The organism is Streptomyces sp. NBC_01298, from assembly GCF_035978755.1.
Classification (GTDB): Bacteria; Actinomycetota; Actinomycetes; order Streptomycetales; family Streptomycetaceae; genus Streptomyces.
In genome coordinates, this window is the sequence record NZ_CP108414.1 from 8,136,792 (window position 1) to 8,192,230 (window position 55,439).

Annotated in this window: 54 protein-coding genes (2 of these 54 cut by a window edge); 25 read left to right on the plus strand and 29 right to left on the minus strand. The window is 72.8% G+C overall.

Features of this window, described 5'->3' with window-relative positions; genetic code table 11:
• The 4 genes from OG730_RS37175 to OG730_RS37190 form a co-directional block, all read right to left on the minus strand.
• A protein-coding gene (locus OG730_RS37175) for an RNA ligase family protein (protein ID WP_327308394.1) crosses the window boundary here: on the minus strand, positions 1–1,739 show its 5' portion. 199 nt of this gene lie to the left of the window's left edge; the window shows 1,739 of its 1,938 coding nt (coding positions 1–1,739); the start codon lies at positions 1,737–1,739; its stop codon lies beyond the left edge, outside the window.
• Positions 1,740–1,933: 194 nt separating this feature from the next.
• A complete protein-coding gene (locus OG730_RS37180; protein WP_327308395.1) occupies positions 1,934–2,599 on the minus strand; it encodes an NAD(P)-dependent oxidoreductase in 666 nt (221 codons plus the stop codon).
• A 157-nt stretch (positions 2,600–2,756) separates the two neighbouring features.
• The gene (locus OG730_RS37185; RefSeq protein ID WP_327308396.1) at positions 2,757–3,278 is read right to left on the minus strand and encodes a hypothetical protein; all 522 of its coding nucleotides are present in this window, start codon (positions 3,276–3,278) and stop codon (positions 2,757–2,759) included.
• An 81-nt stretch (positions 3,279–3,359) separates the two neighbouring features.
• Positions 3,360–5,105, minus strand: a complete 1,746-nt coding sequence (locus tag OG730_RS37190; protein ID WP_327308397.1) for a VanW family protein — start codon at positions 5,103–5,105, stop codon at positions 3,360–3,362.
• A 201-nt stretch (positions 5,106–5,306) separates the two neighbouring features.
• On the opposite strand from OG730_RS37190, the gene OG730_RS37195 reads away from it, so the two are divergent.
• Together OG730_RS37195 and OG730_RS37200 are read left to right on the plus strand one after the other, a co-directional pair.
• The gene (locus OG730_RS37195) at positions 5,307–6,344 is read left to right on the plus strand and encodes an NUDIX domain-containing protein (protein ID WP_327308398.1); all 1,038 of its coding nucleotides are present in this window, start codon (positions 5,307–5,309) and stop codon (positions 6,342–6,344) included.
• 54 nt (positions 6,345–6,398) lie between these two features.
• Entirely contained in the window at positions 6,399–6,935 is a 537-nt protein-coding gene (locus OG730_RS37200; protein WP_327308399.1) for an SRPBCC family protein, read from the plus strand.
• Between the two features lie 121 nt (positions 6,936–7,056).
• Here the strand turns inward: OG730_RS37200 and OG730_RS37205 are convergent, their stop codons facing one another.
• On the minus strand, positions 7,057–8,046 hold the full coding sequence (locus OG730_RS37205; protein ID WP_327308400.1) for a hypothetical protein: 990 nt from the start codon (positions 8,044–8,046) through the stop codon (positions 7,057–7,059).
• A 206-nt stretch (positions 8,047–8,252) separates the two neighbouring features.
• On the opposite strand from OG730_RS37205, the gene OG730_RS37210 reads away from it, so the two are divergent.
• On the plus strand, positions 8,253–8,804 hold the full coding sequence (locus tag OG730_RS37210; RefSeq protein WP_327308401.1) for a hypothetical protein: 552 nt from the start codon (positions 8,253–8,255) through the stop codon (positions 8,802–8,804).
• A 198-nt stretch (positions 8,805–9,002) separates the two neighbouring features.
• Here OG730_RS37210 and OG730_RS37215 read toward each other — a convergent pair whose 3' ends face one another.
• Positions 9,003–10,505 (minus strand): DEAD/DEAH box helicase, encoded by a 1,503-nt coding sequence (locus tag OG730_RS37215; RefSeq protein ID WP_442815141.1) that lies wholly within the window; start codon positions 10,503–10,505, stop codon positions 9,003–9,005.
• Positions 10,506–10,614: 109 nt separating this feature from the next.
• Positions 10,615–11,109 carry a MarR family transcriptional regulator gene (locus OG730_RS37220; RefSeq protein ID WP_327308402.1) on the minus strand — a complete coding sequence of 165 codons (495 nt, stop codon included), beginning with the start codon at positions 11,107–11,109 and terminating at the stop codon, positions 10,615–10,617.
• A 105-nt stretch (positions 11,110–11,214) separates the two neighbouring features.
• Between OG730_RS37220 and OG730_RS37225 the strand changes: the two genes are divergently transcribed.
• A complete protein-coding gene (locus tag OG730_RS37225) occupies positions 11,215–11,583 on the plus strand; it encodes an HGxxPAAW family protein (RefSeq protein ID WP_327308403.1) in 369 nt (122 codons plus the stop codon).
• Here the strand turns inward: OG730_RS37225 and OG730_RS37230 are convergent.
• Positions 11,501–12,535, minus strand: coding sequence for a 2-oxoglutarate and iron-dependent oxygenase domain-containing protein (locus OG730_RS37230; protein WP_327308404.1), 1,035 nt, complete (start codon positions 12,533–12,535; stop codon positions 11,501–11,503). The two genes, OG730_RS37225 and OG730_RS37230, sit on opposite strands and share 83 nt — an antisense overlap.
• A 223-nt stretch (positions 12,536–12,758) precedes the next feature.
• On the opposite strand from OG730_RS37230, the gene OG730_RS37235 reads away from it, so the two are divergent.
• Both OG730_RS37235 and OG730_RS37240 read left to right on the plus strand, forming a co-directional pair.
• A complete protein-coding gene (locus OG730_RS37235; protein WP_112449244.1) occupies positions 12,759–12,965 on the plus strand; it encodes a cold-shock protein in 207 nt (68 codons plus the stop codon).
• Positions 12,966–13,061: 96 nt separating this feature from the next.
• A complete protein-coding gene (locus OG730_RS37240; RefSeq protein WP_327309573.1) occupies positions 13,062–13,586 on the plus strand; it encodes an AAA family ATPase in 525 nt (174 codons plus the stop codon).
• 13 nt (positions 13,587–13,599) lie between these two features.
• Here OG730_RS37240 and OG730_RS37245 read toward each other — a convergent pair whose 3' ends face one another.
• Together OG730_RS37245 and OG730_RS37250 are read right to left on the minus strand one after the other, a co-directional pair.
• Complete coding sequence (locus OG730_RS37245; protein WP_327308405.1) at positions 13,600–14,175, minus strand: TetR/AcrR family transcriptional regulator; 576 nt, start codon at positions 14,173–14,175, stop codon at positions 13,600–13,602.
• Positions 14,172–14,525, minus strand: coding sequence for a DUF1304 domain-containing protein (locus OG730_RS37250; RefSeq protein ID WP_327308407.1), 354 nt, complete (start codon positions 14,523–14,525; stop codon positions 14,172–14,174). The genes OG730_RS37245 and OG730_RS37250 overlap by 4 nt, the downstream gene beginning before the upstream one ends.
• Before the next feature lie 137 nt (positions 14,526–14,662).
• Here OG730_RS37250 and OG730_RS37255 point away from each other — a divergent pair, with 137 nt between their 5' ends.
• Together OG730_RS37255 and OG730_RS37260 are read left to right on the plus strand one after the other, a co-directional pair.
• Positions 14,663–15,697, plus strand: a complete 1,035-nt coding sequence (locus OG730_RS37255) for a BtrH N-terminal domain-containing protein (protein WP_327308408.1) — start codon at positions 14,663–14,665, stop codon at positions 15,695–15,697.
• Between the two features lie 137 nt (positions 15,698–15,834).
• Positions 15,835–17,580: a cation:proton antiporter gene (locus tag OG730_RS37260; RefSeq protein ID WP_327308409.1), complete on the plus strand. Its 1,746-nt coding sequence runs from the start codon at positions 15,835–15,837 to the stop codon at positions 17,578–17,580.
• 82 nt (positions 17,581–17,662) lie between these two features.
• On the opposite strand, the gene OG730_RS37265 is transcribed toward OG730_RS37260, so the two are convergent.
• The 3 genes from OG730_RS37265 to OG730_RS37275 form a co-directional block, all read right to left on the minus strand.
• On the minus strand, positions 17,663–17,869 hold the full coding sequence (locus OG730_RS37265; protein WP_442815142.1) for a ferredoxin: 207 nt from the start codon (positions 17,867–17,869) through the stop codon (positions 17,663–17,665).
• Complete coding sequence (locus OG730_RS37270) at positions 17,866–19,056, minus strand: cytochrome P450 (RefSeq protein WP_327308410.1); 1,191 nt, start codon at positions 19,054–19,056, stop codon at positions 17,866–17,868. The genes OG730_RS37265 and OG730_RS37270 overlap by 4 nt, the downstream gene beginning before the upstream one ends.
• 110 nt (positions 19,057–19,166) lie before the next feature.
• Complete coding sequence (locus tag OG730_RS37275; protein ID WP_327308411.1) at positions 19,167–19,505, minus strand: thioredoxin family protein; 339 nt, start codon at positions 19,503–19,505, stop codon at positions 19,167–19,169.
• Positions 19,506–19,599: 94 nt separating this feature from the next.
• Here OG730_RS37275 and OG730_RS37280 point away from each other — a divergent pair, with 94 nt between their 5' ends.
• Positions 19,600–19,869, plus strand: coding sequence for a hypothetical protein (locus OG730_RS37280; RefSeq protein ID WP_327308412.1), 270 nt, complete (start codon positions 19,600–19,602; stop codon positions 19,867–19,869).
• 66 nt (positions 19,870–19,935) lie between these two features.
• On the opposite strand, the gene OG730_RS37285 is transcribed toward OG730_RS37280, so the two are convergent.
• The gene (locus OG730_RS37285) at positions 19,936–20,310 is read right to left on the minus strand and encodes a DoxX family protein (protein WP_327308413.1); all 375 of its coding nucleotides are present in this window, start codon (positions 20,308–20,310) and stop codon (positions 19,936–19,938) included.
• 205 nt (positions 20,311–20,515) lie between these two features.
• Between OG730_RS37285 and OG730_RS37290 the strand changes: the two genes are divergently transcribed.
• Both OG730_RS37290 and OG730_RS37295 read left to right on the plus strand, forming a co-directional pair.
• Entirely contained in the window at positions 20,516–20,875 is a 360-nt protein-coding gene (locus OG730_RS37290) for a YciI family protein (RefSeq protein WP_327308414.1), read from the plus strand.
• A 102-nt stretch (positions 20,876–20,977) separates the two neighbouring features.
• On the plus strand, positions 20,978–22,207 hold the full coding sequence (locus OG730_RS37295) for an RNA polymerase sigma factor (RefSeq protein WP_327308415.1): 1,230 nt from the start codon (positions 20,978–20,980) through the stop codon (positions 22,205–22,207).
• Positions 22,208–22,266: 59 nt separating this feature from the next.
• On the opposite strand, the gene OG730_RS37300 is transcribed toward OG730_RS37295, so the two are convergent.
• From OG730_RS37300 to OG730_RS37320, 5 genes are all read right to left on the minus strand, one after another.
• Positions 22,267–23,760, minus strand: a complete 1,494-nt coding sequence (locus OG730_RS37300; protein WP_327308416.1) for a condensation domain-containing protein — start codon at positions 23,758–23,760, stop codon at positions 22,267–22,269.
• Between the two features lie 80 nt (positions 23,761–23,840).
• Positions 23,841–24,239, minus strand: a complete 399-nt coding sequence (locus tag OG730_RS37305; protein WP_327308417.1) for a hypothetical protein — start codon at positions 24,237–24,239, stop codon at positions 23,841–23,843.
• 266 nt (positions 24,240–24,505) lie between these two features.
• Positions 24,506–25,507 (minus strand): ABC transporter ATP-binding protein, encoded by a 1,002-nt coding sequence (locus OG730_RS37310; protein WP_327308418.1) that lies wholly within the window; start codon positions 25,505–25,507, stop codon positions 24,506–24,508.
• Positions 25,504–28,305 (minus strand): ABC transporter permease family protein, encoded by a 2,802-nt coding sequence (locus OG730_RS37315; protein WP_327308419.1) that lies wholly within the window; start codon positions 28,303–28,305, stop codon positions 25,504–25,506. The genes OG730_RS37310 and OG730_RS37315 overlap by 4 nt, the downstream gene beginning before the upstream one ends.
• On the minus strand, positions 28,302–31,643 hold the full coding sequence (locus tag OG730_RS37320) for an FtsX-like permease family protein (RefSeq protein ID WP_327308420.1): 3,342 nt from the start codon (positions 31,641–31,643) through the stop codon (positions 28,302–28,304). The genes OG730_RS37315 and OG730_RS37320 overlap by 4 nt, the downstream gene beginning before the upstream one ends.
• 183 nt (positions 31,644–31,826) lie before the next feature.
• Here OG730_RS37320 and OG730_RS37325 point away from each other — a divergent pair, with 183 nt between their 5' ends.
• Positions 31,827–32,609, plus strand: coding sequence for an ABC transporter ATP-binding protein (locus tag OG730_RS37325; protein WP_442815143.1), 783 nt, complete (start codon positions 31,827–31,829; stop codon positions 32,607–32,609).
• Positions 32,610–32,648: 39 nt separating this feature from the next.
• Here OG730_RS37325 and OG730_RS37330 read toward each other — a convergent pair whose 3' ends face one another.
• Together OG730_RS37330 and OG730_RS37335 are read right to left on the minus strand one after the other, a co-directional pair.
• Positions 32,649–34,958 (minus strand): ABC transporter permease, encoded by a 2,310-nt coding sequence (locus tag OG730_RS37330; RefSeq protein ID WP_327308421.1) that lies wholly within the window; start codon positions 34,956–34,958, stop codon positions 32,649–32,651.
• Complete coding sequence (locus OG730_RS37335) at positions 34,955–35,806, minus strand: ABC transporter ATP-binding protein (RefSeq protein ID WP_327308422.1); 852 nt, start codon at positions 35,804–35,806, stop codon at positions 34,955–34,957. Before OG730_RS37335 ends, OG730_RS37330 begins: the two co-directional genes overlap by 4 nt.
• Before the next feature lie 198 nt (positions 35,807–36,004).
• On the opposite strand from OG730_RS37335, the gene OG730_RS37340 reads away from it, so the two are divergent.
• Both OG730_RS37340 and OG730_RS37345 read left to right on the plus strand, forming a co-directional pair.
• Positions 36,005–36,907, plus strand: coding sequence for a sensor histidine kinase (locus OG730_RS37340; protein ID WP_327308423.1), 903 nt, complete (start codon positions 36,005–36,007; stop codon positions 36,905–36,907).
• Positions 36,904–37,620 carry a response regulator gene (locus tag OG730_RS37345; RefSeq protein WP_327308424.1) on the plus strand — a complete coding sequence of 239 codons (717 nt, stop codon included), beginning with the start codon at positions 36,904–36,906 and terminating at the stop codon, positions 37,618–37,620. The genes OG730_RS37340 and OG730_RS37345 overlap by 4 nt, the downstream gene beginning before the upstream one ends.
• A 68-nt stretch (positions 37,621–37,688) precedes the next feature.
• Here the strand turns inward: OG730_RS37345 and OG730_RS37350 are convergent, their stop codons facing one another.
• Together OG730_RS37350 and OG730_RS37355 are read right to left on the minus strand one after the other, a co-directional pair.
• Entirely contained in the window at positions 37,689–39,611 is a 1,923-nt protein-coding gene (locus OG730_RS37350) for a helix-turn-helix domain-containing protein (protein WP_327308425.1), read from the minus strand.
• Positions 39,612–39,702: 91 nt separating this feature from the next.
• Positions 39,703–41,100 carry an MFS transporter gene (locus OG730_RS37355; protein ID WP_327308426.1) on the minus strand — a complete coding sequence of 466 codons (1,398 nt, stop codon included), beginning with the start codon at positions 41,098–41,100 and terminating at the stop codon, positions 39,703–39,705.
• A 916-nt stretch (positions 41,101–42,016) separates the two neighbouring features.
• Between OG730_RS37355 and OG730_RS37360 the strand changes: the two genes are divergently transcribed.
• Both OG730_RS37360 and lpdA read left to right on the plus strand, forming a co-directional pair.
• Positions 42,017–42,391 (plus strand): hypothetical protein, encoded by a 375-nt coding sequence (locus OG730_RS37360; RefSeq protein ID WP_327308427.1) that lies wholly within the window; start codon positions 42,017–42,019, stop codon positions 42,389–42,391.
• Positions 42,392–42,762: 371 nt separating this feature from the next.
• A complete protein-coding gene (gene lpdA / locus OG730_RS37365) occupies positions 42,763–44,175 on the plus strand; it encodes a dihydrolipoyl dehydrogenase (protein ID WP_327308428.1) in 1,413 nt (470 codons plus the stop codon).
• Positions 44,176–44,343: 168 nt separating this feature from the next.
• Here the strand turns inward: lpdA and OG730_RS37370 are convergent, their stop codons facing one another.
• Genes OG730_RS37370 through OG730_RS37380 form a run of 3 tightly spaced genes read right to left on the minus strand, consistent with a single transcriptional unit; the run spans position 44,344 to position 46,777 of the window.
• Positions 44,344–44,703 carry an STAS domain-containing protein gene (locus OG730_RS37370; protein ID WP_327308429.1) on the minus strand — a complete coding sequence of 120 codons (360 nt, stop codon included), beginning with the start codon at positions 44,701–44,703 and terminating at the stop codon, positions 44,344–44,346.
• On the minus strand, positions 44,700–45,968 hold the full coding sequence (locus tag OG730_RS37375) for a SpoIIE family protein phosphatase (RefSeq protein WP_327308430.1): 1,269 nt from the start codon (positions 45,966–45,968) through the stop codon (positions 44,700–44,702). The genes OG730_RS37370 and OG730_RS37375 overlap by 4 nt, the downstream gene beginning before the upstream one ends.
• Complete coding sequence (locus tag OG730_RS37380) at positions 45,968–46,777, minus strand: alpha/beta fold hydrolase (protein ID WP_327308431.1); 810 nt, start codon at positions 46,775–46,777, stop codon at positions 45,968–45,970. The genes OG730_RS37375 and OG730_RS37380 overlap by 1 nt, the downstream gene beginning before the upstream one ends.
• A 247-nt stretch (positions 46,778–47,024) precedes the next feature.
• Here OG730_RS37380 and OG730_RS37385 point away from each other — a divergent pair, with 247 nt between their 5' ends.
• On the plus strand, positions 47,025–47,399 hold the full coding sequence (locus OG730_RS37385; RefSeq protein WP_327308432.1) for an ATP-binding protein: 375 nt from the start codon (positions 47,025–47,027) through the stop codon (positions 47,397–47,399).
• 38 nt (positions 47,400–47,437) lie between these two features.
• On the opposite strand, the gene OG730_RS37390 is transcribed toward OG730_RS37385, so the two are convergent.
• Entirely contained in the window at positions 47,438–47,767 is a 330-nt protein-coding gene (locus OG730_RS37390) for an STAS domain-containing protein (protein WP_327308433.1), read from the minus strand.
• Positions 47,768–48,051: 284 nt separating this feature from the next.
• Here OG730_RS37390 and OG730_RS37395 point away from each other — a divergent pair, with 284 nt between their 5' ends.
• On the plus strand, positions 48,052–48,213 hold the full coding sequence (locus tag OG730_RS37395; RefSeq protein WP_327308434.1) for a hydrophobic protein: 162 nt from the start codon (positions 48,052–48,054) through the stop codon (positions 48,211–48,213).
• 256 nt (positions 48,214–48,469) lie between these two features.
• A complete protein-coding gene (locus OG730_RS37400) occupies positions 48,470–48,790 on the plus strand; it encodes a hypothetical protein (protein ID WP_327308435.1) in 321 nt (106 codons plus the stop codon).
• A gap of 651 nt (positions 48,791–49,441) precedes the next feature.
• Here the strand turns inward: OG730_RS37400 and OG730_RS37405 are convergent.
• On the minus strand, positions 49,442–50,566 hold the full coding sequence (locus OG730_RS37405; protein ID WP_327308436.1) for a glutamate--cysteine ligase: 1,125 nt from the start codon (positions 50,564–50,566) through the stop codon (positions 49,442–49,444).
• 170 nt (positions 50,567–50,736) lie between these two features.
• On the opposite strand from OG730_RS37405, the gene OG730_RS37410 reads away from it, so the two are divergent.
• Positions 50,737–50,910: a CsbD family protein gene (locus OG730_RS37410; protein WP_327308437.1), complete on the plus strand. Its 174-nt coding sequence runs from the start codon at positions 50,737–50,739 to the stop codon at positions 50,908–50,910.
• An 89-nt stretch (positions 50,911–50,999) separates the two neighbouring features.
• A complete protein-coding gene (locus OG730_RS37415; RefSeq protein ID WP_327308438.1) occupies positions 51,000–51,758 on the plus strand; it encodes a restriction endonuclease in 759 nt (252 codons plus the stop codon).
• 936 nt (positions 51,759–52,694) lie between these two features.
• Here the strand turns inward: OG730_RS37415 and OG730_RS37420 are convergent.
• Positions 52,695–53,054 (minus strand): STAS domain-containing protein, encoded by a 360-nt coding sequence (locus OG730_RS37420; RefSeq protein ID WP_327308439.1) that lies wholly within the window; start codon positions 53,052–53,054, stop codon positions 52,695–52,697.
• Positions 53,055–53,319: 265 nt separating this feature from the next.
• On the opposite strand from OG730_RS37420, the gene OG730_RS37425 reads away from it, so the two are divergent.
• The 4 genes from OG730_RS37425 to OG730_RS37440 all read left to right on the plus strand — a co-directional run.
• Positions 53,320–53,550, plus strand: a complete 231-nt coding sequence (locus OG730_RS37425; protein ID WP_327308440.1) for a DUF6479 family protein — start codon at positions 53,320–53,322, stop codon at positions 53,548–53,550.
• Between the two features lie 125 nt (positions 53,551–53,675).
• Positions 53,676–54,104, plus strand: a complete 429-nt coding sequence (locus OG730_RS37430; protein ID WP_327308441.1) for a hypothetical protein — start codon at positions 53,676–53,678, stop codon at positions 54,102–54,104.
• 225 nt (positions 54,105–54,329) lie between these two features.
• Positions 54,330–54,731, plus strand: a complete 402-nt coding sequence (locus OG730_RS37435) for an SsgA family sporulation/cell division regulator (protein ID WP_327308442.1) — start codon at positions 54,330–54,332, stop codon at positions 54,729–54,731.
• A gap of 573 nt (positions 54,732–55,304) precedes the next feature.
• Positions 55,305–55,439, plus strand: partial view of an ATP-binding protein gene (locus tag OG730_RS37440; RefSeq protein WP_327308443.1) — the start only. 258 nt of this gene lie beyond the right edge of the window; 135 of the gene's 393 nt are visible here — the first part of the coding sequence; its start codon is at positions 55,305–55,307; the stop codon falls past the right edge of the window.

Here is a 55,439-nt window from a genome sequence, read left to right on the forward strand (position 1 = left end):
AGCAGCTCCGCCTCTTTGACCAGCAGCACGGCGTGGGTGACCAGCGCGTCACGCCGCCGCGCGACCGTGCCGGCCAGAGCGCGCTGCTGGGCGGTGAGGGAGGTCGCGTCCCACACGACCGTGCCCCCGCGCCGCGCGGCCGAGGCGAGTGCGGAGTCCAGCCGGTCGAGGCCCTCGCGGAGCACGTCCGCGTTGTCCCGCTGGTCGGCGCGCGAACCCCGGGCGCCGCGCAGGTCGTCGAGGCTGATGTAGGCCTCCACCCCGGGCAGGTGGCGGGCGTACGTGCTCTTCCCGCTGCCCGAGGGCCCGCAGAGCTGCACCAGCCGGGGGAAGGAAGCGCCGTCCCGCCACCGCCAGGTCGCCGCGACCGCCTCCTCGGGGCCGGTCAGGTTGCCCTGCCCGTAGGCCCGGCGCGCCTCGGCCCAGCAGCGGTCGGCGGCGTCACCGCCGATACGGCCGCCGCCGTGTCCGCCCGCTGCCGCTGCCGCGTCCGCGTCTCCGGCGCCCGGGCCGGCTCCGGCTCCGGCTCCGGCCAGGGCTTCCCGGAGCCCGGCCCGCAGGGGCTCCAGGGGCGCGGGCCCGAGCAGCCCCGCCTCCTCGGCGTGCAGCGCGGACCACTCGACGCACTCGGCGGACCCGTCGCCCCGCTCGGAGAGCGCTCCCGCCAGCGCGTGCAGCACCCCCAGGTCGGCCGCCTCCGCCATCCGTACGAGCCCCGCGCGCCGTTCCGTGTCCGGGTAGGGGAAGGGTCTGCGCAGCGCCGGGTGGAGCCCGACCAGGTCCGCGACCCGCCGTGCGGTGGCCATGCCGAGCGGCCCGGCCGCCAGCCTGGACACGAGGGCGGCTCGCGGCACGGCGTGCAGGGCCGCCGCCAGGAGCCCGGCCAGCCGCTCCTCGCCGGACCTGCGCACGCCCAACCCGTCGATGCGGTCCGCCACTTCGGCGACCAGCGCCTGGACTCCGGCCGCCTGGACTCCGAACGCCTCGAGCCCGGCCGCCTCGAGCCCGGCCGCCTCGACCCCTGCCGCCCCGGCCACCGGGTCCGCTCCCACCGCCCGGAGCAGCCCGGCCGTGTCCGGATCCGCGCCCGACCGGGCGTCCCACAGGGCGGCGGCCGGACCGAGTCCGTTGGGCACCACCTGGGCGTACATCCAGTGCGTGTCGGTCTGCACGTGCCCGCCCCGCACCCATTTGGCCACGCACCGGCCGAAGTCGGCCCGATCGAAGCCGGTCGCCGTGCGGACGACGTACCCCTCCTGCCGCGCCGTGTCGAGCCGCAGCCAGCGCAGCGCCCGCTCGTCGAAGACCCCGCGCCACAGGACGCGCGGCCCCGGGACCCCGAGGCCGCGCAGGAAGAGCACCGTCCGGTCCCAGTCCAGGCAGTGGTCGCCGTCCCACACCGAGAACCCGTAGAACCACGCGTCGAGTTCCTCGTACGCGAGCGAGTGCCGGGCGTAGACGTTCTCCCCGCACACCCGCCAACCGGCCGGGATCCCGGGGCCGATACGGCTTTGCAGGCCCTTCACCCAGGCCCGCGAGGGATGGTGGCCCGAGTCGAGCGACCGCGCGTGCAGGCCGTCGGCGTAGAGGGTGGTGTTCTCGCCGTCGAGCTTCTCGGTGACCACGACCTCGCGCCCGGCGAATCCCGCCAGCATGCCGGGCCCGGTGGTCCGCACGTCGTCGGACGTCGCGCCCGGAGACCAGGGCAGGTGTGGGGTCCGCGGGTAATGCGCGCGCATGATCCGCTCCCTGCGGGCCGAGGCTGATGCCCGGCCACTCTAGGGAGACGGAACCCACCCGGACCAGCGAATATCGGCGGCGGGACGGGGTGGGCCGGGACGGGCCGGGACGGAGCGGGTGTGGGACGTACGAGTCTGGGACGTGACGAGTGTGGGACGGAGAGGGTGGGGACGTGACGGGTACGGGACGGAACTCAGTAACCGACGGTGAACCGCTTGCCCGCGTGCGCGTCGCGCTCGATCTCGTCCAGCAGCGCGACCGCGAAGTCCTCCGTGGAGATCAGGCTCTTGCCGTCGTCGTCCACGACGAGCTCGTCGAGCCCCAGCCGGTACGTGCCCGTGCGGGTGCCCGGCTCGATCGTGGCGGCCGGGCTGAGGTTGGTCCAGTGGACCTCGTCCACCGGAACCGTCCGCAGGAAGTCGAGGGCGTCCCCGTGGGCGTGCATGACGGCGAGGACCGGCGCCGGGATCCCGGCCTGGTCCCAGACCTTCGGTCCGCCGGGGGTGCGCAGGGACCCCGCCCCGCCGACGGTGACCACGCGCGGCCGGGGCCCGTCCTCGCCGTGGGCCTGCACGCCGCCGATCAGCGCCTTGGCCGCGGCGACGAGCGTGCCTGGATCCCCGGAGCCCGGACCGTACGCGCTGACCACCACGTCCTGGCCGGTGGTGGCCCGGGTCACGGACGCGGGGTCGAGGACGTCGCCGCGGACGACGGTGACGTCGGCGGAGCTGGCTTCGGACTCGGCGAAGTGCGCGGGATCGCGCACGACGGCCGTGACCTGGTGTCCGCGCCCGAGTGCTTCGTGGAGCACCCGGGATCCGATGGTGCCGGTCGCGCCGAAGAGAGCGATCTTCGCCATGGCCACTCCTGGAGGTGGAGGCTGGAGGGGCCCCGGTCGGGGTCCGCCGCGCCCATCCAAGCGAATCTCGCCTTCCGCACCCGGCAGCGCCACGCGGTCAGCGGCAGGCCGGTCGATGGCAGGCCGGTCAATGGCAGACCAATCAATGACAGACCGGTCAATGGCACAGCGCGACGATGGCCGGGTCCACCGTCCCCCGGGCCGCCGCGCACAGCGGCGCCATGTCGTACGAACGGTTCGGCGCGGGCCGGCCGCGCCGTGCCTTCGCGGCGGGCGCCGCGGGCTTCTTCTTCGGCGCGGCCCGCCGGGGCCGCTCCGGCCGGTGCCGGGGCGTGGCGGGCTTCACCCGGCTCCGGGCCCGGGCGGCGGGCGCCCCGGGAGGCTCCGGCTGCCGGGCGGCCACGGCCCGGGGCGGGGGCACCGAGGCGTCATCCGGTACCGGCAGCGGAGCCGCATCCTGGGGGACCTCCGGCAGCGCCCCCAGCGGCCCGGCCGCCCCGTCCGCCGGTCCGGGCAGGCCCGTCCGCACCTCGGTCGGCACCGGCCCTGCCCCGGGCCCCGGCCGGGGAGCGCTCCCCGGCCCGGCCGGACCCACGGTCACACATCCGGTCAGACACCCGGCCGCCACGGCCAGCGCGACGATGATCTGGGGCACCCACGGGCCCCGGCGCGACTCCATCCGCCCACCCTGCCCGACGAACGCCCGCACCCCCGCACGCGCTCACCCGCACGGGTGGTCCGGTTTCCCCGACGGGATGAATCAGCCGCAGGTCACGCTGTCCCTCGGCGTGTAACGGGTCTTCATCGTCTCCCGCTTGACCTCCTGCCCGCCCTGCACGAACACCCGGTCGACGGTGACGTCGAAGCCCTCCAACGGGGACTGCGGTTCACACTTCGGGCCGGTGTCCGTGCGGGTGGCGGGCGGTTTGACGTTCGTCCGGGGGCCCTTGGCCGCGCGGATCTCGTCGTACTTCTTCGTTCCCAGGAAGGTGATGGTGATCGAGGTGTCGGTCGCCTCGGCCTGGATGTAGAGGGCCTTGCCCGAGTCGTTGGCGAAGCGCAGGTCCAGGCTGCCCCACGCCACGGTGGCCTCGCGGCCCTCCGGGTAGCGCTCGATGTAGAAGGAGTGCGCGCCGTACTCGACGGGCTTGACCCCGGAGAAGAACATCGCGTTGAAGACCGTGGTGGCCACCGCCGAGACGCCGCCGCCCGCGGCCTTCTCGTACTGGCCGTTGTTGATGATCAGGCCGTCGACGAAGCCGTTTTCCTTCGTGCGCTCGCCGACGCGGCGGTTGAAGCTCCACGTCTCGTCGGGCAGCACGAGCGAGCCGTTGATCAGCTCCGCGGCCCGTCCGATGTTCGTCGTGCGGTACGGGGCCTTCTCGAAGTCGACGGTGAAGGAGGACACCTCCTCCTTGATGCCCAGCTGCCCGACCGTGTTCCCGGTCAGCTTCGGCTTGACCTCCTCCGTGGCGACCTCACCCGTACGCTCCGCCGCGCCCGCCCGCGTCAGCAGCGGCAATACGGCGGCGGACAGGCCCTCCTCGGCGACCCGGCGTCCGGCCCGGCCCTCCTCGGCGACGGAGACCGCGCCCGCGGCGTCCGTACGCAGCTTCGCTTCGACGGGTCCCGGCGTGGCCTGTCGCAGCGGACCGGACAGCTCCGGGTCGGCGAGCAGTGCCTTGGCGTCGAGGGCGGGCGCGAGGCGGCCTTGGCCGTCGTCCTTGAGGGTGAGGTGCTTGGCGAGGACGGCCGGGCCGACGGGTATGCGCTTGCCCCGCACGGTCAGGGTGACCGGCGCGGACACCGCGGGTTCGGCGAACTCCTTCAGCGCACGCTCCGTCTCCTGCTGCCCGATACGGGGCTGCGTGCTCCGGACGGGGAGCACGACGGGCTCCCCGCCCGCAGGCCGGGTGTAGGAGGAGCGGAGCACGCCGAGGGATCCGTCGACGTCGAGGTCGCTGCCGGTGACCGGGGCGACCGCCTTGGCCTTGCCCTTCTGGAAGGAGACCGAGCCCTCCCGGACTTCCTGCCGGGTCTTCGCGGCGATCCCGTCCAGGGCGGAGCGGGCCGCCTTCTCGTCGAGGCGGACCACGGGCTCCACCGCGGGATCGCCGGAGGAGAACAGTCGGCCGATCACGCTGACGGGGTCGGAGCCCGAGCGGGCCGCCCGGTCGACGGTGGCGCCGGTGTCCAGGGAGAGGCCGAGCGTCGCAGGCTGCGCCCGCTCGGTCCTTTCCCCGATCCGCAGTTCGAGCGGGGACGCGGCGGACGGGCCGAGCGCACGGTTCAGGGTCTGCCGGGCCTCGGCTCGGCTCATCCCGCCTATGTCGACGCCGCGCACCTTCGTGCCGGGGGCCACCTCGTCGCCCGCCAGCAGCAGGCCCGCGGCGTACAGCCCACCGAAGCCGAGGACCGCGACGCCGCCGGCCACCCCCGCCACGCCCGGGACGGTCCACCGTTTTCCGGTGGCCGCGGGGGTGCCCGTACGGGGTGCGCGTCGCATGGGTGGGTCTCTCCTCGGTCCGGTGACGTGGTCGGACCGGCGGTTTTCATGCCGCCAGTCCGCCCCGGGAACGTAGCAAGATCCGTGTAACCAGGTAATAAGGAGGTATAGGGGTGGCAAAGGGGAATGTGTTGATCTCCGTAACCCGAGGGCCGTCCGCCCTGTTGCACAGCCCGTTGCCCCTACGGTGAACGGAGTCCGATGACGCAGCTGACCGACGAGGACGTGACGCAGGACACGGGGGCCACTCCGCCCGCGCGCCCCGGCACGTGGATGACCCCGGAGGAGTACGGGGCCTCCCGCGCCACCCTCTGGACCGGCGCCGTCGTCCTCGTCACCGATGCCGACGGACGCGTCCTCGTCCAGAGCGTCGACTACCGCCCCGACCGGCTGCTGCCCGGCGGCGCCGTGGACGCCGGTGAGGCACCGGCCGCCGCGGCCGCCCGGGAGATGTACGAGGAGCTCGGCGTCGAAGGCCGCTACCCGCGCGGCCTCGCCGTCGACTGGATTCCGGCCGACGCGCCGGGCATGCCGCCCGGGATGCGGTTCCCCGGCGAGATCCTGCACGTCTTCGACGGCGGGACCTGGACCCGCGACCGCATCGACTCCGTCCGTCTCCCCGCGCAGGAGATCACCGGCATCCACTTCGCCGAACCGGCAGACCTGCCCGCCCTGATGGACGCGGGCGACGCCCGCCGGACCCTGTCCGCCCTGCGCGCCCGGATCAACGGAGGCGGCGCCGCGCTGCTGGAGGACGGCCGCCCCACCGACCCCACCGCCCTGGACCGGCTCGGCGTCCTGCGCAGCCGCCGCGTCCCCCTGCACGGCACCTGGCACCCGGGCCCCGCACCGGCGCACCTGACGCCCCGGGACCCCGCCGGCTGGCTCTTCGCCCCCGACGGGCGCGTCCTGCTGCTCGTCGCCCGCGCCACCGGCGCCGCCCACCTCCCGCCCCCGGCGCCGGGCCGCACCGCGGGAGCGCTCCCGCTCGGGTACCGGTACGCCGACCAGGGCGCCCACCCGCGCACCGCGGCCCGGCTCACGGCGCTGCCCCCGGGCCCGGACCCGGCGTACGCCCGGCTGCTGGCCACCCCCGAACAGGTCCGCGAACTCAGCGACTGGGGCCCGGCCGGCCACGAGGAACTCGCCGCCGTCCACGCCGCCCGCGCCCACCTCTCCCTCCCGGCGCCGCCCCGCACCCCACCCACGGAACTCCCCGCGGAGGGCTGCCACTGGTGAGCGCGGAGCGGCTCAATCCCCGCTCCGCGGGCCCCGGTCCCGCAGCATGAGGGAATGAGCGAGACTGCGATCACCTACACCGTCTACGTCCAGGCCGATCCCGCCCGCGTGTGGCAGGCCCTGACCGAGCCCGCGTTCACCCGCCGCTACTGGGGGCTCGACTTCGAGACGGACTGGCGGGTGGGCTCGACGATGGACTGGGTGGAGCGCGGGGCACGGACGAGCGATCCGGAGCAGGTGGTGCTGGAGTGCGTACCGGAGCGGCTGCTCTCCTACACCTGGCACACCTTCACCCCGCAGTGGGCCGCCTCCGTGGGCATCGGCGAGGAGCTGCGCGCCGAACTGGCCCGCGAGCGGCGCACGAAGGTGACGTACGAGATCGAGCCGGTCGGTGACACCCTCTCCCGGCTCACCGTCCTCCACGAGGGCTTCGAACCGGGCGGCACCCTCATCGGCATGTGCGGCCGTGCCTGGCCGATGCTCGCGTCCAGCCTCAAGACCCTCCTGGAGACCGGCGCCCCGCTCCCGGAGCAGGGACACGCGAACGACCAGGGTTCCGGCGGCTACGAGAGCCACGACTCCCGGGCCTGAGGGCACGCTCCCCGGGCCTGAGGGCACGCTCCCCGGGCCTGACACGCTCTCCGGGTCTGAGCGCACGGTCCGTGCGCGCACGCTCCCCGGCCCGACCGGGACGCGGTCCCGCCGGATCCGGTCAGGTGCGCGAGGGGACGGTGCAGCGCGGCGGGCCGGCGGGGATCTCCGTGCTCTCGTCGTACGGGTCGACCACCGGCCACGGCCGGTCGGCGGTCTTCGCCTCCTTCGAGAAGTAGGGGTGGAAGAAGCCGTCGACCGTGCCGCAGTCGTGGTTGCCGAGCTGCCGGCGGTAGTCGGCCGCGATCAGCTTCCCGGCGGTGACCCCGGGGGACCCGGCCGGGGCGTAGAGCAGGACCAGTTGTCTGCGGACGACGACCCGCGCCACTTCCTCCGTGTCGTAGGCCGGTCCCGGCTCCGAGAGCGGTGCCGCGCGCCGCAGGGCGTAGACGAAGGTGTAGTCGGCGCGGATCCGCAGCTGTCCGGGGACGCCGCCCGCCGCGAAGGACATCCGGCCGCGCACGCGGACGCCCTTGTCGGCCACGGTGAGCGCGGCGGGGTCGAAGCGCGTGAACATCTCGGTGGGATCGCTGTCCGGGAGACCGGGGGAGCGCAGGTGCTCCGTCAGCAGGGCACGTACGGGCTGCCGCGGATCGAGCAGCTCCAGGGCCGCGGTGGGATGCCCGCCCCGCAGCACCCCGGGATCAAGGTTGGCCGCGACCACGAACTCCCGTGCCCGTCGCAGCCCTTCCCCGACCTGCCGCGCGGACAGGGAACCGACCGCCGCGGGAGCGGGCAGCGGGAGCTCCTTCGCACCGGTCTCCCAGCCGCGGGCCGGCGAGCCGCGCAGCGGTAGGTTGGTCGTCGCCGGCCAGGGGTCGGGCCACAGCTCCTCTTCGAGCGCGGTGGCGGCGTAGGGCTCGTCGGCGGGCCGCGGCCCGGTGCTGGTCACCAGCCACGTGACGAGGCCGGCCAGGGCGAGGGCGGCGACGCCTCCGACGGACGCGCGCCGCCGGCGCTGCCGGCGCCGGTCCGCGAGGAAGGCCTCCTCGCGGTTCGGGTCCCGCGCCTCCGCCCGCAGTCTCGTGATGTAGTCCACCGGATCCGACATGTTCGGCCCCCGCCCTCGGTTTTGGTTCGGGCCATCCCATCGGCCGCCGCGCACCTGGCACAAGACGTGCCGTGATCACGTAATGCTCCTGTGACCTGCACGGATGCGGCCTCGGCGGGTGCCGGACCAGCCCGGCGGCACGTCGTCCGGCGACTTGATGCCACCCTGACAACCTGTCGTTCACCGGTGTCGTGTGGAATGGCCGCATGGGGAGAAGCGAGCACCAGATACGCCACGGCGGCCCGGAGCGCCGGCCCGCCGGGATCGACGGGACGACGGGCGCGGTGGGGGTGGCGGTGAACACGCCGCCCGAGCACTGGCGCTACGCCCGGCACCTGGAGTCCCTGGCAGCCGTCTCCGGTCAGCCCGCGGAAGCCGAGGCCGTGGCCGCCGTCCTGTGCGACCCGGACCTGGTGATGGCCGAGAGCGCCGTGGTCACGCACCTCGACCGGCGGGCGGCCGGGCTGCTGGCCGACGAGGCCTTCCCCGCCTGGGCGCAGGCCGTGGGAGCCGCCATCGGCGGCCGCACCTTCGCGGCCCGCAGGCTGCGCGAGTGGACCCTGCTGAAGGCCGTCACCCGCGGCGAGCCCTGGTCCGCGGCGGAGCTCCTCGCCGCCTCCGACTGGTGTCAGGGCACGGCGGCCCGGTCCCTGCACGCGGACGAGGCGCTGCGGCTGCTCGCGGAGGGCGCCCGGACCCGCCGGGTCCGCAACGCGGCGGCGCAGCGACTGCTGCGGCGGGCCGCGGTCGGCGCGTGACTGAGGTTCGTGACCTGAGGTTCGTGACCTGAGGCGCGTGACCTGAGGCGCGTGACCTGAGGTTCGTTACGTGCCGTTGGTGACGCGCCGTTCGTGACGTGCCGCTCGTGATCCGATCGGAGTCCCGGGAACGCACGGGAGGGCCGAAACCGCACCGCGGTCCCGGCCCTCCCGTTCTCTGCGGCCCGCTGCTCGGCGCTACTTCGTGCCGCGCCGCACCCGCGCCGCCGCGCGGGCCTCGGCGGCCTGCCGGGCCTCGATGGTCTTGCGCGACTCCTTGCCCTTGCCGGGTCGCCCGGGCCGGGTGCCGATGCCGCGGAAGCCGAGGTCCGAGCCCGAAGGCCGGCCCTTGGCGTCGGTGGCCGCGGCGCCGGCCAGTGGCACGCCGGAGGGGGCCTTCGCGCCGGTGATGCGGCTCAGCGCGGCCTCGCCGGAGCGCACCTGGGTGATGGTCGGCCGGATCTTGGCGTCGGCCATCAGCCGGACGATGTCCCGCCGCTGGTTCGGGGTGACCAGGGTGACGACCTTGCCGGACTCGCCGGCGCGCGCGGTGCGCCCGCCCCGGTGCAGGTAGTCCTTGCTGTCGGCCGGCGGGTCCACGTTGACCACGAGGTCGAGGTCCTCGATGTGGATGCCGCGGGCGGCGACGTTGGTCGCGACCAGGACGTTCAGCAGGCCGTCCTTGAACTGCCCCAGGGTCCGGGTGCGCTGGGGCTGCGACTTGCCGCTGTGCAGCCCCTCGGCGCGTACGCCCATGGCCCGCAGGTGCTTCACGAACTGGTCGACCCCGTGCTTGGTGTCCAGGAACATCAGCACCCGGCCCTCGCGCGCCGCGATCTCGGTCGCCGCCGAGATCTTGTCGGCGGCGTGGATGTGCAGCACGTGGTGGTCCATCGTGGACACCGAAGCGGACTGCGGGTCCACGGAGTGCCCGACCGGGTCCTTCAGGTACCGCTGGACCAGCTGGTCGACGTTGCGGTCCAGGGTCGCGGAGAACAGCATCCGCTGGCCCGCGTGGTGGCACTGGTCGAGGATCTCGGTGACCTGCGGCATGAAGCCCATGTCGCACATCTGGTCGGCCTCGTCGAGGACGACGATCTTCACGCGTTCCAGGTGCACGTCGCGCCGGCCGATGAGGTCGCTGAGCCGCCCCGGGGTGGCCACCACGATCTCGGCGCCGGTGCGCAGGGCGCCCGTCTGCTTGCCGATCGACAGGCCGCCGACGACCGTGGCCACGCGCAGCTTCAGGGCCTGCGCGTACGGGGCCAGGGCCTCGGTCACCTGCTGCGCCAGCTCGCGGGTCGGTACGAGGACCAGTGCGAGCGGCCGCTTGGGATCGGCCTGCTGCCCCGCCGTCCGGGCGAGCATGGCCAGGCCGAAGGCCAGCGTCTTGCCGGAGCCGGTCCGCCCGCGGCCGAGGATGTCGCGGCCCGCCAGGGAGTTGGGGAGGGTCGCCGCCTGGATGGGGAACGGCTCCGCGACCCCCTGGTCGGCCATCGTCGTCACCAGCTCAGGGGGCAGGCCGAGCTCCGAGAAGGACTCCACCGGCGGCAGCGCCGGCGTGGTCGTCCGGGGCATTGAGTACTCGCCCTGGGGGCCGAGGGTCCGCGGGGTCTTCCCGCCGCCCTTCGCACCGCCCTTCGGGCCTGCCTTCGCTCCGGGCTTGATGCCGAAGCGCCCATGAGGTGACGGGTTCTTCATGCAGAACCTTCCGTGAGACGCGTGTCGAAAATGGTGGGGCGAAATGTTTGGTCAAGATGATCGGGAGTGCGACCCGAACGTCGCCAAAAGGCAAATTTTACCATCGGGCCTACGGGGCCACCGGCCCGAGTTCCCCGGCCCGTACCCGGTCCAGATGGGCCGTGACCTCGGCCGTCGCGCGCCCGAACCAGTCGGCGATGACGGCGACCTCGTCGGGGGTGTACTCGGCGAACACCGCACCGAGCCGGGCGTAGAAGGGCTCGTAGACGGCGAAGATCCGCGCGGCGGCCGCGGGCTCCGCGACCACCCGTACGCGGCGCCGGTCGGCCGGATCGGGCTGCCGGCTCGCGTACCCGGCGCGCTCCAGGCGGTTGAGCACCCCGGTCACCGCGCCGGTGGTGAGGCTGGTCAGCTCGGCGAGGTCGCCCGCGCCGAGCGGGTCCTCCCCGGCGCCCAGGATGTGGCCGAGGCAGGTCAGGTCGGTGACGTTCAGCCCCAGGAGCTGCGCCACCTCCTGCTGGCCGACGATGCCGAGGGCGACGTACCGGTCCATGCGCGTGAGCGCGTCCTGGACCGTGGCCGCGGGGCGGGGCTTGCCCTGCACGCGGTTACTCCTTAGCATCTAAGTTACTTAGCTCGTGAGGTAAATGGCTTTCTCGGTAAGAGAACGCACTTCGAGCCTACTGACCCGACGAACCAGGGGAGAATGATGAGTGCTCACGGCCACGTAGACCTCGGCCACACGGTGGCCGGTTGGACCGGCACCGCGATCGCGCTGGTGGGAAGCGCGGCGGCGGGCGCGGCCCTGTGTGCCTCCTGGACCCCCGGCGTCTGGATCGGCCTCGCGATCGTGGCCGTGGCGGGGCTCGTCACCTGGCTGTTGCACCTCGCCGGCTGGGGCAAGCCGAGCGGGCCCCGCCCGGAGAGCCAGTGGGACTGGCGGGTCCGCGACACCGCCGCCCGCGCAGGTCACGCGGACTGCCTGGGCTGCCGCGTCAGCGGGCCCCGGCGAGCGCTCGCAGCAGCCCCTCGGCCTCGATCCGCCGCGTCGTTGCCCGCTGCGGATAGCACCGCATGAACATCCGGGTGAAGTGTTCCCCGTAGTGGATCACCGACCCGTCCCCGCGGTCCTCACCGGTGTGAGCGAGGGGGCGGATCCGGGCGCCGAAGCGCGGCTCGTGGAAGTAGGCGAGGGCGTACCGCTCCCGGTCGGCCAGCCGCACCCGGTGCGGGGTCGACAGCAGCGCGCCGCCGGTCATGAACTGGAGGATGTCCCCGGGGAACACCGTCAGCACCCGCGCCACGGGCCGTACGGCGCTCCAGCCGGGCCGCTCCTCGGCGAAGCCCGCCGTGCTCTCGCCCGGCAGCCAGTTGCGCGGGCGGTCCTCGCCCGTCACCGGAGGCCGTACGAAGAGACCGCCCACCTCGTCCTGTGCGGCGATCACCAGCAGCCCGTAGTCGGTGTGGGCGCCGATCCCGCGCTCCGCGGTGCGTTCGGCGGCGGGGAAGCGCAGCACCCGCATGTGGTGCCAGCCGCCGCGGGTCAGGCCCGCGAGCCGGTCGACGCCGGCCGGACCGAGGCCGAGCCCGAGGGCCACGAGCCGCAGCAGCCGCTCGCCGAGCCCGCCGACGCCCGCCAAGTAGGCCTCCATGGCCGCGCGGTAGCCGGGGGAGGGCCAGGGGACCGGACCGTGGCAGGGCAGGCCGTCGGCCGCGGCCGCGGGGATGTCGGGGGTGATGGTGAAGATCTCCGAGGCGTCCGGCCGCCCGTCCGTCACCTCCTCGCCCGAGGCGATGTACCCGCTGTACGAGGTGTCGTTGACGTACGCGGCCTTCTCCGCCGCGGGCCGGGCGAAGAAGCGCCGGCTCGCCGCCAGCGCGGCCCGCGTACGGGCCTCCTGCCGTCCGTCGACGGCCACTTGGAAGATCCCGTCGCGCTGCCAGGCGCGGACCATCGCCCCGCCGAGCATGATGTCCGCCGTCGTTCCCGTGATCCGAGCCGGCACCCGGAACGTCGCGAGCTCGCCCATGTCCGTCCCCTCTCGAAGACTCCTTCGGAGCGCCCCGCCGAGAGCCCTTCCAAGGGCCCCTGCGAAGGCCTGCTCCCCCGTTTCACGGACGGGCCGGAGAAAAGTTCGAATATCCGGAAGCACCCCGGTTGGCCGCGCTTGGCGTGTGCTCGGGCCGATCAATGGGCAGGATCGGGTCCGGCCGCGTGTGCGGCCGGTGGAACGTTGTGAAGGATCAGTACAGATGGCAACTGGCATCGTGAAGTGGTTCAACTCGGAGAAGGGGTTCGGCTTCATCCAGCAGGACGACGGTGGCCCCGACGTGTTCGTGCACTTCTCCGCAATCCAGACCACCGGCTTCAAGGAGCTGGCGGAAGGCGCGAAGGTCGAGTACGACGTGACGCAGGGGCCGAAGGGACCCCAGGCGGAGCAGGTGGTCGCCATCGGGTAGCACCACTTCACGCGCCCGGCCCGTGACGTGAGCCCCGCCGGATCTTCCGGCGGGGCTCACGCACGTCCGGGGCGGGCGGGTAGCGTGGGCCGGATGATGACCGGCACGCCGGACACCCGGCTGATCGTGCTGCGCGGCAATTCCGCCGCGGGCAAGTCCTCCGTGGCGGAGGGCATTCGAGACCGCCACGGCCGGGGCCTCGCGCTCGTGGGCCAGGACACCCTGCGCCGCGTCGTCCTGCGCGAGCCGGACACGCCCGGCGCGGCGAACATCGGACTCATCGGCAGCGTGGCGCGCTACGCGCTGGACCACGGCTTCCACGTGATCGTCGAGGGGATCCTCTACGCCGACCGCTACGGCCCCATGCTCGACGCCCTGCGCCGGGCCCACCGCGGGCCGACCCACTTCTACTACCTCGACGTGCCGTTCGAGGAGACCCTGCGGCGGCACGCGGGCACACCGCGGGCGGCCGACTACGGCGAGGCGGAGCTGCGCGAGTGGTACCGGCCGCTCGACCTGCTGCCGGGCGACTGGGAGAGCGTCATCGAGGCGGAGCACTCGCTGGAGGACACCGTCACCCGGGTCATGGCCGAGACCGGGCTGGCGGCCGAACACGGCTGAACCGCCGCGGACATCACCCCGCCCGGTGCAGGGCGACGAGGAGCTGCCAGATCCGGTCCGCCAGCGCGGCCGGGTCCGTCAGGTCGGCGGGCAGGTCGCCGTGCAGCCAGTCCGCGAGCACGGCGGTGAAGGTGGCGGCCACGGCCGAAGCCACCAGCTCGGGGCGCGGGGCGCCCACCGCGGCGCGTTCGGCCCGGCTGCGCTCGCGCAGCTCCCGGTACAGGCGTTCGCCGAGCGGGCCGCCGCCACCAGGCAGGAGCAGGGTGCGGTAGAGCGGTGCCCGGTCGGCGGCGCCGCCCAGGAAGGCGGCCAGCGCGGCCGGGGGGCGGGCCGGGGGAAGCGCCGACGGATCCGTCTGCCAGGCGTGCAGGGCGTCGACCGCCGCGTGCACGACGTCGGCGCAGGCGTCCACCGCGAGCGCGGTGAGGTCCTCGTAGTGCAGGTAGAACGTGGCCCGGCCGACGCCCGCCCTGCGGACCACCGCCGAGACGCTGACCTCGCCGAGCGGCCCGTCCGCGCACTCCGCGAGGAGGCTCTCGCGCAGCCGGGCCTTGGTGCGGGCGGTGCGCGGGTCGGTGCGGGAGGTCATCCGGCGAGCAGGGCCGCGCCCAGGGCGAGGGCGCCGGGCAGGGCCTGGGCGACGAGGATGCGGCGGTTGGCGGTCGCGGCCCCGTACACCCCGGCGACGATCACGCAGACGAGGAAGAAGATCTGCGTGGCGAGCGAGTCGATGACGAGCGACCAGACCAGGCCCGCGGCGAGGAACCCGTTGTAGAGGCCCTGGTTCGCGGCGAGCGGGGCGGTCAGGCGGGCCGTGTCGGCGTCGAAGCCGGACAGGGCGCGGCCGGGCGGCCGCTGCCACAGGAACATCTCCAGGACCAGGAAGTACGCGTGCAGTGCGGCGACGAGGCCGATGAGGATCGCTGCGACCGTGTGCACGGCCACCTCCCGGAGGGGTCGGGGTGAGCGGAGGGTGGTCCCACCGACTTCCTGGACGACTGTACAGGAACTTTCTGGGCAGGTGTACAGGAAGTCAGGTAGCGGCCGGGGCTCCGCGGCGCGGCTACGCTGACCGCATGACTGCGCACGTATATGAAGACTTCGCCCCCGGCACTCACCGCGAGGCCACGCTGATCCGGCACGCGCTCGGCAGCGTGCACGAAGAGGCCCTGGTCGCGGGCCTGGCGGGCGGTATCGGCTTCATGTACTTCGTGTTCGAGTACGCCGGCCGGCCGCCGATGCCGACGATCGTCGCCCAGGCCCACCCGGACCCCTGGGTCCAGGTCGCCCTCGGCCGCCTGCGCATCCCGTACGAGGCCACGCGCAGCGCCAAGCCCCGCTGGAACCGGGTCGAGGCGGCCCTCGACGCCGGGGCGCCGGTGTTCTGCACCGTCGACCGGTCCGCCCTGCCGTGGCACGGCCCCGCGCCGATGGCCGAGCTGGCCGCCGCCGATCCGTACGTGGTGGCCGTCGTCGGCTACGACGGGGACACCTTCCAGGTCGACGACCCGGCGGCCGGTCTGGACGGCGCCGGAGCCCCGTACGCGATCGGCCGCGAGGAGTTCGGCGCGGCCTGGTCCGGGCACAAGAAGGGCCGCCACCAGATGGTGGTGACCACCGGAAAGCCCGCGGGCGAACCCGACCTGGACGCGGCGATCGCCGCCACGGTCTCCCGCCTCACCGGACCGGTCCTCGGCAACCACTTCGACGTCAACTTCGGCTTCTCCGGCATGGAGAGGTTCGCCGCGCAGCTGCGCGACACCAGCACCAAGACGGGCTGGGAGCGCCGCTTCGCCACCCCCGAGGCCCTCGCCGTGGGCACGCGGCGGCTGTACGCGTGTCTGGAGGAGGAGTGGACCGCCCCGGGTGCCACCCGGCCGCTGTACGCGGACTTCCTCGACCTCGCCGGGCACGGCGGGGCGGCCGCGCTCTTCCGCGACTCCGGGCGGCAGTGGTCACGGCTCGCCGAGCTGGCCCGTACGGCCGACCCCGAAGCGGACGCCGCGGGACGGCGGGAGCTCTTCGACGCCTGCGCCGGGCTCGTGGACGACGCCCTGGTGCTGGAGCGGCGGGCGGTCGCGTCGCTGCCGCAGCCGGCGCCCTCCGAGTAACGGCGGCGCGGGGGCGCGGCGGCGCGGGGGTGCGAGGGCGCGTCAAAGGTGGAGTCGCTCAATTTTTGACGCGGTGAAACCTCGGGGCGTACGGTGGACAAATCGTCCCCGAGCACCCCTAAGGCCCTGTACCGCGCATGGAAATGACCCTCGTCTCGATCGTCGGCGTCAGCAGCATCGTCGCCGTCGCCGCCTTCTCGAAGCGGCTCGGCCTCGCGGCCCCGCTGAGCCTGGTGGTCGTCGGCATCGCCCTCAGCTTCGTACCGGGCGTGCCGGCGCTCGCCGTCGAGCCGGAGTGGGTCCTCGCGGGCGTGCTGCCACCACTGCTCTACTCCACGGCCGTGAACATGCCCGCGTCCGACTTCCGCCGCAACATCAAGGCGATCAGCGGTCTCGCGGTGCTGCTCGTGGCCGTCACCACCCTCGGTGCGGGCTGGCTCTTCCACTGGCTCATGCCCGGCCTCGGCTGGCCCGCCGCCTTCGCCCTCGGCGCCGTGGTCAGCCCCACCGACGCGGTCGCCGCGACCTCCATGGGCAAACAGCTCGGGCTTCCGTCACGGCTGCTGACCATGCTGGAGGGCGAGGGGCTCGTCAACGACGCCTCCGCGCTGGTCCTGCTGCGCTCCGCGATCGCGGCCATGGCCGGAACGGTCTCCCTGGCCGGGGTCGCCGGGAACTTCCTCTTCTCCGTGGCCCTGGCCACCGCCGTCGGCCTCGTCGTGGGCCTCGTCAACGTGCGGGTCCGTGCGCTGCTCAAGGACAGCCTGCTGAACACCGCGATCTCCTTCGTCGTACCGTTCGTCGCCTTCCTTCCGGCCGAGGAGTTCCACGCCTCCGGTGTCCTCGCGGTGGTCGTCGCGGGGCTGGTCACCGGCCACCAGGCCCCGCGCTTCCTCAGCGCCCAGGACCGGCTGGCCGAGGCCATGAACTGGCGCACCCTCGCCTTCCTGCTCGAAAGCGCGATCTTCCTCCTGATGGGACTCGGCCTCAAGGGCCTCCTCGACGAGGTCGCCGCGGACGGGCTCAGCGCCTGGCGCGCCCTGTTCATCGGCCTCGCGGCAGCCGCGCTGGTGATCGTGGCGCGCATGGTGTTCGTCGCCCCGCTCATCGCCTCGCTGCGCAAGGACGCGCAGCGGGCCGCCGCGAGCAAGCCGCGGCTCGACTGGCTGATGGACCGGCTCGGAGCCCCGGAGTCCGAGCAGCCGGCCAATCCGCTGCGCCCCCGCAGGGAGCTGACGCCCCGCCGCAGGGAGCAGATGAAGGAACGCGTCACCCGGGCCTCGGCCGACGTCGACTTCAAGGTCAACGAGAGCCTCGGCTGGCGCAGCGGCGTGGCCCTGGCCTGGGCCGGGATGCGCGGGGCGATCACGGTCGCCGCGGCCCAGACCCTGCCCGAGGACACCCCGTACCGCCCCCAGTTGCTGCTCATCGCCTTCGTGGTCGCCACCACGACCCTGTTGCTCCAGGGCCTGACCCTGCCCGCCGTCATCCGGTCGGTGAAGATCTCCGGCGACGACCCGGTCCGCTTCCAGGAGGAGTACCGGAGGCTGCTGGAAGAGGTCGCCGAGGCCGGCCGGGCCGTACTGGAGGAGCCCGGCCTCGTACGGGGCGACGGCAGTCCGTACGCGCCGGAGGTCCTCGCGAAGGTCCGCGAGGACGCCCGGCTGGACCGGAAGGACGAGGCCGCCGCCGTCCCCGCGATCGACGGAGCCCGTGAGCAGTACGTGGACCTGCGGCTCGGCGTGATCGCGGCCTCGCGGGACGCCGTGCTGGCCGCCCGCTCGACCGGGGTCTACAGCTCGCAGGCCATCAACCAGGCACAGCGGGGGCTGGACCTGGACGAGGCCATGTTCCAGAGGCTCAGCGCCACCGCCGGGCACTGAACCACGCCGCAGGGCACTGAACCGACGCCGCCGGGCACTGAACCGCCGCCGGAGGGACTTCTCGAACTCCGGCGGCTCTCGCTCAGGCCCCTTCGACCTTGATCGCCGACACCGGGCAGGCCCGGGCGGCCTCCCGCAGCAGCGGGCTGCCGGCGCCGTCCTCGCGCCCCGGCAGCAGGGCGCCGAAGCCGTCCTCGTCCTGGGTGAACACGGCCGGGGCGGTCAGGGCGCACTGCCCGGCCCCGATGCACCGGTCCGTGTCCACGGAGACCCGGGTCACCCGGCTCACCACGTCACGGGGAGTTCGAGCATGCCCTGGACGGTGTCCCCGGGCTTGAAGGGGATCCGGTCCGGATCCGCCGCCAGCCGCAGGCCGGGGAGCCGTTCGAAGAGGGTGCCGAGCGCGATCTCCATCTCGGCGCGGGCCAGGTTCTGGCCCAGACACTGGTGGATGCCGAAGCCGAAGGCCAGATGGTGCCGGGTCGGCCGGTGCCAGTCCAGGGTGTCGGGCTCCGCGAAGACGCTCTCGTCGCGGTTGATCACGGAGGTGGAGAAGATCACCCCGTCATCGGCGCGGACCGTCACCCCGCCGATCTCGATGTCCTCGGCCGCCACCCGGAGCATGCCGTCCGCGATCGACAGGAACCGCATCAGCTCCTCCACCGCCGCCGGCAGCAGCGACGGATCGGCGCGCAGCTCGTCCAGCTGCTCGGGGTGGCTGAGCAGGGTGAACGTGCCCAGCGAGATCATGTTGGCCGTGGTCTCGTGCCCCGCGACGAGCAGGATCGCGGCCAGCGAGACCAACTCCTCCACATCGGTCTCGCCGGTCTCCAGCCGCCGCGCGATCAGCTCGTCCAGGAGCCCCTCGCCCGGATGCCCGCGCTTGTGGCCGATCAGCTCGCGCAGATAGCCGTCCAGCTGTTCCCGGGCGTCCTCGACATCGGCGAGTTCGGGGCCGCGCAGCAGCCGCCGGGACCGGCTCTCGAAGAACTCGTGGTCCGCGTACGGGACTCCGAGCAGGGCGCAGATCACCATCGACGGCACCGGCAGGGCGAAGGCGCCGACCAGTTCCGCGCCGGGCCCGGCTGCGAGCATCCCGTCGATCAGCCGGTCCACGGTCTCCTGGATCCGGGGGCGCAGGGCCGCCGTGCGCCCCAGCGAGAAGCTCGGGATCAGCATCCGGCGCTGGGTGTTGTGGACGGGGTCGTCGACGCCGAGCAGGGCGGCGCGCCGGTTGCTCAGGCCTTTGAACCGCCTGGTGGGGGCGGGGAAGGAGAGGTTCTGCCGGTCGGCGGAGAGCCGGCCGTCGGAGAGCAGGGCGCGCGCCTCGGCGTGCCCGGAGACCACCCACACGGAGCGGCCGTCGAAGAGGGTGACCCGGGAGAGCGGCCGGCCCGTCCGCAGCGGTTCGTAGGCCGCCGGCGGGTGGTAGGGACAGGTTCGGTCCTGGGGGAAGGCAATGGTCTTCTCGGACATGCAGCACCTCGCACGCGATGGTTCCGTTTCGCCGGAATCCATTACATGCCTCAGGCACCTATCCGATCCATGTGACTTTCGGCCAGATCGCGTACCTTCGCCCGGACGGCTCAGAGGTGAGCGTCGAGGAACGCTCGGAGCCCCTCCGCCGTCATCGGCCCCGCCTGCGTCGCCACCGGCTCGCCGCCCGTGATGAGCACGGCCGTCGGGGCGCCCGTCACCTCGTACCGCTTGGTCTGCGTGGGGCAGCGGGTGATGTCCACACGCACCGCCGTCAGCCGGGTCCCGTACTCCTGCGCCAGTGCGGCGACGGCCGAGTCCATCGCGCGGCACGGCTCCAGGGCCTTGGGCCAGCTGCCGCAGAAGTAGGCGAGCACCGGCCCGTCCGTCATGCCGAGGATGAAGTCGAACTCCTGGTCCTCCAGTGGCTGGTGTACCCGACGTGCCATGGGTGGTGCTCCGCTTCGTGTGCCGTGCGATCCGAACGGCTCCCATCATCGCCGCTCGGGCCCGTTGTCAGTGCCGTCTGTGAAGCTGACCGGTATGGACGACAGGATGCTCCGGCGCCGGGTCTACGGCGCCGATCACGACGACCCCGACCCGGGTCCGCTCCCGGGGCACGCCTACGGAGAGCTCGTGGGCGGGCCCCTCGACGGGCTGCTGCTCGACATCACGGGCTGGAGCGGACCGCAGCTCGCCGAGGAGGCCCGGCTCCCGACGGAGATAGGGCGCTACGGGTCCGGGGGCCGGGCCCACTACCGCCGCCGCGCGTCCGATCCCGGTCACTGGGACTGGACGGGCGACAGTCGCTGACGGCGGGACGGCGGGACGGCGGGACGGCGGGACGGCGGGAGGCTTAGGCACGCCTTCAGCGTGCCCTCAGCCCGCCGCGTTCCGGCCGACCTTGCGGGCCCACAGCACCAGCGGGACCTGGAGCGGCAGTCGGCCCAGGGCCACGGCCCGCAGGGCGGGGGAGCGGTGGCGGGCGTCGGCGGCCATCTTGACGTTCGCGGGGAACACGCCGACGAAGTACGCCGCCGTGGCCAGTGCCGCGACCTTGCGGGTGCGCGGGTGGGCGACCCCGGCCGCGAGCGCGAGCTCCGCCGCGCCGCTGGCGTACGTCCACCGGCGCGGGCTGCCGGGCAGCGAGCGCGGCACGATCGCGTCGAACTGCTTGGGCGCGACGGCGTGCGCCACCGCCGCGCCGGCCAGCAGACCGGCGAGCAGGAGCGGCGAGGAAGGCATGCGCGGCATCGGGGAATCCTCTCGGAGGGGCCTGGGCCCGGCGATCCTACTCGCCGGTAGCTCCGGTGGGGGCGGCGATCGGAATCCGCGCTGCCGCGCGCGTCCCAAAAGTCGCCGAAGATTTTTCCGGGAAGCTGTCGATCCCGGCGTCTCCCGTTCGACGCAGGGGTGAGAGGCGGGGAACGGCCCCGTCCTCCACCACCGAGGAGTCACCATGCCGCGCTTCCTTTCGCTCATCCGCATCGACGAGCAGAGCCTCACCCCCGACACCCCCTTCCCGGCCGACTTCAACGACCGCATGGGCGCCCTGATGGAGGAGATCACCAAGGCCGGGGTCATGCTCGACACCGCCGGTCTGCTCCCCACCTCCGAAGGGACCCGCATCACCTGGTCCGGCGGGAAGCTCAGCTACACCGACGGGCCCTTCACCGAGACCAAGGAGGTCGTCGGCGGGTACGCCCTCATGCAGTGCAAGGACAAGGACGAGGCGCTGGAGTGGACCAAGCGCTTCCTGGAGATCCACCCGGAGAACTGGACGGTCGGCGCAGAGCTCCGCCAGCTCGACGGAAGCTGACGGCGCGGCGCGGCGCCACGCCGGGCATCTCGCGCCCCGTTTGCCTCGCGCCCCGTTTGCCCTGCCTCGTCACGGCTGCTCTGATGGGTGGCCGTGACGGCAGTGAGTACGACCCGAGCGGTCGAAGCGGTGTTCAGGATCGAGTCCGCGCGGATCATCGCGGGCGTCGCCCGGATCGTGCGCGACGTCGGCATCGCCGAGGAGATCACCCAGGACGCGCTGGTCGCGGCGCTGGAGCAGTGGCCGGTATCTGGCGTGCCCGACAAACCGGGGGCCTGGCTGATGGCCACCGCCAAGCACCGGGCCATCGACCTCGTCCGCCGCAAGGAGACCTACGCGCGCAAGCTCGCCGAAGTGGGCCGCACCCTGGAGGACGTTCCGCCGCCGGAGCAGGAGGCCGAGCTCGCCGATCCCGAATCCATCGACGACGACCTGCTGCGGCTGATCTTCACCGCCTGCCACCCGGTCCTCGCCACCGAGGCCCGGATCGCACTGACCCTGCGGCTGATGGGCGGCCTGACCACCCAGGAGATCGCTCGCGCCTTCCTCTGCCCCGAACCGACCGTCGCCCAGCGCATCGTCCGCGCGAAGCGGGCGCTCGCGAAGGCCGCGGTGCCCTTCGAGGTCCCGTACGGGACCGACCGAGAAGAGCGCCTCGCCTCCGTGCTGGAGGTCATCTACCTCGTCTTCAACGAGGGCTACTCCGCGACCGCCGGCGACGACCTCGTCCGCCCCGCCCTGTGCGAGGACGCCCTGCGCCTCGCCCGGGTCCTGGCCGGGCTGATGCCCAAGGAGCCCGAGGTGCACGGCCTGGCGGCGCTGCTGGAGTTCCAGGCCTCGCGCATCGCCACCCGCACCGGCCCGGACGGGGAGCCGGTGCTGCTCGCCGACCAGAACCGGTCCAAGTGGAACCGCCTGCTGATCCGGCGCGGGGTCGAGGCCCTGCACCGGGCGGGCACCGGCCCCTACTCCCTCCAGGCGGCCATCGCCGGCTGTCACGCCGACGCCGTCCGCTACGAGGACACCGACTGGCCCACGATCGCCGCCCTGTACGGACGGCTCGTCCTGCTGATCCCGTCACCGGTGATCGAGCTCAACCGGGCCGTCGCCGTCTCGATGGCCGAGGGCCCGGCGGCGGCGCTGCCCCTGGTCGACGCCCTGACGGCGGAACCTGCCCTGCGCTCCTACCATTTGCTGCCGAGCGTACGGGGAGACCTGCTGGAGCGGCTCGGCCGCCCGGCGGAGGCCCGCGCGGAGTTCGAACGCGCCGCCTCGCTCACCCGCAACGCCCGGGAGCAGGCCCTGCTGCGCGCCCGCGCGGCCCGCCTCTGAGATCCGCCGCCGGGCGGCGCCGCCGGGAGCCGCGGCCCGGGATCAGCCGCGGCCCGGGATCAGCCGCGGCGGGCGAACGCCGCCACGTCGAGCGGGGTCCGCTCCGCCCGGCGCGGCGGGGTCAGCGCGATGGGTCGGCGCAGCGATCCGTGGCGGGCGATCTCCCGGACCGTCTCGCGCAGGGCCTCCAGGAAACCGTCCATGGTGCGGCGGGCGGCGGGGGTGTCCGAGTAGATGGAGTTCATGTGCAGCCCCTCCGCGTCCCGCTGGAACCAGGAGCAGGCGCCGTTGGCCTGGGCCGACCACACGTGGGAGGTGGGCCGCCAGTCCTCGTGGCGCTCGGCGCCCGGGACCTTGCGCATGTCGATGTACGAGAAGAAGTTCACCGGGTACGGCCAGGAACGGGCCGCGAACTCGCGGGGTGCGAGCAGCTCCCAGGCGCGCACGAAGGGGACGTCGATGTGGCCGATCATCTCGTTGAAGCCGGCCCGTACCGAGGACATGACCTGCTCGAAGTCCCGGCCCGGCGAGGCGTCGAACTCGATGGGCATGGTGTTGACGAACCAGCCCACCGAGTCGCCCCACCCGGCCCGGCCGCGCTCGCTCACCGGCATGAACCCCCGGTAGACGCCCGGCCCGCCGGCTTCGCGCAGACAGACCGCGACGGCGGCGAGCACGCCCATGAACGGCTTGCCGCCCACCTCCAGGCAGGCCTTCTCGAAGACCTCCGCCTCCGCGGCGTCCAGCAGCGGTGAGGCCTCGTTCACGATCGAGTACATCCGGCCGGGCTCCACGCCGAGTTCGAGCGGGAAGCGCGGGAAGAACTCCCCGCCGCCGCTCGCCATGAACTCCTTCCAGTAGTCGAGCCGTTCGTCGTCCGCGTCGATGGAGAGGTACCGGCCGCGCTGCTCCTCGGCGAAGTCGAGATAGCTCGGCGCGGGCGCCGCATCGGGCAACTCGCCGCGACACAGGGCCTCGTAGCCCCTCTCGACCTCCTGGACCACGATCGGCATCGACATGCCGTCACAGACGATGTGGTCGAAGGCGAGGTAGACGGTCGCCGACTCCTCGCGCAGGACGGCGCCCATCGTGAACAGCGGCCAGGACAGCGTGTCGATGCTCCGCTTGAACCGCTCCACGAGGAACCCGGTCAGCTCCTCGGTGCGGTCGAACTCGGCGACCCGGACGGTGTCCAGGGCCAGTTCGGCGGCCGGGATCGGCGCGCACGCCAACTCCCCGGCCAGGCGCCGGAACTCGCAGCGCAGCACCTCGTGGCGGCGTACGAACGCCAGCAGGGACCCGGTCAGGGCGTCCTCGTCCAGCGGGCCCCTGACCTCGAAGGTGACGGCGATCCAGGACGCGGTCGGGTCGTCGGCCGCGCGGCTCTCCTCGGCGACGGTGAAGTGCTTGTCCTGGTTGAAGGAGGCCCTCCTGTCCGCCGTGCCGTCGGCGCCGTCCGGGCCCGGGGACTGTGCCCCGGCCGTGGACCGCAACCGCCACTCGACGACCCGGCCGGGTGCCATGTGGTGCATCTCCAGAGGAAACTGCCGCATTCCGTCATCCCTTCGACCCCCGAGTCAACCCCGAGCGCCTAACGACACCCGGGCCACGGAAGTGACGCGCGCCGGGGAGTTCACCGAAGGCGGCGCAGGAGCGCGCGCAGACCCCTCGGTCGCGGGGCGGCGTCTTCGACCGGGGGTCCGAGCCTTTCGGGGAGACCGGGGTCGTCCGGTCCGATGCCCTGCTCGACGGCGTCCGCGAGGCGGGTCAGGAACGAGCGGAACTCGGCCTCGTCGTACGGGCGCCATCCCGGATACGGCTCGAACGCCGAGGCGAGCGGCTCGTCGGAGGCGACTGCCGCCCGCAGGCCCGCCGCCTGTCGGCGCAGGGGTTCGTCACTGATGGGGCTCACGCGCAGGGCGACGGCGTAGGCCCGGACCAGATCGTCGTCGAGCGCCGAACCGTCGCTGTGGAACATCGCGTTGTACAGAACTCCGTTGACCAGACAGGTCACCCACGGTTCGACCGCCATCACAAACCCCTCTCTCTCCCGGCCCGCACTCTGGCAGACTCGGCCCAATGACCACCGGTCCCCGGACCCGGAACGGCTGCGGCCCCTGCTCTCCCTCCTCGCCCCCGGCCGGTACACGATGACCGCCGCCGCGGCCCCGCACCCGCTGCGCGTGGTCCACCCGCGCGCCGAGCACGTCGAGAGCTGGTACGCGCACGAGGCGGCCTGGACACGGCGCACGGGCTGAACGGGGATCCGGGGAGGCCGGACCGGGATCCCGGGGCGTCTCAGCCCGCGGCGGACTCCCGCACGCCGTCGTCGCCGTCCGCCGGCGTGGCGGCCGCGTCGTCCGGGCGCAGCTCGATGTGGTCCGCCGCCAGGTCCACCGCCACCCGGTGTTCCATGCCCAGGGCCTCCAGGAACTTCTGCGGGAGCTGCACGCGACCCGTGCGGTCGAGCATCACGTACTCGCGCTCGCTCACCGACTCGGCCCCGTGCTCGTCGGTGATCGTACGGCGCAGCACCTCGCTGCTGGTGCGGCCGTCGCGCATCGCCACCGTACGCCGCACCTCGCCCGCGACGAGCGGGTCGTGGGTGACGATGACCACGGTCGCGCCCAGTTCCCGGTTGACGGTGCGGAAGGCCTCGAATATCGCCCCGCCCGTCTCCGAGTCCAGCTCGCCCGTCGGCTCGTCGGCGAGCAGCACCGCCGGATCGTTCGCCATCGCCACCGCGATGGCCACGCGCTGCTGCTGGCCGCCGGAGAGCTGGGCGGGCCGTCGGTTCGCCAGCTCGCCGATCTCCAGCGCTTCGAGGAGCTCGGCGGTCCGGACCGCGTGGCGTTTGGCGGCCGCCCGCCGCCCGCCCTTCAGCTGCATCGGCAGGGCGATGTTCTGCGCCGTCGTCAGGAAGGGCAGCAGATTGCGGGCCGTCTGCTGCCAGACGAAGCCGACCGCCTCGCGCCGGTAGCGCAGCCGGTCGCGCGCCGACATCTCCAGCAGGTCGTAGCCGCCGACGCTGGCGGTGCCGGCCGTGGGCACGTCCAGCCCCGCGAGGATGTTCAGGAGCGTGGACTTTCCGCTGCCGGACGCGCCGACCAGGGCCATCAGGTCGCCCTGCGCCACGGTCAGTTCCAGTCCTTGCAGGGCCTGTACCTCGACCCCGTCCGTACTGAAGATCCGGACCAGGCGGTCGCAGGCGATGGCCGTGTCCGCGCCGTGCCGGCGGGGCTCGGCGGCGGCCAGGGCCTGCCTCCGGAGCTCCTCGTAGGTGGGCTGATCGCTGTTCACCGCTGGTCTCCCGCTCTCAACTCGGTCGTGATCTGTCGCCTGCCGGAGATCGCCGCCTCCGCGAGCACGGCCCCCGCGACGAGGGCGGCCAGGCCCAGTGCCTGGGTCAGTACGGGCCTGACGAGGACGGGCACACCGGCCGGCACCTGGGTGCCGACCAGCGTCGACAGGTCCACGGCCGGGCCCAGCAGGGCGACGGCGCCCACCGCGAGCAGTCCGCCGCCGATCGCGGCGGCCAGGGCCAGGGGCACCGACTCCACCAGGATCAGCTGGACCCCCTGCCGGGGGCGCAGCCCCATGGTGCGCAGCCGGGCGAGCAGCGCGGCCCGGTCGGGGGCGGCCCTGACCAGGGTCAGCAGGACCGCCAGCAGTGCGAAGCCCGCGGCTCCGGCGAGCGAGGCCCAGAACAGCCGCTCGGCGGAGCGCTGGAGCGGGTCGGAGCCCAGTTCGGCGGCCGCGGCGGAGCTGGTGCGGACGCGGTAGCGCTCGGCGCCGCCCGCCGGGTCCGCGGTGCGGACCACCTGTTCCAGCCGGTGCTGGTCGACCGCGCCGAGCGCCAACCAGGTGTTGGGCAGCCCCATCTGCGGTATGGCGGCCAGCACTTGGGGGGCGGGCAGCACCACGGTGGTGTACTTGGCGCCGGGCCGGGCGGGGGTGCCGGTGACCACTCCGACGACCGAGAGCTTCAGCGCACCGCCGTTTTCGAGCCTCAGCTGGAAGCCGGAGGTGTCGTCGTCGGCGAGGTCCCGGCTGATCAGCGCGGGCACCGAGGTGCCCGAGGTGCCCGCGGCGCCGGGTGCCAGGAGCGCCGGATCGAACCGGGCGGTCCCGGCCGCCGCCGACAGTTGCGCGTACTCCTCCGGGTCCGCGACGACCACGGAGATCTGGGTGCTGCCCGTTTTGGTGCCGTAGAGGAACACGTTGTCGTCCGTCCACACCTTCACGGAGGACCGTACGCCGGGCAGCGCGGCCGCCGCCGACGTCAGGGCGTCCGGGAGCGTGCCACCGGGCGCCGTGAGCTGCGCGTCGCCGCCGACGGCCGCGCGCGCCGCCTCGAAGCGGGCATCGGCCACCGCGGTCAGCACCGTGGCGCCGAAGCCGCCGGTGGTGACGGCCAGCAGCATCGCGATCAGCGGCAGTACGGACGGACGCGCCCGGCCCCCGGTGCCCCGCGCGGCGCGCGCCAGCCCGAGGAAGCCGAGCAGCCCCGGCCCCCGCCCGGCGGCCCGGGCCAGAGCCCCGACCAGGGCGGGCTGGAGCCGGGCCAGCAGCAGGCCGCCGCAGAGCGCGAGCAGCAGCGGGGCGGCGATCAGCAGCGGGTCCACGCCGGCGCCGGCCGGGGCGACCCCGCGCGAGCGGACCTCGAACACGGCGGCCGCGGTGGCCGCCAGCACGAGGAGCTCGGCGACCAGCCGCCGCCGGGGGCCCGGCGGGCGCTTCGGCGACAGCAGCACGAAGGCCCGTACGGGCACGGCCAGCAGGGCCAGGAGCGTGGCGGCCGAAGCGGCCAGCACCGTGCCCTGCGAGCGGGGCGTGGGCAGCAGGAGCACGGCGAGCGCCGTCGCGAGCGCGGCGGCGGGCAGGACGGTGACGGCGTTCTCCGCGAGCAGCCGGCGCACGATGCCCGCGCGGGAACCGCCGCGGGCCAGCAGCAGCCGCAGTTCGGACTCCCGCCGGTCCCCGGTGAGCCCGGCGGCCAGGCAGAACACCACGAACGCCACTCCGGCCACCCCGGCCGGGCCCATCGCCGCGAGCGGCGCGGCGGCCTGGCGCCGGGCCTCGGCGAGGGCGAACTGCTCTGGCAGGTGGGAGGCGACGCGCAGATCGTCGCGGTGGGTTTCCTGGGTGAGGCGCGCGGCGGTCGGGCCGGTCACGTACGAGGCGACGGCCTTGGCGGTGGCCGGGAGCTGGTCGGCCCGCAGCGATCCGGTGTCCACCGGGATCCGCCAGAAGTCCTTGGTGTTCGCCTCGCCCCAATAGGTGAGTCGGCCGAGTGCCTCCGCGGCGACGAGGGCGTCGGTGCTCCAGAACGCAGCCGGGGGCTGGGTCGTGGTCATGGAGAGGCAGGCGCGGAGGAGGCAGGTGAGGTCGGTCCAGTAGTCCTCGGCGTCGTCGTTCGGGGCGTACAGACCGACGACCTCGGCCTTCATCGTGGTCAGGTCCTGGCCGGTGGCGGTCTCCAGCACCATGCCGACCCGGATCCGGAGGGTCTTCGCCGCGCTCTGCGACAGCGCGACGGGTACCGGACTGCCGGGCGCGGTGGCGGGCGCGCCCGGCCAGTGTCCTTCCACCAGGCGGACGTGCTCGGAGGCCGTGCGCAGGTGGTAGAGACTCATCTGGGGCGGGACCCCGTCGGGGGCGGTCAGGCCGGGGTTGACCAGCGGCCGGGGACCCGCGGCGGACCCGTGGACGGGGCCGGCGGGGGCGACGGCGAAGCCCGGGGCGGTACGGGAGACCAGGGTCGCCAGTACCTCGTCCAGGTTCTGCGCGCTCTCCTCCCCGTAACGCGGGCGCGCGGTGACGTTCAGGCTGGTCTGGCTCGGCCCGCGCGACTCCAGGAAGGACCGCAGCGCCTGGTCGGTGCCCCGGTCCATGGCCCGCGGCAGGGCCGCCGCGAGCAGGACGGCGACGAAGGCCAGGGCCGCGCCGAGCAGGGCGCTCAGCGGGGTCGCGCGCAGCCGGGTCCGCACCCAGGGCGCGGGCGGGGGCACGGCGCGCGGAGCGGACCCCCGCGGTGCGCGCGGTCCGGTCCCGTCCGGGGCGCGCCGGTCGGCGTCGGTCGCGGCCGGCCCGGTCATATGTCCTCCACGTGCCGCAGCCGGTCGGCCGGCTTCGAGCGGTTCTGATTGCGCCGGCCGCCGAACATCGCGGACAGCAGCGGTACGGCGGCGATGGCGGCGGCGAGCAGCAGGGTCCGCACCGCGGGCAGGTCCACCAGCACCGCGGGCTCCGGGCGGCCGGCGGCCGGGGTGAGCACGGTCAGCGGTACGACGAGGTGGACGATGACCACGCCCAGCCCCACCCCGACCGTGGTGCCGAGCCCCACCAGCAGAGAGCTCTCGGCGGTGGCCGTCCGGGCCAGGTCCCGCCGCCGGGCACCCAGCGCCATCAGCACCGAGAACTCCCGGGAGCGCTCCCGGGCGGCGGCCGCGGCGGAGGCGGCGAAGCCGATCGCCGCGAGCACCGCGCAGGCCACCGCCAGGGCGGCCAGCGCCCCCTGCGGGCCCGCGCTGAGCGGATCGTCCAGCAGGGTCGCGGCCACCTCATCGCGCAGCCGTATCTGCTGGGAGCCGGCGCCGGAGCGAAGCTGCGCGGCGGCGCGGGCCGGCGCCGGGTCGTCGGCGGAGGCGGCCGGCAGCCACCATTCGCCGGGCGTCGGCAGCTCCCGGCCGCCTGCCGCGAGCAGTCGGGCGGCGGTGTCCAGGTCCACGGCGATGGCGGTGTCGCCGGCCACGGGCAGGGCGCCGATCGCGGCGGTGATCCGGACCGGGAGGGTGACGTCGTCCAGCTTGACCGGCACCAGATCGCCGACGGCCGCGCCGATCGAGGACAGGTACGCCCGGGTGGCGATCCCGGGAATCCCGGCGGCCGGAGCGGGCCCCGTCGTCAGGTTGGCCTGGACCCCTCCGCGTTCACCGGAACCGTCCCGGTAGCGCAGCTTGACCAGGGCCGGGCCACCCGGCGCGGTCCCGGAGCCCGCGAGCAGTTCGGTGGCGGGGGAGCCGTCGTTGAGCGGCGGGGCCGACAGCTTCCAGTCCGGTGCGGGCACCGTGACCGGCGCCGCCGCGCCGTCCCTGGTCTGCGCGACCGCGAGGCCGCGTACGGTCAGCTCGTCGAAGATCTTGACCGTCTCGCCGGGCTTCTCCGAAGTGGGCCCGGCGTCCGGATCGACACCGGGGAGCGGTCCCTCCCGGTCGTACGAGAACACGAGCCCGGCCACGCTCAGCGGGGTGGCGGCCGACCCGATGGGGGCGCCGAGCATCCCGCCGAGGTGCACCGACACGGTGGCGTCACCGCTCTCCGGGAGCTGCACCATCGCGGCCCGGTAGGTGATGCCGAAGCGGTCGCGCAGCAGCAGCCCGAGGCCGGGGCGGCCGCCCGCGCCGGTGGAGCGTACGGAGACGGAGAGGTCGATGCGCTGGGGCCGGCCGGGGAGGGGGATGCCGGTGGCGGATGTGGAGTTGGGTGTGGAGGCGGCCCCGGAGGCGGAGGTCAGGGGGGCGAACAGCTCGCGCACGCTGCGGCCGTCGCGCAGGTCGGCCCGCAGGGCGAGCCGGTCGGCGGCGGCCGCCGCGTCCAGTGCCATCACCTGGCCGGTGCGCCCGCCCGGCAGGTCCTGTTGGGCACGGAGCACCGGCAGGACGCGCTCCCCGCCGGGCAGCGCCGCGTACCTGCCGCCCCGGCCCAGCGAGGGAACGTCGCTCCCGGATATCAGCAGGCCCCCGGCGGTGGTGAAATCGGCCTGGTCACGCTGGGACGCGGACCAGGCGGTGTGCTGGCCCAGCGCCAGGACCCCGCTGGAGACGGCGAGTACGAGCAGCAGCACCGGCCCCGTGGCCCGTCCGGGCCGGCGGGCCAACTGCCAGCCGACCAGCGCCGGACCCAGCCCCCGGCCCCGGGCGGCGATCCGCGCGCCGAGTCGCGCCCCGAAGGGCAGCAGCCGCAGCACGAGCAGGGTTCCCGCGCACAGCGCCAGCGTCGGGGCGGCGACCAGGACCGGGTCCACGCCGAACAGCCCGTCGGACCGCGAGGCCGGGCCGGAGCCGCCCGCGCCGTAGCGGGAGAGCTGCTCGTAGGCGAGTACGGCCAGGGCCACCAGCGCCAGGTCCGCGCCGGATCGCGCGGCGCCGGCGACGAGGGCCTGGCGGCGGCCGGTCCGGTGCAGGGCGGCCGAGGCGGCGCCCCGCAGGACGACCGGGACGGTGGTCAGCACGACGCAGCCGAGGGCGCAGCCCGCGGCGACGGGCCAGAGCAGCCAGCTCCGGGTGACCGTGAACGGGACGTGCGCCAGCGAGCCGTAGCCGCCGAGCAGACGCAGCAGCGGCGGGGTCAGCAGGGGCGCGAGAAGGGCCGCGGGCAGCGCCAGCAGCAGCGACTGGGCCGCGGTGAGGACACCGAGCCGACCGCGGGAGGCGCCGCGTGCGGCGAGCAGGGAGCGCTCCCCCTCCTGCCGCTCCGTCAGCAGGTGCGAGACGAGCAGTAGCGCGGCCCCGGCGAGCACGGCCAGTTGCAGCGCGCCGACCAGCAGGGTGGAGCGGGCGACGGTCAGGCCCGACCGCAACTCGCCGAGCAGCGCCGGAAGCTCGGTCGCCGGGGCGAGCCCGGACTTGCCTTGGAGTTCCTTCAGGGCGCCGGCGGCCCGGCCGCGGACGGCCTCGGCCCCGGCCGCGTCCACGGTGGAGAAGTCGGCGGTGAGGAGCACGGCACGGCTGTCCTGGATCAGTCCGCCCGTGGTGAAGGCGGAGTCGTCCACCATCAGCGGCCCGTAAGTGGCGAATCCGGCGACCTGGAGACCGCGCGCACCGAGCGGATCGAGCCGCCAGTACGGGGCGTCCGGGTCGGCCGCCCGGTAGACGCCGGTCACCAGCACGCTCAACGGGGAGCCGCCGTACCGGTCGTCGAGCCGCACCCGCGCGGGGAGCGCTCCCTCGGTCAGCCCGAGCCGGTCCAGTGCCGCCTTCGGCACGGCCACGGGAACGGGGGTCCGATCAGAGAGCGCTCCCGCGACGGGTTGCGGCCAGGTGCCCGCCAGAAGGCGTACGCGGTCCTTGGCGAAGGCCGCCAGCAGGGTCAGATCGGCGTCCTTGCCGGGGGTGTGCGGGCCCGGCAGCCCGAACGAACGGCTGCGCGCCACGCTCTCGGCGCCGGTCGGGAGGGGGCCGAACAGCCCGCGCGCGAAGCCCCGTACCGCCTCGTCGTCCTTGGCTCGATCGGCCGCTGCGTGGGACCCGGTGACCAGTACCGTGCCGCGTGCGAGACCGGGCCCCGCGAGGGCCTGGCGCAGCCCGGCGTCGCCGACTCCGCGGGTGAAGGCGAAGAGTGCGGTGAGCACGGTCGTGGTGATCAAAACGGTCAGCAGTACGGCGGCTGCGAGCGGCAATCGCCCGCGCAGCCGGCGCACGACGAAGCCGAGCATGTGCCTGTTCCTCCCCCGCACCGGACTGGTGAGCCCGGATACCGGACGATGCTGCCAGATTCGAACAATGAACGGAAGGGACTTGCGTGAGTAGTGCAACGGATGAACAAATCGTGGGGGCGGGACCGAAAGAACGCCGTTCTCGGCTTCATCCGCTCATCCGCTTGGAGGGGGAACCGCAGCATGACGCAGGACCAGGAACGGCGACAGGAATCGCGGGACGAGTCGGGACAGGACGCCGGGGCGCCGCCGATGGTGGTGGTCGACGACGTGCGGCGCAGTTTCGGGACGGGTGAGCAGGCGGTGCACGCCCTGCGCGGAGTGTCCTTCGAAGTCCGCCGCGGCGAACTCACCGCGCTCAAGGGGAGGTCGGGCTCCGGCAAGACCACCCTCCTGAACCTGGTCGGCGGCCTCGACACCCCGACTGGCGGCAGCGTCGCCCTCGACGGCACCGATCTGGCCGGCCTCGACGAGGACGGCCGCCTCGCGCTGCGCCGCGACCGGATCGGCTTCGTGTTCCAGTCCTTCGGCCTGATCCCCGCCCTGACCGCCGCCGAGAACGTCGGGGTCCCGATGCGGCTGCGCAAGGTACCGGCGAAGCAGCGCGAGGAGCGGGCCCGTACGCTCCTCGCCCTCGTCGGCCTCTCCGAACAGACCGAGCAGCGACCCGGCGAACTCTCCGGCGGCCAGCAGCAGCGGGTCGCCGTCGCGCGGGCCCTCGCGAACGAGCCCGATCTGATCATCGCCGACGAGCCGACGGGCCAGCTCGACTCCGACACCGGCCGGCAGATCATGCGGCTGCTGCGCGCCGTGGTGCGCAGCGAGGGGGTCACGGCGCTCGTCGCCACGCACGACCCGGCGCTGATGGAACTGGCGGACCGGGTGGTGGAGTTGCGCGACGGACGCATCGTGGAGGCTTCGTCCGGGGACGGAGACGGAGACGGAGACGGGGACCCGCAGGGCTGAGCGACCTGCGGGGCGGACGGCGGGGGCGGACTGCGGGCGCTACTCGGTGTGCAGGGCCGCGGCGATGGTCATCCGGGCCGCCGAGCGGGCCGGGATCAGCGCGCCCAGAACGGCGATCGCGACCCCCGCGCACAGCATTCCGGCGAGCTGCGGCGCGTGCCAGACGTCCTTCATCGACTCGGGGAAGGCGACGACGCCCACGTTGTCCACGACGAGCCGGTGCGCGACGATCCCGAGGGGGATCCCGAGCAGCCCTCCGACCAGGCCCAGTCCGGTCACCGAGGTCACCGTCATGGCGACCACCTGGCGCGGGGTCATGCCGATCGACTTGAGCATGCCCAGGTCGCGGCGGCGGTCACGGGTGTTCAACAGGACGGTGTTGAAGACGCCGAGCGAGGCGACGAGGGCCAGCATGACCGAGAACACCGAGGAGAAGCCGACGACCGTGGTGGTGGCGGCGTTGACCTTGGCGGAGTCCACTACCTCGGCGCGCAGTCCGGGGTCGGCCGCGTCGACGGCGTCCGCGTAGGCGCGGGCGTTCGCTCCCGGGGCGAGCCGGACGGTGTACTCGACCGGACGGCTGTCCGGGGCGAGTTGGCCGAGGGTCTCCCACCTGGATTCCAGAGAGCGCGCGTCGCTGTCGATCAGCTGGCCGACGATGGTCGCGGCCGTCCGCCTCCCATTGGCCTCCAGAGTGACCCGGTCACCCACCGCCAGCCCGCGTTCGGTGAGGAACGCGGGGCCCGCCGCGATCTCACCGGGTCCGCTGGGTGGCCGGCCTTCGACGAAGGCCTCGGGCGGGGACGGGTTCCCTCGGTAGAAGTTCCCGAACGCGGGCTGCGCGTACCCGACCAGCCCGACCTGGGTCAGCGCGCGGGCCTGGAACTGCTGCGCCCCCAGCGATCGCAGCCGCTCCTCGATTTGCGCGTCGGTCAGCAGCGGCTTGACGGGGTTGTTGCCGTGGCCGCCGACGGCGACGTAGACCACCGTTCCGCCGGGGCCGCGGGCAGTCTGAGCGTACGAGACCATCGTGCTGGTCAGCCCGGTCGCCAGGGTCACCGTGGCGACGCCGAGGAGGATGGCCGCCGTGGTCATGAAGGCGCGGCCGGGGCGGGCGAACGGGTGGCCGAGGCCCAGGCTGACGGAACGCGGCAGTCGTGAGGAGGCCAGCACGCGCTGGACGCGCAGCCCGCGCCCGGTGCGGGGCGCGCCGCCCGCGCTGATGGCCCGCGCGGCCGGCAGCCGGTGAGCGCGCAGGGCCGGTACGAGCGCGGTCAGTGCGACCAGGGTGGGCATCCCGGCCAGGCACGCGACGTTGACCCAGGGCGGGACGGTGCCCACGTCCGCCATCCCGATCTCGATGCCGGAGAACGCGATCTGCAGGATGGGCGTGGCCAGTGCGTTCCCGAGCAGGGTGCCCAGGACGCAGCCGGCCACCGTGGGGACCGAGACCATCGTCAGGTAGACGGCGACGACCTGGTTCGGCGTGAAGCCGATGGCTTTGAGCACGCCGATGTGCCGGTTGCCGGAGATTACGGCGCCGCTGACCACGTTCGCGACGATCAAGGCGGAGACGAGCAGGCCCAGGACGCCGAAGAGGGAGATGAAGGGCAGATAGGCGTCCGCGCGGGCGGAGAAGGCCTTCTTGAGGGTGAGGTGGGTCTGCGCGGCCGTCACCGAGTCCGCGGGAAGTCCGTCCGTGGCCCGGGCCAGCGAGTCGCGCAGCTGCGCGCCGGTGGCCGAGTCGGTGAAGCGGTAGAGCATCTGCGTGGACGTCGGGTGAAGGGCCTCGGCCTGGCCGGGCGTCACCCAGGCGGCGGCCGACTGGCTCATGCTCGTCGCGAAACCGACGACGGTGAGCGTGGGGAGCCCGGGTACCTCCAGTTTTGTGCCGACGAGTTCGGCGTCCGGCGTGCCGTTGGTGCTCCAGTTGACGACGATCTCCCCGGGCGCCTCGGCCCAGCGCCCCTGCCGCATCCGGACGCGGTCCACCGGCCCGGCCGGATCGGCACGCCCCACCACGCTGAGGGGACCCGGCGGACTCCCGATCCAGTCCGTGGGCACGTCGATGACGGCCTGGGGGAACGGGCCCGCGGCGGCGGTGACGCCGGGACGGTGCGCCGTCCGCGCGAGTTGGGCGTCGGAGACCTTCGCCGGGTCGTACGTGGCCACGGTGTGCGCGCCGCGCTGCGCGGTGTACGCCTTGTCGAAGGGGCCCGAGGCCGCGGCGAGGAGGCCGAGCGCGAGCAGGACGGTGGTGGTGGAGCAGAGGACGACGAGGCCGATGACGAAGGTCTGGACCCGGCGGCGCTTCACGGCGGCCCGGGAGGCGCGCCACACGGCGCTCACGCGGAACGCTCCAGGGGCTTGCCGTTCAGGGTCTCGCTGTTGGGGGTCGCGCCGTTGGGGGTGGCGCCGTCCGAGGCCGTTCCGTCCGGGGTCTCGCTGTCCAAGGCCCTGTCATTCAGGGAGCGTTCGCGGGCTATGCGGCCGTCGGCCATCTCGACGAGGCGGCCGGCGCATCGGGTGGCCAGGTGTGGGTCGTGGGTGACGATCAGCAGGGTCTGGCCTATCTGGTTGAGGTCGATCAGCAGGTCCATCACCTGCTCGCCCGAGCGGCTGTCGAGGGCCCCGGTCGGCTCGTCGGCCAGGAGCAGGGCCGGACGGTTCATCAGGGCCCTTGCGACACCCACGCGTTGGCGCTCTCCTCCGCTCAGCGTCGCCGGGTAGTTGTTGCGCCGGTCGGCGACGCCGAGCTCGTCGAGGAGTTCCAGGGCACGGCGGCGGGCCTGGCGGGCGGAAGTGCCGGTGAGCTGGGCGGCCAGCGCGACGTTGTCGAGCGCCGGTAGGTCGTCGATGAGGTTGAAGAACTGGAAGATCATGCCGACGTCGCGGCGGCGGTAGAGGGCCAGGCCCGTTTCGGTGAGGCCGCCGAGGTCCTGGCCGTGCACGTCGATCGTCCCGGCGGACGGCCGGTCCAGGCCCGCCACCATGTTGAGGAGGGTGGACTTCCCGCAGCCGGAGGGGCCCATCACGGCGACCGCTTCGCCCCGGCGGATCTCCAGGGACAGGGCGTCGAGCGCCAGGGTGTCGCCGTACTCCTTCGATACGCGGTCCAGGCGGACGACGACCTGGCCGGGGCTGTCGGCGCTGTCGGGACTGCCGGCACTGCCAGCGCTTTCGTGATGAGGTGTCATGGCACGAACCTAGAAGGCCCGTCGGAGGTGCGGCGTCACCCCCCGGATGTAGGAGGGAGGCCAGGTCATCCTGGGGATGTACGCGGGGATAGCACCCGGAGGGTGATGCGGACTACGCGGGATGCCTGCGAGGGTCGGGTAGGAGAATGTTGGAAGATCGAGAACGGTGACGAGCACCGGTGGGGGAGGGGAGCTGTCATGACGACGGGATGGGCGTTCGCTGCCGTGGGGGCCGCGGCGTGCGCGGTGTCGGTGGGGTTCGGGCTGACGGCGGCGCTCCTGCGGGCCCGGGCGGCGCACCGGGCGGCGATCGAGGAGCGGGGGTGGCTGCTGGAGCGGGAGCGGGAGACGGCTGCCCGGACTGCGGTGGACGCGGAGCGGGCCCGGATAGCGGCGGAGCTCCACGACATAGTCAGCCACAACGTCAGCCTGATGATCGTCCAAGCCGGGGCCGCCCGCGAGGTGTTGGCGACGATGCCGGTGGAGGCGGCGGCCGCGATGGCCGCCGTGGAGAAGGCCGGGCGTACGACCATGACCGAACTGCGGCACCTGCTGGGACTGCTCGCCCCGGCACAGGACGGCCGTGACGAACCGTACGGGGCAGGGGCCTCCGAAAGGCCTGACCCCGCCGCGGAGTTGACACCGCAGCCGAGCTTGAGCCGGCTCAGTGCGCTGATCGACCGGATAGCCTTCGCCGGGCTGCCGGTCGAGGTCCGGATATCCGGCGAGCCGCGGCCGCTGCCGGCCGGGATCGACGTCACCGCCTACCGGATCATCCAGGAGGCGCTGACCAACGCGCTCAAACACGGGGACGGGGTGAAGGCCGAGGTGACGGTGAGATACGCGGACCGGGCGCTGAGGGTCGAGGTGCTCAACAGTGGTCCGAGCGTGCTGTCCGGAGACCGGATACCCGGGTCCGCCCCGGGCGCGTCCGCCCCGGCCGCGTCCACCGCGGCGGCGCGCCCGAAGGCGGACGGTGCGGGGCACGGGCTGGTCGGGCTGCGCGAGCGGGTCGCCGTGTACGGCGGGGACTTCGACGCGCGCCGCCGCCTCGGCGGCGGCTACCGGGTGCGTGCCCGCCTCCCGCTGGAGCGGCCGTGACCACCACGCACGCCCCGGCCGCCGGGCCCGAGCCGGGGGCCGCCTCGCCCCGGGTGATCATCGCGGACGACCAGGAACTCGTCCGCACCGGGTTCCGCATGATCCTCACCGCCCGGGGGATCGACGTGGTGGGGGTGGCCGCCGACGGGGTGGAGGCCGTCTCGGAAGTCCGCCGGCTGCGCCCCGACGTCGTCCTCCTCGACATCCGCATGCCCCGCCTGGACGGACTGGAGGCCGCCCGGCAGATCCTCACCGAGGCCCCGGAATGCCGGGTGATCATGCTGACCACCTTCGACCTCGACCAGTACGTCTACGCCGCCCTCGCAGCCGGCGCCAGCGGGTTCCTGCTCAAGGACGTCACGCCCGAGCACCTCGCCAACGCCGTACGGCTCGTCGACACCGGCGACGCATTGCTCTCCCCGTCGATCACCCGACGGCTGGTGGAGCGCTGCGCCTCGGCAGCGGCCGCGCGCGGCGGCCCGACCCCTGCGCCCCACCCCGACCTGGACGCCCTCACCCCGCGGGAGCGGGAGGTGCTCACCCTGATGGGCCACGGCCTCACCAACGCCGAACTGGCACGGGAGTTCACGCTCAGCGAGGCCACCGTGAAGACCCATGTGGCCCGGATCTTCGCGAAGCTGAGCCTGCGCGACCGCGCCCAGGCGGTCGTCCTGGCCTACGAGACGGGCCTGGTCACCCCGGGGACGGGGTAGGGCGGGACCTTTCGGCTCAGGCCTGCGGCTGGGTCGGGCGGTGGAGTGGTGAGACTGAGTGGTGCGGCTCAGTTCGTGGGCGGGGCGGAGTGTGCCAGGAGGTGGAGGCGCAGGGCGAGTTGGAGTTCCAGGGAGCGGGCGGGAGCGTTCCAGTCCTCGCCCAGGAGGCGGCGGATCCGGTCGAGGCGCTGCACGACGGTGTTCACGTGGATGTGCAGCGCCTCCTTGGCCTTGGAGAGGCTCGCCCCGTGGACGTAGTACGCCTGGAGGGTGCGGACCAGCTCGGTGCCGCGCTGCGCGTCGTAGTCGATGACGGGGCCGAGCACCTGGTCGACGTACCCCCCGACGTCACCGTGGTCCCCGAGCAGCAGGCCGACGAAGCCCAGGTCCGGCAGGGCGGCCCCGTGGCCGGTGTGGCCCAGCGCGTGCAGGGCCCGCAGGCAGCGCACCGCCTCGGCGTACACGCCTGGCAGTCCGCCCGGGTCGCCGGCCGGCCCGGCCGAGCCCACGGTGACGGGTGTGCCCAGCGCCTGCCCCAGTTCCGCCGCAAGGGACCGCGCCAGGGGTCCGGGCCGCTCGGCCGGGGCGAGCAGCACGACGTGGCCCTCGTGCAGCCCGGCCAGGCCGTCGAGGGCGCGGGCGCGGCGCGCCGCCTCCGTCGACAGCCGGGGCCGCTGCGCCGCGTCGCAGTGGAGCACCAGCAGGGAGTGCGGGCGGGCGAGGTCGACGCCGAGCTTGCGGGCCCGGATCGTCCGGCTGCCGCTGTCGGGGGTGTGCCCCGGGCTCCGCGGGGTCAGCAGGTCGCTGAGGAGCTCGCCGCGCACCCGGTCCTCGGTGTGGGCCACCGAGCGGCGCAGCAGCAGGAGGAGCGCGGTGACCAGGCCGGTGCGTTCGAACAGCCGCCGGTCGCTGTCCGACAGCTCGGCCCGGCCCGTCAGGGCGATGCTGCCCAGGAGTTCGTGGCCGGCCAGGACGGCGCAGACCCACACCCCGTCGACCGGCACGGCCCGGCCGCCGGAACGGGAGGCCGCCACCCCCTTGGCGGGTGCGCCGATCGGTTCGGTGGCGACCCGGGCCAACTCGGCGCCCTCGGCGTCGTGCACCACCAGCCCTCCCCGTAGCAGCGCGGCCACTTCCCGGGCCACATCGGTGACGTCCCCGCCGCGCAGGACCAGGTCGGTGAGCCGGTCGTGGGTCTCGGTGGCCAGCCGGGTGGCCTCGCTGTGGGCCCGGGCGGTCTCGGTGGCGGCGTTCAGCTCGACCAGCGCCGTACGGGTCTCCTCCAGCAGCCGCGCCCCGTCGATGGCGACGGCGGCGTGGTCGGCCAGTGAGGACAGCAGCGCGACCGCGTCGGGGGTGAAGGCGCGCACCGACCGGTCGGCGGCGTAGAGCACCCCGATGACGTGCGAGGCGACGCGCAGCGGCACCCCGAGGATGCCCCGCAGCCCCTCTTCGCGCACCCCGGAGTCGATGGTGCTGGTGTGCCGGAAGCGGTCGTCGGTGCGGTAGTCGGCGCTGGCGTACGGCCGGGCCGTCTGCGCGACGAGACCTCCGAGGCCCTCGCCCATGCCGAGCCGCAACTGCTGGAAGGCGGCGGAGACGGAGCCGTCGGTGACCCGCATGAACGTATCGCCCGCGACGGGGTCGTTCAGGGTGAGGTAGGCGCAGTCCGTGCCGAGCAGGGTCCGGGCCCGCCGCACGATGGCCCGTAGCACCGCGTCGAGATCGCGCAGGGCCGCGAGGTCGCCGGCCGTGTCGAACAGGGCGGTGAGTTCCGCCTCGCGCCTGCGGTGCTGGTCCAGCGTGCGCCGGATGTCGAGGGCGACCCGGGTGGCCTCCTCGACGAGGGCCTGCTCGGCGGCCCCGGCCCCGGCGGTACGGGCCTGCGCGCCGGGCCGCGCGAAGTGCTCGGCGGGCGCGCCCTGGGCGAGCAGGTCGAGGAGCTGACGCAGCGCGGCCGCGGGCGCGGCGGGATCGTTCACGGGGGCCATGCTGGCAGCCCTTCGCTCCGGGGTGGCGAGCGGGTCCGCCCGCCGGACCGGAGGCACCGGTCACGGCGGGCGGCCCGGTGGTCGGTCGGGCTCAGGCGGAATCGGAGGCCGCGGCGACGTACCCGTTCCCCGCGGCCGGCGCGCTTGCTCTCTCCATCCCTGCCGCTCCCTTCGGGACGGACAGGTCGCGGCCCCGGGTCTCGCGGGCGAGGAGGACGGTCAGGGTGGTGACGAGGGCGGCACCGGACAGGTAGATGGAGACCGGCACGGAGGAGCCGTAGTCCTTCAGGAGCTCGACCGCGATGATCGGGGCCAGGGCCCCCGCGACGATCGAGGCGAGCTGGGAGCCCATCGAGGCGCCCGAGTAGCGGACCTTGGTGTCGAACATCTCCGAGATGAAGGCGGCCTGCGGCCCGTACATGGCCCCGTGCAGCAGCAGTCCGGCGGTGACGGCGAGGGTGATCACGCCGAACGACTTCGAGTCCACCAGCGCGAAGAACGCGAACGCCCACACCGCCATGCCGACCGAACCGATCAGCGTCACCGGCCGGCGCCCGATCCGGTCCGACAGCGCGCCCCAGGCCGGGATGGTCAGGAAGTGGACGGCCGAGCCGATCAGGAGCGCGTTCAGCGCGGTGGTCTTGGGGAGCCCGAGGTGGGTGGTGACGTAGACGAGGAGGAAGGAGGTGAGCACGTAGTACGAGATGTTCTCGCCGAAGCGGGTGCCGATGGCGGTCAGCACCTGCCGCCAGTCCTTGCGGAACACCTGGACCACGGGGGCCTTCTCCTCCTCGGCCCGCCCCGAGGCCGCGGCCGCGGCCTGCGCCGCGAGGAAGACGGGCGACTCGGACACGGAGAGGCGGATCCACAGCCCGACCATCACGAGGACCCCGGAGAGCAGGAACGGGATCCGCCAGCCCCAGGAGAGGAACGCCGCATCGGACTGCACGGCGGCGAGCAGCGCCAGCACCCCGGTGGCGAGCAGGTTCCCCCCGGGAGCGCCGGACTGCGGCCAGGAGGCCCAGAACCCGCGGTGCTCGGCCCCGCCGTGCTCGGACACGATCAGCACGGCCCCGCCCCACTCGCCGCCCAGCGCGAACCCCTGCACCAGGCGCAGCGCGGTCAGCAGGATCGGAGCTCCGACCCCGATGCTCGCGTGGGTGGGCAGCAGCCCCATCGCGAAGGTCGCCCCGCCCATCATCAGCAGACTCAGCACCAGCAGCTTCTTGCGCCCGACCTTGTCCCCGAAATGCCCGAAGACGACCCCGCCCAACGGCCGGGCGAGGAACCCGATGGCGTAGGTGAGGAAGGCGATCAGCGTGCCCGTGAGCGGATCCGCGGTGGGGAAGAACAGCTTGTTGAAGACCAGGGCGGCGGCGGTCCCGTAGAGGAAGAAGTCGTACCACTCGATCGTGGTCCCGATGAGGCTGGCGGCGACGATCCGTCTGATGCCGGACGAAGCCTTCGGGTCGGCTGAGGTGGAGGCCATGTGAACCACTTCCAGGGTGTCTGCGGGGACGTCGGGTGTGGCCACAACGTAGAAGTCCCCAGCTCACCGGCATATGTGGTCCGCCATCACAATCGGGCCACGACTGATGTGCGCACGCACCACACACCCCGGACTGCTGCCCCGCAGCCCCTCCGGAACAGGGTCGTGAAGCCCTGTCGGAATTGCAGAGTTAGAGCTCCTTTGGGTGGGCGGTGCTGACTCCCGTGCTGGTTTGGTGCTGACCCGAAACCCCACGGCAGCACCCCTCGCCACGCGTCCCGTGCTGGTTCGGTGCTGGTTACGCTGCGTTGAGCGCGACTTGAATGTGGTCCAGGCGGGGCAAAGCGAAAGGGCGGGGAATGAGCCTGAGTTCCGCCCTTCGGGCCCGTTTCGCACTGGGCGTTGGCCGGCACGCCGCGGTGACGGAATCCGAGTGTGCGACCCACCCCGGCATGCTGTAGGCAGTGGGCCGGGTCCATGTCCCGCACGCCCCGCCAGCTCGCCGACTGGACCAAGGCTGTGGTCGTCCTACCGCCAAGGTGCCTGGGCGCGCTGTGCCTGTTGTTGTGTGGAGGTGGCGTCTGCGCGTGCCACTGACAGGAGATGGGGGAGCCGCTCGGCCGCTTGTGTGTTCCACCAGCAGTGGGCGTCGGGCGAGAACGCGGCCTTGGGGACGTTGTCGCTGGCTTTCTGGTAAACGGCGGGCGGCCGGGGCGCTGCTCAAGCGGGCGGTCTGGACCGAAGCAACCAAGAATCCGATCCCTTCATCTTCACAGGGAACTCCAACGGGCCCCGGCAAGTGGCGCTACGGACTCGGCCTCGTCGAGTCCGGCGGGTTCATCAGTGGAGTGGTCAGCTTCGCTGGCTACGAGCCCATCACCATGTACTCGACCAGCTCCAGACGGCGATCGAGGTGGTGTCCACCAAGAACCCCCAACGGCATCACGCCGTCCCGATGTTCCAGGCCCTGGCCATGGCGGTCTACGGCACCGACCTCGGCTTCGGCCTCACACCCGAGCAGGCACTCGCGCCCGAGTTCACAGGAGCGGCGAGATGGCCGGACACCCGGCGCGGAGAGCAGCCCCGGCAAGGCGCGGCCGTCGGCGACAGACGGACACCTCCTGAGACTGAACGATCACCTCAGTGGCCACCGACGGTCGGCCACACATGGCCACGTTCTTACTGGTCGTCAGTGATCGGGCTGGCGCGCCGTGCAGTGGAAATCGGCGATCCGACCACCTTCCGTCTGCGGCCCGATGCCATCCGCCCGGTGACCGACTTGGCCTCTTAGTTGATGAGTTCGCCTGCCTCGGTGTACCCGAGGCGGCCTCGGCCACCGTCTCCGCCATGCCCGTCGACTTCCGGCGCTCGTGGCCGCAGCCTCAGGACAAGCATGGTCACCAGACCCTCCGAGGTCTTCGGATTCTCCGCCAGCTTGACCCACGGCAAGCCAACTATCCACGCACCAATGCGCTCCTACCTCGACGCGCTGGACACCGCCCCGTGCGGGCCACCCGGAACGGCTGCCTCGCGGCGGGCCAGGCCGCCGATGGCGGGACATGGCCGGACGCAACTGACGGAGCACCTTGCCGGTGACCGACACTTTCCAGTACGAGCCGTCACGGAACGGCAGTTGAGCCGACGGAAGAAGAGGATCGCACCATGGTCGAGCAGGACGATCGATTCGATGTCGTCGTACTCGGAGCCGGGCCCGGGGGCTATGTCGCCGCCGTCCGTGCCGCCCAACTGGGCAAGCGTGTAGCCGTCGTGGAGGAGAGGTACTGGGGAGGTGTCTGCCTGAACGTGGGCTGCATCCCGACCAAGGCCCTGCTGCGCAACGCGGAACTGGCCCACATCTTCACCCATGAGGCGAAGACCTTCGGCATCAAGGTCGAGGGAGAGGTCACCTTCGACTACGGCGAGGCCTTCCGGCGCAGCCGCACGGTCGCCGACGGCCGGGTCAAGGGGGTCCACTACCTGATGAAGAAGAACAAGATCACCGAGGTGGACGGCCGCGGCACCTTCCTCGACCCGCACACCCTCCAGGTCACCGGTTACGACGGCAACACCCGCACGATCGGGTTCGACCAGTGCATCATCGCCACCGGCGCGACCCCCAAATTGCTGCCCGGCACCAAGCGCAGCGCGCGCGTGGTGACCTTCGAGGAGCAGATTCTCGCTGATGACCTCCCGCAGTCCATCGTCATCGCCGGGGCGGGTGCCATCGGCATCGAGTTCGCCTACGTACTGCACGCCTATGGTGTGAAGGTCACGATCGTCGAGTTCCTGGACCGTGTCGCCCCGCTGGAAGACGCCGAGGTGTCCGCCGAACTCGCCCGCCAGTACCGAAGGCTGGGCATCGAGGTCCTCACCTCCACTCGGGTCGACGCCATCGACGAGTCCGGGCACCAGGTCCGCGTCTCCGTCACCGGGAAGGACGGCACCCCGAAGGTCCTGGAGGCCGACAAGGTCCTCCAGGCGATCGGCTTCGCGCCGAACGTCACCGGGTACGGCCTGGAGCAGACGGGCGTGCGCGTAACCGACCGCGGCGCGATCGAGGTCGACGGCCGCTGCCGCACCTCCGTCCCGCACATCTACGCCATCGGTGACGTGACCGCGAAGCTCATGCTCGCCCACACCGCCGAGGCCATGGGGGTGATCGCGGCCGAGACGATCGCCGATGCCGAGACCATGGAACTCGACTACGCGATGATCCCCCGCGCCACCTACTGCCAGCCGCAGATCGCGAGCTTCGGCTACACCGAGGCCCAGGCCCGTGAGCTCGGCTACGACGTCAAGGTCGCCAAGTTCCCCTTCACCGCCAACGGCAAGTCCCAGGGCCTCGGCGACACCACCGGATTCGTGAAGCTGATCAGCGATGCCAAGTACGGCGAGCTGATCGGCGGCCACCTCATCGGCCCCGACGTCACCGAACTGCTTCCCGAACTGACTCTGGCCCAGCAATGGGATCTCACCGTCCACGAGGTGGCCCGCAACGTCCACGCCCACCCGACCCTGGGCGAGGCCGTCAAGGAGGCCGTGCACGGCCTGGCCGGCCACATGATCAACATGTGAGCCTCCCGCAGCGTGCCGGTACGGCAGACGGCCGCACCGGCACGCTGCGGCCATGGCTGTTGCTCACCGGGAAGAGGATCGGACGGGATGACGTAGGTGTCCGTGGACCCGAACTCCCCGCCCAGCGCGGTGATGCTGCGGTTCGTCTCCTCGGTGATTGGGCCTGCTTCAGCTCGTGGGGGTCGTCCAGGCTGCTTCGGCGTCCTGTGCGGTGGGGTGGGTGGGGAAGACGTGCTGGAGGCCGACGATGCGGAAGATGCGGCTGACGCGCTCGGGGACCGCGGCCAGGGCGATGTGGGCGTGGGCCGCGATGGCGTGGTTGCGGGCGGCGATGATCATGGTGATGCCGCTGGAGTCGCAGAAGGTGAGGCCGCCCAGGTCCAGGACGAGTTGCTGGCCGGTGTTCAGGTCGAGTCCGGTCAGGGCTGCGCGGACGTCGGGGGCGGTGTGATGGTCGAGTTCGCCCGCGAGCTCGATGACCGCTCCGGCGGTGGTGATGCGCGTGTTCACGGACAGCTGCTGGGTCACTGGTGCTCCTCACTGGGGGTCGGGGGCACGTGGATGGCCAGGACCGCGGCGTCGTCGTCGACTCCGGTGCCGAAGGTGTCGAGCAGGTCGGTGACCGCCCCGATCGCGTGTGAAGCGGTGGTCGGCGCGAGAGCGCGGGTGAAGTCGAGGAGCGCGTCGTCGCCGTAGCGGCCGTCGCCCGTTGCTCCGGGTGCATGGGCCTCGGTGAGGCCGTCGGTGTACAGGAGCAGCGTGTCGCCGGCGGTGAGGTGGAGGGTGGTGGTGGCGATGTGGGCGTCGGGCAGGACTCCGATGAGCTGGCCGCCGGGGGTGGGCAGGTAGTGGGCGGTGCCGTCGGCACGCATGAGCACGGTCGGGGGGTGGCCGCCGCTGGCCAGGGTGACGCGGAAGCCGCCCTGTACGGGGTCGGGGGTGAGGAGGCCGAAGACGACGGTGCAGTAGCGGGGGTCGGTGCCGTTGTACTCGTGGTTCAGGACGGTGTTGAGGTTGGCCAGGACGGCGGCCGGGGCCGGGTCGTAGACGGCGGCCGCGCGCAGGGTGTAGCGGGCCAGGGAGGTGACAGCGGCGGCGGCGGCGCCTTTGCCGCATACGTCACCCAGGAAGAACCCCCAGGTGCCGGCGGCGAGGGGGAACAGGTCGTAGAAGTCGCCGCCGACTTCGTCGGGGGAGGCGATGTGGTAATGCGCGGCCACGTCGAGTCCGGGGACGTTGGCCAGCGTCGGGGGTAGCAGGGTGCGTTGCAACGTGGCGTTGAGCCGCTGCAGGCGTTCGCGCTCGCGCTCCGATTCCTGGCGGGCGCGCAGGAGTTCGGTCTCGTAGGCGCGGCGGTCGCGGGCGTCGAAGACGGTGGTGCGGATCAGGAGGGGCTGGCCGTCGCTGCCCGTCTTGACGGTGGAGGTGACCAGGACGGGCAGGCGGGTGCCCGTGGCGGTCTTCAGTTCCAGGGCGATGCCGCTGATCTCGCCCTGCATGCGCAGCAGCGGCGCGAAGTGCGTCTCGTGGTAGAGGCGGCCGCCGACGGTCAGGAGATCGGAGAAGTTCTTCCGTCCGACGAGGTCGCCGCTCTGGTAACCGAGCCAGTCGAGCAGGGTGGTGTTGACCTTGGCGATCCGGCCGTCGAGCAGGGTGGAGAGGTAGCCGCACGGCGCGTGCTCGTACAGGTCCTCGGCGCTGTCCTCCAGCAGGGCGGAGAACACAGCCCGCTCACCGCCCGGTGCCTGTTCCCTTTCGGGGGTGGCGTCTTCGCCCTCGCTGGTCTCGCACATCATCGGGCGCCACCGGCGAACGCGGCGATCGCCGCTGCGGTCTCCTCGGGGGCGGCGAGCTGGGGACAGTGCCCGGTGGCGTTCAGGGTGACCAGTCGGCTGCCGGGAATCTGGGCCTGGACGAACGGGCCGACCTCCGGGGGTGCGATCGCGTCGCTGGAGCACTGGGCCACCAGCGTGGGCACCGTCACCTTGGCGAGGTCGGCGCGGTTGTCCGACAGGAACGTCACCCGGGCGAAGACCCGCGCGATCTCCGGATCGGCCCGGCAGAAGCTGTTGGTCAGCTCCTCACCCAGCTCCGGACGCTCCGGATTGCCCATGATCACCGGAGCCATCGCACCGGACCAGCCGAGATAGTTCGCGTCGAGGGACTCCAGCAGCTCATCGATGTCCTCGGCGCTGAACCCGCCCCGATAGCCCGCGCCCGGATCGTCGATGAAACAGGGGGAGGGGGCGAGCAGTACCAGGCCGGCGAAAGCGTCGGGTTCCCGTGCCGCGGCGAGCACGCCCATCATGGCGCTCACCGAGTGCCCCACGAAGAGCACGGGGCCGAGTGCCAGGTCCCGGCAGATCTCCAGCACGTCGTCGACGTAGCCGTCGAGGGTTGAATACCGCTCGGGAGTCCACGAGGAATGGTCTGAGCGGCCCGACCCGACGTGATCGAAGACGATCACGGTGAAGTCACGCTCCAGAACCGGCATCACCAGACGCCACATGTTCTGATCGCACCCGAAACCGTGCGCCAGCACCACCACTGGCCCGTCAGGCCGTCCTGTCACCCTGACGTGGTTCCTGCTCCGCACATCCATGCCCCACATCCTCGCAGACCACTACGAGCGGTCGCGGCCCTTGAACGATCACCGGGGGAGGGCTCCTGCCCGTGCCCGCTCCTACTCGGGATCCGCAGATGCGCCCGGACGAGTTGCGCGGTGAGGGCGGTGGTCACCCGCGGTTTGGTGATCGGGACGGGGCGTGCTTGTCGTCGGTAAAAGAAACCGTCCCAAGCGGGGATTTATCGCGCGGCAGGGGAAGGCGAGAGGCGTGAGAGGAGCTGTGATGACAGGACCACTGGAGGCTGGACTCAGGAGCGTGGATGCCCGGCAAATCGTCCGGGAGGCTCTCGCCGGGCGTGGGGTGGGCCAGCGTGCGCTTGACGACGTGCTGACGGTGGTCGCGGAGCTCGTGACCAATGCGTTCCGGCACGCGGGCGGTGTGACCGGCTTCCGCGTCCGCCCTCTTCCCGATGCTGTGGCGATCGAGGTCTCCGATGCGTCATCGGTTCTGCCCCGCTCGCCGGGGACACCAGTCTCGGCGCCGGGCGGGTTCGGCTGGCTCCTGGTCACCAAGCTCGCGCGCCGTACGGAGATCCGGTCCGGTCGCGATGGGAAGACGATCACCGCCTACCTCCCCCTCGCCGCTCCGGCCACATGACCCGCGAAGTCTCCGCCGGCCCTGCGTGGCGCCGGCCGCTACAGGGTGAGCGCTGCCTCGACGCTCTCGGCGATGGTGAAGATCTGGTCCGCCGAGGTGAGTTCGAAGAGCCGTGCCATCTGCGGGTTCAGTGGACCGGCCAGGACCATGGGGCGGCCGGTGCGCCGCAGGCGGATCAGTTCGTTGAGCGTGGAGGAGTCGGCGAACGTGATCTCGCTGACGTTCAGCACGATCGTGCGTACGGGATCGGCGAGGGCGTCTGCGATGGCTTGGCGCAGGGGTTCAAGGGTGTCCTGGTCGAACTCGCCGGCGCAGGTGATCACGCGGACGCCGTCGACGTCCGGTGAGACCGTCACGTGCTGGTCCATGGGAGCCCCCTGTTGTGGCGTGTGGCTTGTGGCGTGCGGATGGTCGGGGAGGCCGGGAGATCCCCGGGATGTTCCGGCCTCAGGGATCGTGCTGTGATGCCCCATGTGCAGGTTACGTGCACGCCGCCGGCGGCAAAAGCGTGAGAACCCGCGGGCCGGGCGGCACATGCGATCGGCGTGAGTCGCCCATGCCGCTGTAATCCCGGTGGCGACGCCGCAAGCATGTGAGCAGAATGCATGCTTCCGATGAGGTAGGGCAAGAGCGGCTTTGGAGGTTGATAACCATGGTTCCCCTGCTTCTTGTTCTTCTGCTGATTCTGGTCCTCGTCGGTGCGGGTTTCGCACTCAAGATTCTCTGGTGGGTCGCAATCGCCGTCCTGGTGCTGTGGCTGATCGGTTTCGTCGCTCGCCCGAAGGGCGGCAGCGGCCGCTGGTACCGCTGGTAGGTACCCGGCATAGGTAAAGCTCAGGCAGTGCGTGGCGGTGGCCCGCAGTCCCCGCGACGGGGACCGCGGGCCACCGCCACGTCGTCGTGGAACAGGATTGGTTTTCCGGTAACGGATGGAATCGGATATCCCGGGTATTCGGAGGGGTAGCCGGGGTGGTCGCCGTGACGCAGCAGGGGACCTGCTCACCTCCAACGATCGACGGCCGTCCCGGCCCTGATCCGGATCGGGGGTGTGAAACAAACGCCTGCGCGCTATGGACGCCACGCGTGGGCCGCCGGGAATTCGTTTCCCCTTTTCGGCTTCCCGATTTATCGGAGGAGTTGTTTCGCGTGACTACACCGGAGTCTGGATCTTCGGCAAGGAAGTCCTCCTGCCGGTCGGCACCGTGACCCGCGTCTACCCGCAGGAGAAGCAGGTCTACGTCGACCGGACCAAGGAACAGATCGAGAGCGCTCCCGAGCTCCACCGCGACCGCCACCTCGGCAACGCCAGCTTCTGCGGTTCGGGTGGGACCGGCCCGAAGCCGGCGCCGAAGGCGCCGAAGGCGCCGAAGGCGCCGACCAGTGGCCCGTGACGCCGAGATACCCCGCATGTCGTCGTTCTGCCAGGTGCCCCTCCGTGCGGTGCCAGTGGTCCCGTAAACCGGTTCAGCGCGCGGTCCCTTCGCGTGCGCCGAGGGCGCCCCGTCCCCGGGATCCCGCCGCCCGGCCAAGCCCATGCGGCGCTATCCGTACGGCCTGGCAGCAAGGACACAGTGCCCTGCGCAGCCCTCTGCCGTAGTCCGCAGCAGGATCCTGGTGGAACCGCTCCGAGACAGGGCCTCCAGCGGCGGTGGACTGTCAACTCCCCTGGTGGGGGGAGAGAACCAGTGGCGCACGCCGAACCCGAGCCGGGGAGACCCTCCCGCCTCGGGTTCGGATCAGCCGGTCGGTTCCTGAGGGGGCGCGTTGCCCGGGCCGGAAGGGGGCTGCTTGTCGGCCTCGCTTCCGCCGCCCTCCTCTCCCTCTTCCTTTCCCGCTTCCTCTCCCTCTTCGCCGGGTCCGTCGTGCCGACGCCGTCCGCCGGCTACACCCGGGAGGTCAGGGGCGGCTGGCCCGAAGGGGGGCAGGTCAGGGGTCACCGCGTCACGTTTCTCCGGAACACGGTCGGGCAGTTCAGGCTCCGACGGGGCACTGCGCATGACAGGTCTCCTTGAAGGCGGGATCCATGGGGTTCGATCACGGGGTCAGGCGCGGGCTCCGGTGGTGATCTCCGCGCAGCGGGTGGTCATGCCGCCGAGGGTGCCCTCCGTACGCAGCAGCGCGCGCTGGACGCGGGCCCCGTTGCCGTGCTCCAGGAGGCGGGTGATGCCCTCCCGGACGCGTTCGTCGTCGCCGTGGTCGGCCAGGGCTTCGCGTACGTGGGCGTGCAGTGCTTCGACGGCCACCGCGGGTGAAGTCTCGCGCATCGTCCGGGGGTCGATGAGCGGGCCGTCCAGCCCGGAGCGACCGGCGCGCCAGGCTGCGAGCCGTAGCAGGCCCGTGTTGATCCGGGCCGGGGGCTGTCCGTCCTGCCAGGCGCGGGAGGCCGTCTCGACCAGTCCGCGTACCAGGGCCGCCAGGAGGACCGGTGTCGACGCGTCCAAGCAGACGTCCGCGACCCTGACCTCCACCGTCGGGTAGGCGGCGGACAGCCGGGCGTCGAAGTACATCATCCCCTTGTCCCGCAACACGCCGGTGTCGAGCATGGCGCGCACCTGCTCGTGGTAGCGGTCGGCGGACCCGAAGAGGTCCGTGGGCCCGGCCGACGGCAGCCGGTTCCAGACGCGGCTGCGGTAGCTGGCGTACCCGCTGTCCTCACCCTGCCAGAACGGAGAGTTCGCACTCATCGCGGTGAGTACGGGCAGCCAGGGGCGGATCCGGTCCAGGACGGCGACGCCCTCCTCGTCGGAATCGACCGAGACGTGGATGTGGCAGCCGCAGGTCAGCTGCTCCTGCGCGGTCAGGCCGAACTGCTCGCCGACCCACTCGTACCGCTTGCCGGCACTCAATGAGGGCTGGACCGGCAGCGGGGAGGTACCGAGGGCCGCGACGAGCGCCCCGGCGGACGCGGCGTGCCGGGCGGCTTCCCCCCGCCAGCGGGTGATCTCCTTCAGGAGCTCGCCCATCTCGGTCACCGGTTTGGTGGCGAACTCCAGCTGTTCCTCCTGGAGTTCCTTCTCAAAAGTGTGCCCCTGTGATTCCCCGCCACCATCCGGCTGCCGTTCGACGAACCGGTCCGCGGCCTCCAGCAGTGCCCCCGACAGGGCCAGCGGCTCACCGCTGCGGGCGTCCACCAGCAACAGCTCTTCTTCCACGCCTACGCTTCGCATGCCGCCGCCTATCGATCCGCTGTTCACATCACCCCACGCCTGCCCTGTCCCGCCCCGGCCATGCGGGCGCCGACCAGGGGGTCCGCGGTCCGCCCGGCTGTTTGCGGGCCGCGATCCGGGTCAGACGAGGAAGGGCAAGGAGTTCCCCGCCCCTCAGGGAGTGACCAGCTGTGTCGAACGACGAAAAGAGCCAGGCCAAGACCGAGCAGGCCAAGGGCAAGCTCAAGGAGACGGCCGGCCGCCTGGTGGGCAACGAGCGCCTGACGGCCGAGGGCCGTGCCGAGCAGGCGAAGGGCGACGCCCGCCAGGCCAAGGAAAAGATCAAGGACGTCTTCAAGCACTGACCCGGACGCTCGGCGTCTATCGCCGCGGTCCCGGACCCCGAGGGGTCCGGGACCGCGGCGCGTTCGAACTGATCGAGGGAGGATCCCACATGGCGTTGCCGGGGGAAGGCGCAAGGAAGGCCGGGGGCGGTTCCGGTCCGATCGGGCGTGATGTGGTGCTGGCCGTAGGGCTCGTGGGGATCTGTGTCGGCGGCCTGGCCGTCTTCCTCAAGACCGCCGAGGGGGCTTGGGGCGTATCCGTCGCCGGCGCGGTGGTCCTCACGATCGGGGTGATGCTGGCCCAGCGCATCGTGTCGCCCGTCCGCCGGCGCCCCACCGCCCCAGCGCCGCCCGTCCCGGCCCTGCACGGGGATCCGTACTCGATCGAGGCGACGGCGGTACTGGACGTCCCCGCCGCAGGAGGGGTGCCGGACGTCGATGCCGGTGCGCTGGACCACGCCGCGGTCGACGCCGACGGCTTCGAGCACGCGATAGCCGCGCTGTGCGTGCGCGACGGCTGCACGCCCGTGGAAGTGGTCGGCGGCGCCGGAGACTTGGGCGCCGACGTGATCGCCACGACCCCGGACGGACTGCGTGTCGTCGTTCAGTGCAAGCACTATTCCGAGACCAACCGCGTCGGCTCGCAGGACCTGCAGCGCTTTGGCGGAACCTGCTTCGCCGTGCACGACGCCGACGTGGCCATCCTCGTCACCACGAGTTCCTACACCGCGCCGGCCCTCGAGTACGCCGCCGCGTGCGGCATCGTCTGCATCGACGGCGAGGCCCTGGCCGCTTGGACCGACTCCGCCGTGGCCCCGCCCTGGGAACCGGATGGCCGTGATGCGGCCGTGCGGGTTCCCACCGGCTGACGAGCTGGACAGTCTCGTCTTGCGACCGCCTTCCTGCGCCGGCGCCCGTCACCGGAGAGCCCTTGGGTTCGCCTACAACCGGCGGGCGGGTCGCAGCCTGTCCGTACCGCCCCTGGAACGCACGTGAGTGCTGAACGGTGCAGGCAGTGCACCGGGTATGCAGGGGTGCCACACGGCACCTCCGGTTCGCTGTTTGATCTCCGTCGTACCGGCCAGACGGGATGGGATCGCGCATCCGAACGCGGTGCGCATTCGGATGGAGGTTCCGAGGGGGAAAGGTGCTGCGTCTGCCCGGTCGTGCAGAGCACCACTGGTTGTGGCCGGAGGATGCCGCTGGCCGTGACCTGGGCTCGCCCCTGTTCTTCCACACCAGGGGGGAGCAGGGCCCCGACCGCGAGCGGCGGGACGCGAGAGGCGCCGGCTCCGTACCGAGGCCTCGGCGTGGTCGTGACGCAACATGGCGGCCGGCCAGCTTACGTGGACTACGCAGGGACGGACCGTCGGAGGAACCGCAGCAGGGAGGGCTTGACGCGTCGCTCGGGCGGGCTCGGGTCCACGGGCTCGACCAGGAAGCCGACGTGGTCTCCGACGTCCTCTGCGTGCCTTTGCGCCCGGCCGACGAACCGTGCCAGGCAGTCCGCGGGGACCGGGGCGGCCCCTGCGCCGGGCTGGGAAGCCCCCGGCCCCCCGTACCCGCCCGTGCCCGCGGCGCGGAGCCCCGAACCGCCCGACCAGGTGGACCTGGCGGTCGCTGCCGGCCGCAGGATCCACTCGGCCCGCAAAGCGGTCGCCGTCGCGCTCGCGCTGCTGCTCGCCGCCGGTGATCCTCATGTCTCCATGTGGTGGCGTCCTGATGTAACGGTGGGCGGCTTCCGGCGGGCATCACGGCCCCGGGTCGGGCCAAGCACCGTATCGGAGCCCGGAGCCTGGTGCCCGTCACGCCGCCGCGGCGACCCCGGTCAAGGTGGCGGAGAGCGCGGCGACGGCTGGCGCAAGGACCGAGTGGACGGCCGGGCCGCCTGTGCCCGCGGCCAGGGCCCGGCGCGTTTCGGCTCGCGCCGCGACGACGGCCATCGGCGTACCCGTGGAGCGGCACAGTTGGTGGGTACGGACGACCGCGCTCATCGCGGCGCCGCTCAGCGCCGCGTCGGACAGTTCCAGTACCAGGGGCACGGACCGGTGGGCGGCACGGCAGCCGTCGATCGCCGAGGCGGCGGCGGCGCGGCTGGAGAGATCCAGGTCGGCTCGCAGTCGGATGATCAGCACACCGCTCTCGGTCACCTTGAAAGGCAGCACCGGCACTCCTCGTTTCCACGGCTCCACAGCTTGGGTACGGCGCTCATGCCCGCACTCGGGGCCTGTATGTACGGCCGCGGCCTGCGGAAGCGGTGAGAACGCAGGGCTGGCCCCTCTCAGATCCCAGAAGGTCTGGCACAGCACGCTCAACCTGCGCCATGCACGCGACCTTCTGCGCCGCTCATGCATCCTCGACGGCGACGGCCTGCGCAGCCAGATGGAGCAGCCGCCCCGTACATGTGCGGATCGCGGGTAGGGGCTATGCATGATTGCCACCGAATTCCTCGCAGCCGAGGCCATCAGCTCCCTGCTCCTGATCATCATCGGAGTGGTGGTGGCTGTCCTCCTGCTCGGCGCCTTCTGGTACGGCAGCCGGCGCAGCGCACGACGCCGAGCCCCCGCCCGCCCGGCTCAGCAGAACCCCGAGGCGCGGGCGCGCCAGGACTCCTGGCGGACCCCCGACGACGACGGCCCCGGCCACGCACCGCGCACCTGAACGTTCCCTACGCGCTCCTTCCCCGGGGCGTGCGAAGCGTCTCGGGCGCCGGCGCGGGGTAGCCACCGGAAGTCCGCACCACCCGAGCCCGATGTCCCAGAACCGACGAAATGGAGTGATCGCCGATGCGCACCACAGCGGCACGGGTGATGGGCGTGGCCACCCTCGGGTACGGCGTGGCGGTCGCCTGCCGACCCAAGGTGCTGGCCCGCCCCTGCGGCCTGGCAGAACACGGCTCCTCCGCACTGCTGATCCGCGCCCTCGGCGTCCGCGACGCCGTCATCGGCGCCGCCATGGTCGCGGTCCCTGCAGGCAGCGCGCTGCGCACGGCCGTACTGTGCCGGGTCGCCATCGACGCGGGTGACGCACTGCTCTTCGGCACGTTCCTGCCCCACCGGACCGAGCGCGCCAAGGCCGCCGCGGTCGCGCTGGCCTGGGCAGCCCTCTGTGGCTGGACCCTGACCAGCGGCGAAGCCCAGACGTCGCCGCTCGTGGAGGGCGCGGCCAACGTCGCCGTACGGGCCGCCCAGTCCGCCACGCGCGCCGAACTCTGACGGCCGGCCGCTTGACCTGGAGGAGCCGGGCCTGACCCACGATCAGCGATCGAGGGGCTCCCCAGGACCTTGTCACTGTTTGCTTCCGTCGGCCGCTCAAGAACCGTGGCGGACCTCGGCCCGGCCTCTCGGTTTCGCGGTTTCCCCGATCGGTGCAGTGTGGTGGCGGCGGAGCAGGGCAAACGCGCGTGCACCGCCCATCCTGGAGGCCCCTCAATGTCCTGTGTGTCTGCTCTGATCGTTGTGCGCCTCGAGACGACGACGGGCAACGTGTATTTTCTTGCCCGTTTCTCCTATGACGGTGGCGACCCGTACGTGGTGCAGGCGGAGTTCCTGGACGGTGACAACGTCCTGGCACGGTGGCACTTCGACCGGCAGATGCTGGCCGAGGGGCTCCACCGGCCGGTGGGGGAGGGCGACGTCGCGTTCCGCCCCGCCCAGTGTGCCGGCCGCGACGAACTCCGCGTCGACCTGGTCGGCCCGGGCGGCGATGGGCGGGACAATGCCGTTGTCTTTGTGGACGCACCCGTGCTGACGGGGTTCCTCGACGAGACTTACGCGGTTGTCGCTGCGGGTAAGGAGTTCCTCGATCTCGACAAGCTTCTCGACGAGTTCCTGGCTCGCTGAGAGCCGCGACCGGTGCCCGGAAGCGGACGCGCGGACTGTTCTGGTGCTCGCGGTGCGGCTGAACCGCACGCGGCGTGACACGACGCCGAGCGCCTCCGGCCGATGAGGGGCGTAGAAGGTGCGCCCCGGTCGCTCCGTGTTTCCGGGGCCGGGGTGGTGCTCATGAAGGGATCGGCCCGTGCGGACCGGTGGGTGACAAGACGTCCGTCGATCGCCGGGGCGGCCGCGGCCGGATGATCAGGACACCGCTCGCGGTCACGTCGACGGGCAGCACGGACACTCCTTGTCCTTACGATCACCTCGGCTGGGTATCTTCGGATGCCCGCCTCGCGGACCGGTATGCGCGCCCTTCAAGGTCGGACGTCCGCCGTGGGGAGAACGGCGGGTGCGAGGGCCCGTAGCGGTCGGCCTCCGACGATCCAGGGTGCCCCCGGGCGGCGGGCACCCGCACGCGACCGGTACCTTGCGCGATCGGTGCTGGAGCGAGTCGGAGTCGTCGGATCTGATGGCCGGTCGGGGGAGCCGGGCGGGCGTCTTGGCGGGTTCAGTGGACATGGAGGGAAGAAGTGAGGCATGAAGGAAGAGGCGATGCCGGAAGCGCCACGTCGCACGGCCGGTCTGAGATGTGAGGAGGCCCGGTCCATCGCCCGCGGTGTCATGGCGGCGAGCGGCATGGGGGAGCCCCTGGTGAACGACGTGCTGCTGGTC

Bases quoted from the DNA above. Each gene is read 5' to 3' on its own strand.
- OG730_RS37305 (WP_327308417.1), bottom strand. From the start codon at position 24,239: ATGGCGGTCGAACCGTGGGTGACCTGTCTGGTCAACGGAGTTCTGTAC.
- OG730_RS37290 (WP_327308414.1), top strand. From the start codon at position 20,516: ATGCCGCGCTTCCTTTCGCTCATCCGCATCGACGAGCAGAGCCTCACC.
- OG730_RS37300 (WP_327308416.1), bottom strand. From the start codon at position 23,760: ATGCGGCAGTTTCCTCTGGAGATGCACCACATGGCACCCGGCCGGGTC.
- OG730_RS37255 (WP_327308408.1), top strand. From the start codon at position 14,663: ATGACTGCGCACGTATATGAAGACTTCGCCCCCGGCACTCACCGCGAG.
- OG730_RS37355 (WP_327308426.1), bottom strand. From the start codon at position 41,100: ATGGCCTCCACCTCAGCCGACCCGAAGGCTTCGTCCGGCATCAGACGG.
- OG730_RS37390 (WP_327308433.1), bottom strand. From the start codon at position 47,767: ATGGACCAGCACGTGACGGTCTCACCGGACGTCGACGGCGTCCGCGTG.
- OG730_RS37260 (WP_327308409.1), top strand. From the start codon at position 15,835: ATGGAAATGACCCTCGTCTCGATCGTCGGCGTCAGCAGCATCGTCGCC.
- OG730_RS37375 (WP_327308430.1), bottom strand. From the start codon at position 45,968: ATGTGCGAGACCAGCGAGGGCGAAGACGCCACCCCCGAAAGGGAACAG.
- OG730_RS37245 (WP_327308405.1), bottom strand. From the start codon at position 14,175: ATGACCTCCCGCACCGACCCGCGCACCGCCCGCACCAAGGCCCGGCTG.
- OG730_RS37235 (WP_112449244.1), top strand. From the start codon at position 12,759: ATGGCAACTGGCATCGTGAAGTGGTTCAACTCGGAGAAGGGGTTCGGC.
- OG730_RS37395 (WP_327308434.1), top strand. From the start codon at position 48,052: ATGGTTCCCCTGCTTCTTGTTCTTCTGCTGATTCTGGTCCTCGTCGGT.
- OG730_RS37205 (WP_327308400.1), bottom strand. From the start codon at position 8,046: ATGTCGGATCCGGTGGACTACATCACGAGACTGCGGGCGGAGGCGCGG.
- OG730_RS37425 (WP_327308440.1), top strand. From the start codon at position 53,320: ATGATTGCCACCGAATTCCTCGCAGCCGAGGCCATCAGCTCCCTGCTC.
- OG730_RS37315 (WP_327308419.1), bottom strand. From the start codon at position 28,305: ATGACCGGGCCGGCCGCGACCGACGCCGACCGGCGCGCCCCGGACGGG.
- OG730_RS37210 (WP_327308401.1), top strand. From the start codon at position 8,253: ATGGGGAGAAGCGAGCACCAGATACGCCACGGCGGCCCGGAGCGCCGG.
- OG730_RS37415 (WP_327308438.1), top strand. From the start codon at position 51,000: ATGGCGTTGCCGGGGGAAGGCGCAAGGAAGGCCGGGGGCGGTTCCGGT.
- OG730_RS37325 (WP_442815143.1), top strand. From the start codon at position 31,827: ATGACGCAGGACCAGGAACGGCGACAGGAATCGCGGGACGAGTCGGGA.
- OG730_RS37285 (WP_327308413.1), bottom strand. From the start codon at position 20,310: ATGCCGCGCATGCCTTCCTCGCCGCTCCTGCTCGCCGGTCTGCTGGCC.
- OG730_RS37275 (WP_327308411.1), bottom strand. From the start codon at position 19,505: ATGGCACGTCGGGTACACCAGCCACTGGAGGACCAGGAGTTCGACTTC.
- OG730_RS37335 (WP_327308422.1), bottom strand. From the start codon at position 35,806: ATGACACCTCATCACGAAAGCGCTGGCAGTGCCGGCAGTCCCGACAGC.
- OG730_RS37350 (WP_327308425.1), bottom strand. From the start codon at position 39,611: ATGGCCCCCGTGAACGATCCCGCCGCGCCCGCGGCCGCGCTGCGTCAG.
- OG730_RS37215 (WP_442815141.1), bottom strand. From the start codon at position 10,505: ATGAAGAACCCGTCACCTCATGGGCGCTTCGGCATCAAGCCCGGAGCG.
- OG730_RS37180 (WP_327308395.1), bottom strand. From the start codon at position 2,599: ATGGCGAAGATCGCTCTCTTCGGCGCGACCGGCACCATCGGATCCCGG.
- OG730_RS37430 (WP_327308441.1), top strand. From the start codon at position 53,676: ATGCGCACCACAGCGGCACGGGTGATGGGCGTGGCCACCCTCGGGTAC.
- OG730_RS37230 (WP_327308404.1), bottom strand. From the start codon at position 12,535: ATGGGCGAGCTCGCGACGTTCCGGGTGCCGGCTCGGATCACGGGAACG.
- OG730_RS37185 (WP_327308396.1), bottom strand. From the start codon at position 3,278: ATGGAGTCGCGCCGGGGCCCGTGGGTGCCCCAGATCATCGTCGCGCTG.
- OG730_RS37380 (WP_327308431.1), bottom strand. From the start codon at position 46,777: ATGGATGTGCGGAGCAGGAACCACGTCAGGGTGACAGGACGGCCTGAC.
- OG730_RS37320 (WP_327308420.1), bottom strand. From the start codon at position 31,643: ATGCTCGGCTTCGTCGTGCGCCGGCTGCGCGGGCGATTGCCGCTCGCA.
- OG730_RS37340 (WP_327308423.1), top strand. From the start codon at position 36,005: ATGACGACGGGATGGGCGTTCGCTGCCGTGGGGGCCGCGGCGTGCGCG.
- OG730_RS37270 (WP_327308410.1), bottom strand. From the start codon at position 19,056: ATGTCCGAGAAGACCATTGCCTTCCCCCAGGACCGAACCTGTCCCTAC.
- lpdA (WP_327308428.1), top strand. From the start codon at position 42,763: ATGGTCGAGCAGGACGATCGATTCGATGTCGTCGTACTCGGAGCCGGG.
- OG730_RS37190 (WP_327308397.1), bottom strand. From the start codon at position 5,105: ATGCGACGCGCACCCCGTACGGGCACCCCCGCGGCCACCGGAAAACGG.
- OG730_RS37280 (WP_327308412.1), top strand. From the start codon at position 19,600: ATGGACGACAGGATGCTCCGGCGCCGGGTCTACGGCGCCGATCACGAC.
- OG730_RS37405 (WP_327308436.1), bottom strand. From the start codon at position 50,566: ATGCGAAGCGTAGGCGTGGAAGAAGAGCTGTTGCTGGTGGACGCCCGC.
- OG730_RS37225 (WP_327308403.1), top strand. From the start codon at position 11,215: ATGAGTGCTCACGGCCACGTAGACCTCGGCCACACGGTGGCCGGTTGG.
- OG730_RS37240 (WP_327309573.1), top strand. From the start codon at position 13,062: ATGACCGGCACGCCGGACACCCGGCTGATCGTGCTGCGCGGCAATTCC.
- OG730_RS37400 (WP_327308435.1), top strand. From the start codon at position 48,470: ATGGACGCCACGCGTGGGCCGCCGGGAATTCGTTTCCCCTTTTCGGCT.
- OG730_RS37385 (WP_327308432.1), top strand. From the start codon at position 47,025: ATGACAGGACCACTGGAGGCTGGACTCAGGAGCGTGGATGCCCGGCAA.
- OG730_RS37200 (WP_327308399.1), top strand. From the start codon at position 6,399: ATGAGCGAGACTGCGATCACCTACACCGTCTACGTCCAGGCCGATCCC.
- OG730_RS37195 (WP_327308398.1), top strand. From the start codon at position 5,307: ATGACGCAGCTGACCGACGAGGACGTGACGCAGGACACGGGGGCCACT.